Genomic DNA, 57,420 nt, shown 5'->3' on the forward strand with positions numbered 1-57,420 from the left:
GGTTTCGCCAGGAACTGCTGAAGCAGAATTCGGGCTACACAGGCTTGGTTTATCGTGAAATCGTTGAAAAGCTTGAAGATGGCGAAATTGGTTTGCCGGAAGGTGATCAGTTTGTTTTTGTGGGTTTCAATGCCTTAAATCGTTGCGAAAATAATTTGTTTAAACGGTTCCAGTCAGCCGGAAAAGCGCTTTTCTTTTGGGATTATGAGGAGCAGCTGCTGAATGACTCTTCGCAGGAAGCCGGGCTTTTTATTCGTCGAAACAGATTGGAATTTCCGGCTCCTGAAGGTTTTGAGTTGGATGCAGGAGCACAAAAAAATACCAAAATTAGTTTGGTGTCGGTACCTGGGCAAGTGGCGCAGGCGCAAGTTATTCATTATCGAAACTTGTTTCAGGAGGATATTAAGGCCAATCGTTTTGATGATACGGCTCTGGTATTATCTGATGAAAGTATGCTGGTGCCGGTGATTTCCGCAGCCGGAGCCCGTTTCAAGCAGATTAATATAACCATGGGGTATGCGCTGCAGAGTACGCCTGTTTACAGCTTGATCACCTTGCTGATTGACTTGCAGAAAAACAGTCGCAGAATGGATGGCGAGTCAGCTTTTTATCATCGTCCGGTTTTGGCTTTGCTGAAACACCAGCTGGTTGCTAGTGATGAGACTAAGGGATTAGTCGCTGAGATTCTGAGTAAAAACAAAATTTACATCCGAAAACAGGAGCTGGAGCGCAATGCTTTGCTGAGTCTGCTTTTTTTCTCTCCATCCAATTGGAAGGATTGTGCCCACTACTTTATGGATATTCTTCGCATGTTGGGCTTGCGTTTCTCGAGTGGGGAAGAGAGCCCCATAAAACTGGAAGGAGAGTACCTTTATCAGGCTTATCTCTCGATTCAGCGATTGGTCGATACGCTTGCAGAGCTGGGAGATGCCAAAGTATCGGTTTCCTTGTTCTTTCGCTTGCTTGTTCAATACCTTCAGCGGGTTTCCATTCCTTTTGAAGGGGAGCCATTGACCGGATTACAGGTAATGGGTTTTTTGGAAACGCGCTTGCTCGACTTCAAAAAGGTCGTGTTATTTTCTGTAAACGAAGGCAAAATGCCCAAGTCAACGCCTGTCCATTCATTTATTCCTTATCACCTGAGAAAGGCTTTTGGCTTGCCTGCTTACGAAGAGCACGATGCCATGTATGCTTATTATTTTTACCGTCTGTTGCATCGGGCCGAAGAAGTGGTGTTGGTGTACAACTCCGCCACTGACGGGTTGAATTCAGGAGAGATGAGCCGCTATTTGTTTCAGCTTAAGTATGATTCGGAAGAGAAGCCCAAAGAATATTATTTCGATTTCAATTTTAAGTCATCGGGCAATGCTCCGATTGCAATTCCGGCTACGGCGGCGCATCAGGAAAAGTTACTTCAGAATTATACGGAACGCAAGCTAAGTCCCAGCGCACTAAATACCTATCTCGACTGTAAGTTAAAGTTTTACTTTAAGCATATCGCCTTCATTAAAGAAACCGATGATGTTCTGGAGGATGTGGACCCTCGTTTATTCGGAAACTTGTTTCACTATGCCATGGAGTTGCTCTACCTGGATTTTGTGGGGAAAGAAGTTCAAAAAGATCATTTGAAAGCTTTGCTGGTAAATAAGTCAAAAATTGAACAGGTGATCCGGGCGGCTTTTGCCAAGGAATATTATAAGGATAAGAATTTGAATGACGTTCGGATAGCGGGAAAAAATATTCTTGTGAAAGATCATCTGGAAACTTATTTGCGCCAGTTGCTGATGAATGACCTGGCCTTTGCTCCGTTTCGGGTAGTGGCGTTGGAAGGGCAATACGAGGCTCTGTTTGATGTTGATCTGGGAGATCGGAAACAGCAGATTTTGATGGGAGGAACAATTGACCGGATTGACGAAACCGCCAACGGAACCCGGATTATCGATTACAAGACGGGGCGTAGCCTGAAACTGAGCTTCAAAGAGATCGATCAGTTTTATGAACGGGATAAACACGGAAGGCCCAAAGAAATTTTTCAGACCCTTATTTATTCTGAAATATTTCAACGATCAACCGGCCAAACAAACTTGCTTCCGACTATTTATAAAATCGATGATTTTTTTGGCGATGAGTTTCATCCGGAGGTATTGCGCGGAAATGAATTGCTCCATTACCAGCAAGTAGCCCAAGCTTTTCAGGCGAGCCTGGATGAATTCTTAGCCGAAATCTTTAGCAAAGACAATGTGTACACACAAACAGAAGACGATCGAAAGTGCCGTATGTGTCCGTATAATGTTATTTGCCGACGGGGTTAGTTTCCTTTAAGCAAGTCAGGGCGAAGCTTTTTGGTGCGTTCGTAGGCTTGCTTCTCTTTCCACTCGTTAATTTTGCGATCATTGCCACTGGTCAGCACTTCAGGTACTTTCCAGCCTTTGTAGTCGGCAGGCCGGGTGTAAACGGGCGGGCTCAGCAAATTGTCCTGAAAAGAATCGGTAAGAGCTGATGTTTCGTCCGAAATTACGCCAGGAATCAGCCTTACAATACTGTCGGCCATAACAGCTGCAGCCAATTCTCCTCCGGTAAGTACGTAATCTCCAATGGAAAGCTCACGAGTGATTAAATGCTCCCGGACACGCTGATCCACGCCTTTGTAGTGACCACAAAGAATCATCAGGTTGCCTTTTAACGAAAGTTGATTGGCTATTCCTTGTGAAAATTGCTCTCCATCCGGGCTGGTGTAAATAATTTCATCGTACTCGCGCTGCGATTTCAAATGCTCAATAGCCGCTTCAATGGGCTGGATGGTCATAACCATGCCCGCGCCGCCGCTAAACGCATAGTCATCGGTGCGCTTATGTTTGTCGGTCGAAAAATCACGAATATTATGCACATGGATTTCAACTAATCCTTTGTCCTGGCCGCGTTTGATGATTGAATGGCTAAAGGGACTTTCCAGTAATTCGGGTACAACGGTTAAAATGTCAATGCGCATAGTTCTAAATTTTGCTGCAAAAGTAGCAACATTTTGCAATTCGGAGCGCTCAAAAATCAAAACAACGTATTTAGAATAATATATAACATGACAAAATGGCTTGATGTTTTTGCTATATTCGGAAATAATGACGCAATCTTGAGTCCTGATTTGAACGATTTGTCTGAAAGTTACTGTTGGAACAGAACTTGAAATTAGGCAGTCAAAACGAATAAATTTTAGAAAAAAAATATAAAAATTAGAAACAAACAATTAGTTAGGAGGAAACAAATTATGAAACTAGTAAATGTGAATCGCCCGGTTTATGGTATCAATCCAGTTGACGCTTTATTAAACGACTTTTTTAATACCAATGGCGCCTCTGATCGTCTTGAAAAGAAAGAGTTGACTTACTCTCCGTCAACCAATGTGCTTGAAAGTGATTCTAAAATTGTTTTGGAATTGTTGGTTCCGGGATATTCAAAGAACGAAATCAAAATAGCCATAGAGAATAACGTACTGCTTGTAAAAAGCAATTTAGAAGAGGCTAAAGCAAAAGAACCAACCGACGAGAAAGATGCAATAAGCTATTCACGGGTTGAATTTCGAAAAAGAGAATTCGAAAAGAAATTCAAACTTTCAGATAAATTGAATCAGGATAAAATTCACGCCGAAGTAGCCAACGGTATTCTTACTATTAGCCTGGAAAAGAAACAAGAAGCCATTCCTGTGAAACGCGAAATTGAAATCGCATAAGCTCGAAAATTGAGCTGGAAACAATAAATGCTGCTTATTTAAGCGGCATTTGTTGTTTCTGAGTGGATGTTTTTCTTACTTTATTGCTGATTTCTTTGAGTATTCGTACATTATATTATATTTTCGTATACAGAAGAGGAGCCTAATTCTCTGATAATTACTTAGTAATTTAAATTTATATTACATGACACCTGAAGACCTAAAAAACTCGAACGAAGAGTTAAAAGCAACACCTGAGGAAAATGGTGCTGCTGATGCACCTGAATTGATCCCTGAGAATACCTTGAAATCCAAAGAGGTTGAGAACTCTGAAGTGAAAGAAGAAAATGAAACTTCCGCTAAGGAAGAAACGGTACCAACGGAAAAGGAGCCGGATTCTGAAGTGGAACAGCCCATATCTGGGGAAGAAGCTCAGGAGGAGGTGAAGGCCGAGCTGAAAAACGAACCAGTTGTTGAAAATCAGGATGAAAAAGAAAAAGATGAAGAAAACATCGAGTCTTCAGGTGAAGCATCCGCCAAAGTAGAGACTGAGAAGTCAGTTGACGCTGGAAGTGTTGAAGAAAAGCCGGTTCGGGAAATGATCGATTACACTGCTTTAGGTGAAGTGGAGTTGATTAATGCCTTGCGTGACTTGCTGGAAAATCATGCCAATGAAGATATCAAGGCAGATATCGATAGCATCAAAATCAATTTCTATAAAAAGCATCGGGCAATTGCTGATGCTGAAAAAAAGGTCTTTTTGGAAGAAGGAGGCAATGAAGAAGATTTTGAAGCCTCCAATACGCCCTATGAAGAAGATTTGCGCAACTTATTAAAAGATTTCCGTCAGCTACGAAATAAACAACACCGCCAGCTGGAAGATGAAAAAGAAGAGAACCTCCAGCGGAAATATGAGATTATTGATGAAATAAAAAATCTGGTCAATCGGAAAGAATCAATCAATAAGACTTTTCAGGAATTCAGGGACTTGCAGCAGGAGTGGCGTGAAATAGGTCTGGTTCCGCAATCGAAGTTGAAAGATTTATGGGAAACCTACCATCACCATGTTGAAAACTTCTACGACTATATTAAAATCAATCGCGAACTGCGTGATTTGGATCTAAAGAAAAACCTGGAAGCTAAAATTATTCTTTGTGAAAAAGCTGAGGAGCTTTTGGTGGAGCCATCCATCATTAAAGCCTTCAATATTTTGCAAAAATACCACGAGCAATGGCGTGAAATTGGTCCTGTTCCGCGCGATAAAAAGGAGGAACTGTGGGAGCGCTTTAAAGCAGCCACTGCGCAAATAAATAAAAAGCATCAAGGGTATTTTGAAGGACGCAAGCAAGAGCAGAAGAAAAACCTGGAGGCCAAAACGGTTCTTTGTGAAAAGGCCGAAGAAATTGCGAATCATCAAATCCAAAACCACCGGGAATGGGACAAAAAGTCGCGCGAGCTGATTGAGCTTCAGAAAGTGTGGCGAACGATTGGTTTTGCCCCTAAGAAGGATAACAATCGGATTTATGAACGATTCCGCAGTGCCTGTGATCAATTCTTTGACGCAAAACGAGAATTTTACGCTCAGAATAAAGAATTGCAGATGAATAACCTGCAAATGAAAACAGACTTGTGTGTTCAGGCCGAAGCCTTGAAAGACAGTACGGACTGGCGTAAAACAACCGATGAGTTTATTCGGATTCAGAAAAAATGGAAAGAAATCGGGCCGGTTCCACGTAAGCATTCGGATGTCATTTGGAAACGATTCCGGGCAGCCTGCGATTTTTTCTTCGATAATAAATCCAATCATTTTCATCATGTGGATGAGGAGCAGGTGGATAATCTGCAATTGAAAAAGGATTTGATTGAGGAAGTAAAGAACTACAAATTAACCAAGGTCGAAGCCATTGATTTGGCCAATATTAAAGAATTTCAACGTCGTTGGACGGACATCGGGCATGTGCCATTTAAAGAAAAGGATGTGGTTCAGAATGAGTTCAGAGATGCCATCAATAAGCACTTTGATAGCCTGAAAATTGATGATCAGCAGCGTGATTTGTTGAAGTTTAAAACTAAAATGTCCAATATTTCAGGTACTACCCGAGGCAATAATAAAATGCGCTATGAGCGCGATAAATATGTCAATAAACTGAAGCAACTGGAGAACGACCTGACTCTATTAAACAACAATATTGGATTTTTTGCCAATACGAAGAATGCAGAATCATTGATTGATGATGTCAATCGAAAGATCCAGGACACTGAAGAAAAAATTGAATTCCTAAAAGAGAAGATTAATATAATCGACTCGATGGATGATGAAGATTAACTTCAAAAATACCAAGCCCGCTAAATTTAGCGGGTTTTTTAATGGTTAATTTTTGAATTATAATGGATCGAATTTAAAGCTCAATAATTTTTATTGATTAACTTTGTGGGTTTTTAGGAACTAATAAAAATATACGATTTTGTCAGCAACGAAGTACATCTTTGTCACAGGAGGTGTGACCTCCTCATTAGGAAAAGGAATTTTAGCCAGCTCATTGGCTAAGTTATTGCAAGCCAGAGGATATTCTGTCACCATACAAAAGTTGGATCCCTATATTAATGTTGATCCGGGAACACTAAATCCATACGAACATGGAGAATGCTTTGTAACGGACGATGGTGCCGAAACCGACTTGGATTTAGGTCATTATGAGCGTTTTTTAAATGTTCCCACTTCGCAGGCAAACAATGTGACTACCGGGCGGATTTACCAATCGGTGATCAACAAAGAGCGTCGCGGTGATTACTTGGGAAAAACAGTTCAAATTATACCGCACATTACAGATGAAATTAAGCGGAAAATCAAATTTTTGGGCAATAAGCGCAATTACGATATAGTTGTGACGGAGATTGGTGGAACCGTAGGTGATATCGAATCACTTCCCTATGTAGAAGCTGTTCGTCAGCTAAAATGGGAGTTGGGCTCCAATGCACTGGTTATTCACCTGACCTTAGTTCCTTTCCTGGCCGCTTCGGGCGAACTTAAAACCAAACCAACACAGCATTCTGTTAAGATGCTTCTTGAAAACGGGGTGCAGCCAGATGTACTGGTATTGCGCACCGAGCATGATTTGGGGATTAGTATTCGGAAAAAAGTAGCTCTTTTCTGTAATGTTGATATTGATGCTGTTGTCCAGTCCATCGATGTTTCAACAATTTACGAGGTTCCCAATAAGATGCAGGAAGAAAAGCTTGACTTAACGGTCTTGAAAAAGCTGAAATTGCCATCCAAAACTGAACCAGACCTGAAAGAGTGGAACGAGTTTTTGCGTAAGCATAAAAATCCGGAACAAGAAGTTGAGATTGGCCTGGTAGGAAAGTATGTTGAATTGCAGGATGCTTACAAGTCAATTGTTGAAGCACTTGTTCATGCTGGAGCAGCCAACCGTGCAAAAATTAAACTGCGCTGGATACACTCGGAAGAGTTAACTCCTGAGAATGTTGAAGAACAACTTCAGGGCTTGAAAGGTGTGATTATTGCTCCGGGATTTGGGCATCGTGGTATTGAAGGAAAAATAAAAGCAACCCAATACGTGCGTGAGAATAATATTCCATTCCTCGGAATTTGTTTAGGGATGCAAATTGCTGTTATCGAATATGCCCGAAATGTATTGGGAATGACTGGAGCAGATTCAACCGAAATGAATGATAAAACAACGGCTCCGGTGATTGACCTGATGGAAGACCAAAAAGGAATTACCGAAAAAGGCGGAACCATGCGACTTGGTGCTTATGACTGCCACATTGTAAATAAGAAGTCTAATTTTTATAAAGCTTACGGAAAAACCGACATCCGGGAACGCCATCGTCATCGGTATGAGTTTAACAACGACTTCCTGGAGGCATTCAAGCAGTCTGATATGAAGCCTGTGGGGATTAATCCGGATACGGACCTGGTTGAAGTGATGGAAATTCAGAACCACAAGTGGTTTGTTGGTGTTCAGTTTCACCCGGAATACAGCAGTACGGTTTTAAATCCACACCCGTTATTTGTTGCTTTCGTTAAGGCAACTATAAGCTAATAAAGAAAAAAACATTTATATGGATAAAAATACGATTATCGGGATCGTCCTGATCTTTACCATTCTGATTGGGTTTAGCTACTTAAACCAACCGTCAGAAGAAGAGATTGCAGCCGCAAAAAGAAGGCAGGACTCCATCGCACAGGTAGAAGCATCGCGGGCCAAGGAAGCTGAAGCTTTGGCTCAGATTAAAGAGGTGGAGCAGTCAGCAGCGCTTCAGGGGAACTTTGATGATGACTCTTCAACTGTTGCCAAAAGTATCAGAGATCAATACGGCGCTTTTGGTGAAGCTGCAGTGGGTGAGGAGCAATTCATTACCCTCGAAAATAACCTGATGAAAATTAAGGTTTCAACCAAAGGAGGAAAAATTTATTCGGTTGAGTTGAAAGATTACCAAACCTATGATTCATTGCCCTTGATCTTGTTTGAAGGGGATGATAACTTGTTTGGGTTCAATTTCTTTTCAGAGAATCGGAGCATTCGCACGGATGACCTGTATTTTGTTCCTTCTTCCGGACAAAGCCAGCTTGTAGTTAATGGCCCGGAAGTTGACAAAGGCAAAGAAGGCCGCGTAAAATTTAACGAAGAGCACCCAGGAGGGAGCAAAACATTGAGCATGCGGTTGAATGCCGGAAACGGTCGTTACTTGGAATACGAGTACACGCTGGCGCATAACTCTTTTATGGTTGGGTTTGATGTAACAAGTCAAGGGCTGAATCAGCTACTTTCGCAAAACACCAACTACCTTAATTTCAACTGGGCTTTTACAGCTCCACGCTTGGAGCGTAAATCACAGTACGGAGAAGACCGTTACACTACGATCAACTACAAGTTTTTTGAAGATGACGTGGAAAAATTAAGTACGGCCAAGACCAGTGAGGAAACTCTGACGACCAAAGTGAAATGGATTAGCATGAAGCAATTGTTCTTCAACTCAACAATTATTGCTGATGAAGCTTTCCCAACAGCCGATGTGCGCTATGAGTATTTGGAAGATGATCCGAAACACCTGGGGCGCTTCTTTACCGATATTGCTTTTCCTTTTGAAGGCCAAACAACGGAAAACTATGACATGCAGTTTTATTTCGGCCCCAACCATTACAATACATTAAAACAGTATGATTTGTCGTTGGAGCGCTTGATTGATTTGGGATATGCCATTGTTCGTCCGGTAAATAAATACCTGATTATCCCAACGTTCAACTTTCTGCGGAAATACATCGACAATTTTGGGATCATCATTCTCCTGCTCACGGTATTTATCAAACTGATTGTTTTCCCATTTACCTATAAATCATACATCTCACAAGCCAAAATGCGTGCGTTGAAGCCGGAGATTGATGAGTTGAATGAGAAGTTTGGCAAAGACAAGCCAATGGAAAAACAGCAGGCTACCATGGCCCTGTACAAGAAAGTAGGCGTAAATCCGATGGGAGGCTGTTTACCTATGTTGTTTCAGTTCCCGATTCTGATTGCGATGTTCTTTTTCTTCCCAACCTCTATCGAGCTGCGGCAGGAAAGCTTCTTGTGGGCAACCGACTTGTCATCGTATGATTCTATTTTGAATCTGCCATTTACGATCCCTTTCTATGGCGATCACGTGAGTTTGTTCTGTTTGTTAATGACAGTGACCACTGTTTTCTCAACAAAACTGAACTCACAGGCGGCAAGCAGCCAGCAAATGCCAGGTATGCAAACAATGATGTACATCATGCCTGTTATGTTCCTGTTTATTTTGAATAACTACTCCTCAGGTTTGAGTTACTATTATTTCCTGGCCAACCTGATTACCATCGGGCAAATGTATTTGTTCCGGAGTTTGATTGACGAGGATAAAATACGGGTACAGCTGTACGCCAACAAAAAGAAAGGGCCGGCTAAAAAGTCTAACTTCCAAAAAAGGTTAGAGCAAATGGCCAAAGAACGAGGGATGCAACTTCCTAAATAATTTTAAAAATGCTGTCAATTTTGGCAGCATTTTTTGTACATTATACTTTGTAATTCTAAAACTGACAACCATGTTTCAATATCAAGCAGAAATACAAAGGGTAGTGGATGGCGATACTTATGATGTAGACATCGACTTGGGGATGAGCGTGTGGGTGCGCAAGGAACGGATTCGACTTTATGGCGTGAATACCCCCGAGGTTTATGGTGTTCGTAAAGATTCGCCCGAGTATCAGTTGGGGAAAGCTTCTTCTGATTTTGTTAAATCTTTAATCCGAAAAGGAAGCTTGGCGATCGTTGAAACAATTAAAGACACCAAAGGAAAATATGGTCGCTATCTGGCTGTTTTGTACATCCGGGTTCCTGAGGAGGTGCTTACCAGTCATGAAAATATAAGGGCCATAGGCGACTTTTATTGTTTGAATGACTTGTTGCTGGCCAAAGGACTGGCAAGTTCTTATTTCCTCTAGAAAGCGGGTTATGCCGGCTGCTTAGGGGAATATGAAGCATCCGGAATCTGATCGTGATACAGTTTGATAAAAATAAAAGAGCCGGTAACGTTTAACGCTACCGGCTCTTTTTTCGTCCAGTTTGTTCTTTATCTTTTACCGGCCCAGTTGACGGCACCGGCATAGTGTGCTTGAATTTTTGGATCTTCAAATGCCTCATGCGTATGTCCGAATACTGAATAGAAAGACCGGATTCCTTCAAATTCCTGCCACCAAATTAATGGATGGTCGCCCATTTTCCACTTATCATTTTCCGATTTTTTAATGGATGATTCGTCCAGACGTGCCAGAACATTTACCTTGGCTCGTGGATTGGCTTTAAAGGTGTACCATTCATCAACCGTGGTGTACTTATTCATACCTTCAAAAGCTTTCATGGCGGGGTGGTTATGATCTTCAAAAATTACAGTTCCTTTTTGAGAGGGGGGGTGGTTCAGGAAATAGGCTCCATTCAGTTGGCCATACCATTCCCAGTCGTATTCGCAGTCGGCCGAAGCATGAACGCCAACAAAGCCTTTTCCTGTCTTCATAAAGTTTTCAAAGGCCATCTGCTGCTTATCAGTTAAAATGTCCAGGGTGGGGTTTAAAAATACCACTACATCAAAGTTAACCAGAAAGTCCATGGTGAATAGATTAGCATCTTCGGTTGCTGTTAGGTTCCAGCCTTCGGTTGTTGCCAAATCACTAAACATTTTTAACCCACTGGAGATGGAACGATGTTTCCAGCCTGATGTTTTGGAGAACACCAAGACATTCAAGGTCTTTTCAGGGAAAGCATCCGGACCTTGTGCTTGTGCAGAAAATAAAAAGCAAATGCAAATGCTAAGAAGTAGCAATTTCTTCATGATCGTGTTGTTTTAGGTTAAAGAATACAAGTATACAAAAAAAAGGCTGTTCTCTCCACGAGAACAGCCTTTTAAAACATATCGAAATATGTATTTCTTACATTAAGAAACTAAGCAGGATACCAGCACCGATGGCTGAACCAATCACTCCGGAAACGTTTGGAGCCATGGCATGCATTAGCAGGTGGTTGGTTGGGTCCTCTTTCAGTCCCATTGTTTGAACCACACGGGCACTGTCTGGAACGGCAGATACTCCGGCTGCTCCAATCATTGGGTTGATTCTATTCTCTTTTTTATAGAACAAGTTCATGATTTTAGCACTAATCACACCTCCGGCTGTAGCAATCACAAACGAGATGGCTCCAAGCATGAAGATTTTGATTGATGAAGGAGTCAGGAAGACATCAGCCTGAGTTGATGCTCCTACCGTAATTCCAAGCAGAATAGTAATGGTGTTGATCAGGGCAAAGTTCGCCGTATCGGCCAAACGCTTTGTTACAGTTGATTCTTTCAGCAGGTTACCGAAGAACAACATACCCAATAGCGGAAGGGCAGAAGGGGCAATGTAGGCCGTTAAGATCAAGCCAACAATCGGGAACAGAATTTTTTCCAGTTTCGAAACTGCTCTTGGAGGTTTCATCCGGATTAAGCGTTCTTTTTTCGACGTCAGCAATTTGATTACCGGTGGTTGAATTACTGGTACCAAGGCCATGTAGGAGTAGGCCGCAATCGCAATTGGTCCAATCAGGTTTTTCACCGTTTCGCCATTGGCCATTACGTTCAATCCGTTAGCCAACTTCGATGAAATAAAGATAGCCGTAGGGCCGTCAGCTCCACCAATAATACCGATGGCACCGGCTTCTGGTGGGGCAAATCCCATCCAAAGGGCTCCTAAAAAGGTAAGGAAGATACCGATTTGAGCGGCAGCACCCAATAGCATCAATTTAGGGTTTGAAATCAGTGATGAGAAATCCGTCATGGCACCAATACCCAAGAAAATTAATGGGGGATACCAACCTTGCACAACACCCTGGTAAAGAATGTTCATTACTGAACCAGGCTCATAAATACCCAGTTTCAGGTTGAAGTCAACAGCCTGGAACATTGGGATATTTCCAATCAGGATACCAAAACCAATAGGAACCAGCAACAGCGGCTCGAAGTCATACTTAATAGCCAGGTAGATGAAGATGAATCCGATCATCATCATCAGCAAGTGCTTCCAGGTAGCATTGGCAAAACCAGAAAACTCGTAAAAGTTAAACAAGCCCGACACCGCTCCTGAATAGTTTTTGTACTCATAGCCGTCTCCGGAGAGTTTGCCATCTTGCAAAACCAGTTGGCGGGTACCCAATTCCAAAACTTCATCCTCTGACACATAACCACCTGCTTGAGCATTAGGATCAGTGTTTTTGTAAAGGTGAGTTACTGTTTTGGGGTTGAACGTCATAACAATTTTGTCGTCCTTAACCGTCCATTTACCGGAATACCGCTGTTTCAGCGAGTCCATTGTAAAAGTGTAGTTTTCAGAAAAAGAAAGGGTTTTGTAGCGTTTTGCTGACTCAAAATCTTCCTTTTTGTCTACACTGGGATCGAATGTTGGCGACGCCACGTAACCGTCGCTTCGGTTAATCCATTTCCCATCCGTAATCGATTTTGCCAAGTCGCTGTTTTCAGCCGCCTCTGTAAAAGAGGGAAGCGTCAACAGCAAAGCAGCAATTATATAGAATAGTTTTTTCATTACCAGAATCTTTTTTAGCTAATTTCCAATAATACATCATCTTGCAGTACAGCATCGCCTTCTTTCACCTTGATGGTAGAAACCTGGCCATCTTTTTCTGCAAGGATCTGGTTTTCCATTTTCATGGCTTCCATGATCAACAGCGTGTCGCCTTCTTTCACCTGGTCGCCAACAGCCACATTCATCTTGAAGATTGTTCCTGGGAGTGGTGCTTTTACCTGCATGCCTCCGCTGGACTGTTTTTTCTTGATCATACCTTCGCCGGGTTGCTGAACGACAGGTTTACGAATCAGCTTAGGCGTTTTAGTTGCTTTAACTTCGCTCTTGATCTGAACTTCGTATTTGGTGCCGTTTACTTCGATGGTGGCTACGTTGTCTTCCAGGTCTTTAATATGGACATCATACTCATCGCCACTGATGGTGAATTTATATTTTTTCATGTTTTGTTTTGTTATGCAATGAAACGGTTATCGCGGCCAGTTATTGGTCACACTATAGATTTTTGAACTCCATGGCGAATAAGCTTTACGTACCTTTTTAATGGTTACAATATTGCTTTCTTCGTCGTGTTGATTTTTAAAATAAAGATGAATAGCCATACCAATTGCAGCGGTAACATTACCTTGAATATGACAATCAGTATCTTCTTCTTCGCAATGGGATTTGGCTTTCTTCGGTTCTTTCCGTTTGAAGTTCATGTTGATCAACTTCGGAAGTCGTAAGAATACAATAACCAATGTGGTTAGTGCAACAAATACGATCATAAAGCCGACCAAGGCAACAGTCCATCCGAAATCCATCTGAGAAGCCAAAAGGATTAATAAATTATTCATAACTACGGTGTGATTATAATGGAATGTTTGAATGTTTTTTAGGAGGATTTACCAGCTTTTTCGTTGCTAAGCTCTGTAATCCCCGAATAATCCGGATCCGTGTATTTCGCGGTTCAATCACATCATCAATGTATCCGTAAGAAGCTGCCTGGTATGGGTTGGCAAATTTCTCCTTGTATTCTTCTTCGTGCTTGGCGATGAATTCAGCGCGTTCGTTCGGATCTTCAATCTCGCGTAACTTACGTCCTTCCAATACTTCAACAGCACCAGCAGCACCCATTACAGCAATTTCGGCTGAAGGCCAGGCATAGTTCAGGTCTCCGCGCAATTGTTTACATGACATTACATCGTGTGCACCACCGTATGATTTACGCAGCGTGATGGTAATTTTTGGTACCGTTGCTTCTCCGTAAGCAAACATAAGCTTGGCTCCGTGAGTAATGATACCACCATATTCTTGTCCGCTACCAGGAAGGAATCCAGGAACGTCAACTAAGGTAATGATTGGGATGTTGAAGCAGTCAAGGAAACGTACAAAGCGAGCTGCTTTCCGTGAAGCTTCGATGTCCAATACTCCGGCCAGGTAGTTGGGCTGGTTGGCTACAATTCCTACCGGTTGTCCATCGAATTTCGCAAAACCTACGACAATGTTTTTAGCATAGTTCCGGTGTACTTCCAGGAACTCACCATAGTCAGCCAACGAGTGAATCACATCTTTTACATCGTATGGTTGGTTGGGGTTATCCGGAATGATTTCATTCAATGAGTCTTCCAGACGATCGATTGGATCATCACATTCGGTGATTGGTGCTTCTTCCAGATTGTTTTGAGGAAGGTAAGAAAGCAGTTTGCGAATCATCAGAACACCTTCTTCTTCGTTTTCTACCAAGAAGTGAGAAACTCCTGATTTAGAGGCATGAACTTTACCACCTCCTAAGTCTTCGGTTGTGATGTCTTCACCGGTAACTGTTTTAACAACTTTTGGTCCGGTTACAAACATGTACGAGTTTTCCTCTGTCATCATGATGAAGTCAGTCAGGGCAGGAGAGTAAACGGCTCCACCGGCACAAGGACCGAAGATGGCAGAAATTTGAGGAATAACTCCGGAAGCCAGGATGTTGCGCTCGAAAATTTCGGCGTATCCGGCCAAGCTGGTAACCCCTTCCTGAATACGGGCACCACCACTGTCGTTGATTCCAATAACAGGAGCTCCGACTTTCATGGCCATATCCATCACTTTGCAAATTTTCTGTGCAAAAGTTTCAGATAATGATCCGCCAAATACGGTAAAATCCTGAGAGAATACATAAACAACACGTCCGTCAATCGTTCCGTGTCCGGTAACTACACCGTCACCCATAAATTTGGTTTTTTCCAAGCCAAAGTTGGTACAACGGTGCGTGACAAACATGTCAAATTCTTCGAAGCTACCTTCGTCCAGTAGCATTTCAATACGTTCGCGAGCTGTGAATTTTCCTTTTGCGTGCTGGGATTCAATGCGTTTGATTCCACCTCCAAGCTTGGCTTCAGCCCGTAACTCGATTAGTTTGTTGATTTTATCTTGATTGCTCATTGTAATTGAATAAATGATAATTGGTTATTTTTCGCTGCAAAATTCAGTCAGTACACCCAAGGTTGATTTCGGATGCAAAAAGCCGATGTTTAATCCTTCAGCTCCTTTACGTGAGGTCTGATCAATCAAACGGACACCATTGGCTTCAGCTTCTTTCAATGATTCGTTAACATTGTCAACGGCAAAAGCCAGGTGGTGAATGCCTTGACCTTTTTTCTCAATGAATTTGCCAATTGGTCCTTCAGGATCAGTCGACTCCAACAATTCAATTTTTGTGTCGCCAACTTTAAAGAAGGCTGTTTTCACTTTTTGATCTGCTACTTCTTCAATGGCATAGCATTTTAAGCCCAAAACCTTTTCATAGTAAGGAATGGCTTCCTCTAAACTGTTAACTGCAATTCCGATGTGTTCGATATGTGATACGCTCATGCTGATTTAATTTATGATGATTAATAAAGTATTTCTGCTTGCCTGTTTCAGGAGTGTTGCTCTTTTGGCGGACCAGACACATTGCTGCGAAAAGTCGGGGAAGAGTTACTTGGAGCTCCTAAAACAAAACGATCTGATTTCATTTTTCTTTCTTTGAAATATATTCAAACAAAAGACTCAAAAATTCGAAGTTGATTTAAAAAAATAAACTCTCTCTTTATTAAAAACATTAAAATACCAAAACAGGCAGGTCGAGCCTGCCTGTTGTTATGCATTATGCATTTTGTGTTTTTTGTATAAAGTGGAAATGAGAACCGAAGCGTTCATAGGCTGCTTTTTCCAATTCTTCACGGTGTTGTGGGTGAGCAATTGAAATAAGCAAACGTGCACGCTCTTGCAAGGTCTTTCCGTATAAGTTAACGGCTCCCTGCTCGGTTACTACCCAGTGCATGTTAGCCCGGGTACTTACAACACCTGATCCTGGAATGAGGATTGGGCTGATTTTAGAGACCCCTTTGGCCGTTACCGATGGTAGAGCAATAATGGGCTTACCACCTTTTGAATGGCCAGCACCACGGATAAAGTCAATCTGCCCGCCAACACCTGAATAGTGTTTAATACCAATTGAGTCAGCACAAACTTGTCCAGTAAGGTCAATAGCCAATGCTGAGTTAATGGCTGTTACTTTATCATTTTGTCGGATGACGTGCACATTGTTGGTGTGGGCAACATCCATCATGGCTACCATGGGGTTATCGTCTACAAAGTCGTACAGGTTTTTGGTTCCCATCAAGAAAGAGGCTACCATTTTACCTTTATCAATCGCTTTGTGCTTTCCGGTAACCACTCCTTTTTCAACCAAAGGAAGAATACCATCAGCAAACATTTCGGTATGAACACCCAAGTCTTTGTGGTTGCCCAACTGAGCCAGTACTGCATTGGGGATTCCACCGATACCCATTTGCAGGCAGGCACCATCTTCAACCAACTCGGCTACATTTTTACCAATCTGAATATCCGTTTCAGTCAGTGGAGCCATGTCGTGAGCATAAAGCTCAATGTTATCTTCTACAAATAAATCGATCTCATTGATGTGGATCATGGCATCTCCCCAGGCTCTTGGCACATTCGGGTTAACGGCTGCAATAACAACATCAGCACACTCAATAGCCGCTTTAGTTGCGTCAACAGATGTTCCGAGTGAAACAAAACCATGCTTGTCGGGTGTTGACACCATAATCATGGCCACATTGACTTTCAGGTAACCTTCACGAATTAACTTTTGAGTCTCGCTCAGAAAAACCGGAATGTAATCGGCATAACCCGCTTGCGTTTGCTTACGCAGGTTGGCTCCAACAAAGAATTGCTCGGAAACGAAAATTCCTTCAAATTCGGGGTTGGCATACTCAAGTTCTCCTTCCACGTGAATGTGTTGGATTTTAACGTCGTAGAGCTCTCCGGCGCGTCCACGCTCGACCATTGGTTTGATAAGCGTATGTGGTGTAACAGCCACACTACTTAAGTGAACACGATCTCCGGATTTTATAACTTTTACTGCTTCTTCAGGAGTAATGTATTTGATTTGCTTCATAATTGTGAATTAGAATAGATTGCGCTATAATTTTCGCGACCAAATATAAAAATTAAAACAGCAATCGTATGGCTTCAAATCTTATTTAAAAGGGGTCTAATTAATACGGCCCTCATTGTGAAGTTAATGTTAAGCGAAAAAATATTAACCTGTATTTTTATCATGTTTCTGGGGAGGATGAACTTTTTTATTATGAACCATGATTCATAATGGAATTTTAAAAGGGGACTAGTTGAGTGAGGGTGCTCATAGTCAGCTTGTAGCTTCTTGAGGCTTGTTTCGTTGGGGAGTGTTTTTGCAGTGCTTTGTTTTTAGTCTTTTGGGATAGAACCTGAAAAGAAAACGCATTTTATGAATGCTAAAGGTTATTTGGATGTCCAATTCGGATTTGACATGAGATGCATCGGTAGCCAATGGTAAGCTTTACGAGGTATCTAATATATAGATAGGCAGGTGTTTTCAAAACTGGCTTTGATCTTTATATGTTGTCTGGCAAGCTTCAAGGCATTAAAATTCAGCTTGATCAACCTTTTTTATGATATATTTGTTGAAACTAACAACACTAAAATCAGGAAACTATGGATGCTTCCAGCTTCACTCGCCGAAAATTTGTTGCTGCTTTATCGATGGGAACAGCACATCTTTTATTCTCAAACCCTTTATTGGCTTCTGACAAAAACAGCTTTTCAACCGATCCGTTGCAGGCGATCAGGCTGGGGCAATCTGGCTTGGAGACGAGCTTAATTGGGATTGGGACTGGAGTACATGCCGGAGGGCGTACCGCTTTTTTGACCCGCCAGGACAAGAGCAAGAGCCTGGGGGTACTTCGGCATGCTTATGAGCGTGGAATTCGCTTCTTCGATTGTGCCGACAGCTACGGAACACATCCTTTAATGAAAGAAGCGCTGGAGGGAATGGCGCGTGAAAAAATTACACTTTGCTCAAAAATATGGGTTCGTCCAGGAGGTATTCCCGAACCTGAAAGGCCGGATGCGGATGTGGTGATTGACCGTTTCAGAAAAGAATTGAATACGGATTACCTTGACATGGTTCAGATTCATTGCATGGTGGATAGCGAGTGGACGGACACGCAAAAGCGACAGATGGATATTCTGCAAAAGCTAAAAGATAAGGGCATAGTTCGGGCTCATGGTGTTTCGGTGCATTCGTTGGATGCCATGAAAGCAGCTGCTGCGAGCGACTGGGTGGATATTGTCCATGTTCGAATTAATCCTTACGGTATTGCAATGGATAAGCCCGATCCGGCAGAAGTTGTTCAGGTTATTAATCAGCTTCATGAGAAAGGGAAAGGAGTTGTTGGGATGAAATTAGTTGGAAATGGAGAGTATCGGAACGACAGCGATAAAATCAATCACGCCCTGAAGTTTGTCCTTGGGTTGGGGTGTGTTGATATGATGATTGTTGGTTTTGAAACCACTGCCCAGATTGACAACTACCTTGACCGGACTAAAAATACTTTAACCGATTTGGCCCGAAGTTAACTGTCTTTTGAAATGGAGTTTCACTAGCGTTTAAGGGAGGGCTGTTCCTTTGGCTCCCCACCAGTAAAAGCGTTGCATTTTTAGCCGTCCTTTTTGAACGGCGGGGTCTTCGCGCTCCAGCTATGGTTGCTACATCAAAAATGAACAGTCCCCGATAATTTCCTCCATCCTGAAAAGGACCTGCCATAACAAGCTTTCCGGTTTTGGCCTACTTGTTTAAATGAGCCAGGTGCTGTTGTTGTATTTGATTGGCTTCCGTTGAATCCTGGCTACATTCGGGGCCAGCCAGAAGATACATAAACAAGTAACGTTTCATCACAAATGTGGTGTCTCCTTCAGTCATTTTGAATTCACGCTGAGCCAAAGCAGGTACTGTTAGTGCAAGAAATAAGGAGAGGTAAAGCAGTTTGAATTTTATGATGCCTTATTTTAGTTTGCTTTGAAAGGTCTTTCTGAATTTACTCAATTTAGGAGCAATAACAAACTGGCAATAGCCTTGGTTGGGGTGGTTTTGGTAATAGCTTTGATGGTCGATTTCGGCTTTGAAAAAATTCTGCCAGGGACTAATTTCTGTTACTATCGGCGCATTAAATATTTTTTCATCATTGAGCTGCTGTTTCATGGTTTCAGCAAGCTGCTTTTGTTTTTCATTGTGATAGAAAATGACTGAGCGGTATTGCGTACCGATATCAGCTCCTTGCTGGTTCAGGGTGGTGGGATCATGGCTTGCCCAGAATACTTCCAATAGTTCCGGAAAACTGATTGTGGCAGGATCAAACTCAATTTCAACAACCTCAGCATGCCCTGTGCGTCCGGTTGTTACTTCCCGGTAGGAGGGATTGATAATTTCGCCTCCGGAGTAGCCCGAGACAACCGATTCAACGCCTTTCAGCTCTTTAAAAACGGCTTCGGTACACCAAAAACACCCCGCTCCAAATGTTGCTACTTCCATTGCTTTTTTCTTTGATTGATTAACTGTTAATTTTCTGGTTGCCTCGTCGCCATTTTGGCAAAAGCAGGGCTGGGCTAATTGTCTAACTTGATTCCAAACCGCCGCAAAAGTTTCTTTTCAAATTTCCAGAAGAAATCAAACTGCCCAAACAAGGTGCCAAAAAAGATTAGCATGATCTGGTAAGCCGGAACAATGGTAAGAACATAAGTCACAGCAGTCAGCCAGAATGGCCATTCCGGCGAATAATCAACCAGGTGAAAGACCAACTTTCGTATGACAAGAGCACCACTTCCTGATATGGAAAAAACCAAGAAAATGAGGGCCAGCTGTATGTTTGACTCCACCTCCCATTTTTCTTTTAATCGTTTAAACATAGTTCATCTTTAGAGTTCACTTACTAAACAAGATTGGTGTCGATTGGTTGAAAAAAGCTTGTCTAAATAAGGCATTGCGCTCCCGCTGTGCTTCCCAGAAGATTCACGGTCAGGCCAATTGGTGCGATTGAAAAATGATGTAGCCGTAGACTCCAAAACGCAGAATTCGAAACAAGGCCAAGTTTAGGTATTTCTTCATGGGATATTCTGTAGTGCCAACCAACATGCTAATTAACGACCAGGGAAGGGGGGTAAGGGCTGCCGTGATAATCAGAAAGGAGCCATATTTACGAAACAAGGGCCAGTATTTACTAAAGAACTTGCGACCTAGAAAGCGAAACAAAACAACTTTACGCAGGTAGCGCCCAATTAAAAATGCTAAATAGCCTGCAGCGTAGGAAACTCCGGCGAAAAACAGGACGTTGGCGGCATAGTGCCACACATCGCCTTTAAAGTAAGCCCAAAGCATAAAAATTTCGGGCGGGAACAGGCCGAATAATATTTCAGAGCCTATATAGATGCTGTAGATAAGCATTGGGCGGCTGTAAAATCGTTCAAGCCAGATGTCGTGATTGTCTGCAATAATGTATTCCTTGGCAAGCAAATACAAGGCTGCCAAAATTGCCATCCAGAGTAAGCCCTTCAGAATATTGTTAAAAAGGAATTTTAACTTCACGCGTAAATTCATGCATTTTCGTTGTTTGAATCCCAATGCATCCTGACAGGCCTGGAATTTGGTTCTATGCACGGGGAAAAGGAATGTGTTTCATTCCTTTTCCCCGTGCATGTGTTAAATATTATCAATTTTTTCAGCCAGCTGATAGTCTTTGTCGGTTAATCCTCCCTTGCTGTGTGTGGTCAGGCTGATGCTTACTTTTTTGTAAGCATGAATCAAGATATCAGGATGATGATCCATGCTTTCGGCTAATTCGCCGACTTTATTGACAAACTGAAGCGCTTCGGTAAAATTCTTAAATGTGAACTCTTTCGTGATTTTCTCTGCTTCTTTATTCCAATTCATGATCGTCATTTTATTCTTGAAAACAAGCAGATTGTCACATAGTTCAAGCTTGATCAGGCTTTTAATTTTTTCAATAACCAAGCCATATTTTCACCCAATGTTTTCATGATTTGCATCCCCTCGGCATCCTCCAGAACCGCTCCTTCCGGGCCTCCAAATGCAAAGTTCCAATAGCTTGAGCCGGGGATGATCATTTGGCTGATTAAAAAGAAATTGTTGAGTGTTTCGAAAGCATGTAACTCGCCGCCTCGTCGAACGGCTAAAACTCCGGCGCCAACTTTGCGTTTGAGCAAGTGGCCGTTGCCTCGGGTTACATAGCCGGATACGTCAATTAAAGCCTTCATTTCGGTGCTGACATCAGCAAAATAGACCGGCGAGCCCAGAATGATGGCATCGGCTTCAAGCATTTTTTCAATGCATTCGTTTATAGCATCATTTTTAATGTGACATCGTCCGTCTTTTACCTGGCGGCATTTGCCACAGGCGGTGCACCCATGTACCTGTTTGCCTCCAAGTTGGTAAAGTTCGGTTTCAATTCCTTCAGCCTGAAGCGGCTCGAAAACTTTCTGTATTAAAAGTTGAGTATTTCCGCGTTTCCGCGGACTTCCGTTAATTGCAAGTACTTTCACAAGTATTTCTTTTTGTTGATGTTAATGACTAAAAACGTAGGTGATCAGGTTTGCTCCCATTTGCAAGGCCTTTTGGCGAACCTCCGGTGGGTCGTTGTGCACTGACGGGTCTTCCCAGCCATCGCTTAAGTCCGACTCGTAGGTGTAAAAGCAAACCAGGCGCCCCTCATGAAACAGGCCAAAACCCTGAGGGGGCCTATTGTCATGTTCATGAATTTTGGGTAGGCCATTTTTAAATTTGAATTTTTGATTGTAAATCGGATGATTGGCTGGGAGTTCGGTAAATTCCTGATCAGGAAAAACCTTTTTCATCTCCCGCCTGATATAAGGATCAAGTCCATAATTGTCATCAATGTACAGAAAGCCGCCGGCTTCCAGGTAGGCACGTAGGTTGCGGCTTTCTTCCTCCGAAAAAATCAGATTGCCATGCCCGGTAATGTGCACCAGCGGATAATTGAATAGTTCAATGCTTCCCGGCTCAACAGTAGCGGGCTCCGGATCAATGCTGGTCTGAAGCTCCTGATTGCAAAATCGTATCAAATTTGGCAAAGCCGTTGGATCAGCATACCAGTCTCCGCCCCCTTTGTATTTGAGTAGGCCCAGCTTCAGATTGGGATTTTGGCCAAATAGAAGAAGGGCAGGAAGCAAAAATAGTAATGTCAGACAGCTTGTTTTCATAGCCAGTTATTGAAAAAAACAAAGGTAATAAGAAAGTGGAATTTTTCGGAATTAGCTAAGCTGGATTGGCAGTTGGTTTTTGAAGGGCATTTAAGCATTATTATTTATTGATCTGCAATTGTTGTAAGTGGCTTTAAAATAGCTTGTTTTTGTAGCAGTTGAGCGATTGCGATTTGCTGTTGCTGAAATAGGGTGCTCTTTCTTAAAACTGATTTCGTTTCCAGCTGTTATCTTTGGGGTGTATAAACAAGCAAAGAAAGAATGAAAAAGAGTTTTACTACCCGATCACTTCATGTTCCGTTTCCGCGGAATGATGCGCATAGAGCGCTGGACATGCCCGTTTATGAAACTGTTGCTTATGAGTTTGATTCTTCGGAAAGCATGTCGGCCAATTTCAGAGGCGAGCTTCCGGCACATGTTTATTCACGAACAAGTAATCCAACAGTCGAATATTTCGAGCAGAAGATGAAGGCGCTGACCGGAGCGCATCAGGTGTTGGCTGTTGCATCGGGGATGGCTGCCATCAGCAACACAATTCTATCGGTTTGCAAAAGTGGCGACAACATTATTTCAGGCAATCATCTGTTTGCCCATTCTTTCTCTTTGCTTGATCAAAGTTTACGAAACTATGGCTTGGAAACACGGTTTGTCGATACCACCCAATCGCATTTGGTGGAGCGACTGATTGATGAAAATACCCGGGCAATTTACTTTGAAACAGTTACCAACCCGCAGTTGGAGTTGGCAGATATTTCAAAACTGTCGGCCGTTGCGCGCAAATATAATTTGCTGTTAATAGCAGATAGTACCATTACTCCTCCGGTCGTTTTTAATGGCCGCTCTCTAGGAGTCGATATCGAAGTGATGTCAACGACCAAGCATATTTCTGGTGGAGGTACGTCCTTTGGAGGGGTGATTCTGGATCATGGAAACTATGACTGGTCGCTTAACCCAAACCTGAAATCACTGACAGAAAAGTTTGGGAAAGATACTTTTATGGCACGTTTGCGGAAAAATTATTTCCGAAATACGGGGGGCGCAATGTCTGCACACACTGCTCACTATCAGATTCTGGGACTCGATATGCTGGAGCTTCGTTTCGAGCGTTCGTATAGCAGTTGTATGAAGTTGGGTGAATTTTTGACCCGGCATCCCAAGGTTTGTGGGCTTACTTATCCCGGGCTGAAAGGTTCCAAGGATTATGAGTTGGCCGCAACTCAGTTTCAGGGAAAGCCAGGAACGATCCTGACATTTGAGCTGGAGTCGGAAAAGGCTTGCTTTACCTTCATGAATCATCTGCAAATGATTCGCCGTGCAACCAACTTGAACGACAACAAATCGTTGATCATTCATCCTTGGTCAACCATTTTTGTGGAGTTTTCGGAGAAGGACCGAAAGGCCATGAAAATCAGCCCAACGGCCATGCGTTTGTCAGTGGGGATAGAGGCTGCGGAGGACTTGATGGAGGATATTGAGCAGGCCCTGAAAGCAATAGCATAAAGGCGTTTAAGCAGGCCGGTAGGGGATATTGAAGAAAAAGCAGGATCCTTTGTCTCTTTCAGATTCAAGGCGGATCGTTCCATCAAGCATCTCAACATAGGCTTTGGAGATCGAAAGTCCAAGGCCTGCACCTTCGTAGGCTTTGGAAACCGATATGTCAGCCTGAACGAAACGATTGAATATCGCAGCTTGTTTTTGGTCTGAAATACCAATGCCTGAGTCTTTGACGAAAAAATGAAGCTGATTACTTTCGAGTTTACAACCAAACTCAACCCAGCCGGCTTTGGTGTACTTCAGCGCATTGTTCAGCAGGTTGGATAAAATGGCAAAAAGCTTTTCCTGATCGGTATAAATCAAGGTATGTTTCTCCGGAAGAGGCTTCGTGCAACGAAGAAGAAGGTTCTTCCTTTTGGCCATGGGTGAAAAGAAGGTCAGCAGACGCTGGAACTCTTCATTGACATTGACTTTGGAACTAACGACTTTCATTTGGCCGGATTCAATCTTTGAAATATCGATGATTTGATTGATCAGGTTTAGCATGCGTTGGCCGCTTTCTTCAATGACTTTGATGTATCGCTGTTGCTCCCTTTCTTCTAAAAAAGGTTCTTTTAAAAGGCTGGCAAATCCAAGAATACCGTTCATTGGAGTTCTTATTTCATGACTGATATTGGCCAGGAAAGCGGACTTTAACCGATCGCTCTCTTCTGCGTGATTCTTGGCTTCAATGAGTTCTTGTTCAGCGCGCTTTCGTTCGTCAATATCTCTCATGGAGCCCTCTATTCCGATTAAGGTTCCATTGTCGTCAAATAGTTTGTGCGCATTTAGCGAAACGTACTTAATGGCGCCTTTTTTCGTTTTTAGCCGAACTTCGTAGTCCCAAGCTTCCAGATGTTGCTGAATTTCCTCGATCAGGAAGTCATATTCTTCTGGATGTTCAAAAAAATGAAAGGCATGATGACCGATCAACTCAGAAGGGGAGTAGCCAATCATGCGAGATATGGAAGGGCTTACTTCTAGAAAATGGTTATGTGTATCAATCTGGAAAAATACATCCTGAATATTTTCAAAGATCTTACGGTATTTCTCTTCGCTTTGCCTGAGATTTTCTTCGGCTTTTTGTTTTTGCTTTTTCAGTTCGGTTTCAGCCAGGGCTTGTTTGATGGCCGGACTTAGTCGTTGAAGATTCTGTTTCAGGAGGTAGTCATTGGCCCCAACTTTTAACATTTCAACAGCTATCTCTTCGCCCAGAGTGCCTGAAACAATGATAAACGGAGTTTCAGGATAGTGTTCGGCGCATAATTGCAAAGCGGCAATCCCATTGTATCCGGGTAAATGATAATCAGCCAGAATAATATCAAAACTGGCTTGTTGTAAAGCTTTTTCAAAATCAGCTTCGCTATCCACGCGGGTGTAGTCGATACGCCAGCCATCTCTTTTCAGAGCCATCAACACCAGTTCAGAGTCTTCGGGTGTGTCTTCCAGATGAAGTATTTTTATCGGATTAACTTTGACATTATTGGTACTTGCGGGAACCTGAGCAGTGTCATTCCCCGAAGAGTTAGTATTTTTACCTGTGTTTTTTTGATTGTAGTTTTCCTTCTCCATTACCTGTATTTTGCGCTTTATTCATAGCAATTACTGCTGTAATTCCAACACCTTCTATCTTAAGCCGATTTAATCTTTGTCCTATTGAAAGACTAGTCAGCAATATTTCCTTTCTTGTTCTTCTTGTTTAAGCACACGCACAAGTAGGATTAATCTTCGATGTAAATTCTTGAAAGGATGGTATAAAAAACTGTCAAGTGTGAAAATAATCCTTGTCAACCAAATATAATTAATCCGTATGTAATTTGCTATTAATCAGGCAGAAGTTTTTGCCTGAATGTCGTCAGCAGGAGAACAATTACAAAAAAGAAGTGGGTGTATTCTAAAAACGCTTATGAGAATAAAATTCGTAAAATTTAATTTATAGATAAATAACATGAAAGAACCCTGTTTATTCCGAAGGATTGTTGTGAAGGGTGTTTATAGGCTAAGATCCTTATTGACTGGTTGGTGCAAAAAAAAGCGGGTTACCATCGTCATGATAACCCGTTGTCCATAATTTAGTTTAGTTAGACCAGAAAATAATTATTGGTTTAAAAGAGAAAAGGTATCTATAATTATTTCATTTAAAAGCACTTGTTTTTAAATGCTCTGCTAATATAGCATATATTTCATTCCAATATTAAAAAAACCTTAAAATTTCTTAACAAATAGAAAACACAGCCGATTTCGGCTATTATAAATAATTGTTTTTCAGGGTGTAAAAAATGCCAATATGTTATAGAATATATTTGCATTTATAACCAGCATTTTCGGAAAATGAGCAAAAAAGGGCTGAACAGTTTACTTCTGCCAGTAGAGAAACACATTTAAAGATGCGCTACTCCTATATGGAAGGATTTTTTATCTTTGCAGCAAAATTTAGCAAGATGCATTTGTATAACCGATACAGTAAAAAGGAGTTGACCAGGCGCTTGAATGAAGAGACTTTCAAGCGAAGAACGATTTCATTTTACCGCTATGTAGCGATTGATGAGCCTCAGGAGTTCCGGAATGAGCTTTATTTTCAATGGGATAAGCTTGGATGTTTGGGGCGCATCTATGTGGCCCGGGAAGGAATTAATGCCCAGATGAGCGTGCCGGAGCAAGCCTTGCCTGCATTTCTGTCGCATTTGGAAGAAATGGAGCAGCTCAAGGCTATGCCGATCAAGTATGCCATTGAGGATGACGGTAAGTCATTTTATAAGCTGACCATTAAAGTGCGTCCGAAAATTGTGGCCGACGGCTTGGACGAACGTGCTTTTGATACCACCAATGTTGGAACCCATTTATCGGCGAAAGAATTTCATGATCTGGTTGATCAGCCGGACGTTTTGCTGGTGGATATGCGCAACCATTACGAGAGTGAGATTGGCCATTTCAGAGGAGCTATTTGCCCTGAGGCGGATACTTTTCGCGAAGAAATTGAAATGGTTGTCAATGATTTGAAGGAGCAAAAAGAGCGTAAGATCCTGTTGTATTGTACGGGAGGTATACGTTGTGAAAAAGCAAGTGCCTATTTGAGACACCATGGTTTCAGCGATGTTAACCAACTGCATGGAGGTATTATTGAGTATGCCCGGCAAATTAAACAGCTTGATCTTGAGTCAAAGTTCATAGGTAAAAACTTCGTTTTTGATCAGCGCTTGGGGGAAACGGTCAGTGGGGAAGTGATTGCCCACTGTCACCAGTGCGGACGTAAGTGCGATACGCATACCAACTGCGCCAATGACTTGTGTCACATCCTCTTTATTCAATGCGAGACCTGTGCTCTGCAATACGAAGGCTGTTGCACTAGTGAGTGTCAGTCGGTATTGCATGCCACGGAAGAAGAGCGCTTGTTGCACGTTCAAACTTTCAAACGTAAATTTGGCAACCGAAAAAGTTTTCGAAAAAGCATTGATAACCGGCTAAAAACAGAAAGCCAAAGCGCAACCGTTGAGCATGACTAATTTTTGGAAAGAGATAAAAGCTCCAATCATGGCCTTGGCGCCTATGGAAGATGTTACCGACACTTCATTTCGTGAGTTGGTAGCCCGCATTTCATATCCCGAATGTTTACATCTTTTGTTTACTGAGTTTACGGCAGTAGACGGAATGAATCATCCGAAGGGGAAGGAAAGGGTTTCAGAGCGCCTGATTGTGAGTAAAAGTGAACGGGAAGTCCTGAAGGAAAAAGGGATTAAACTGATTGCTCAGATTTGGGGGAACAAACCAGAAGTTTTCCATAAAATTACCAAGGAGATTTCGGAAGAGTATGATTTTGATGGGATAGACATTAATATGGGCTGTCCGGTTAAAAATGTGGTAAAACAAGGATCATGCAGTGCACTGATCGATCAGCCTGCTTTGGCGCAGGAAATTATTCTGGCTTCGAAAGAAGCAACCAAGCTACCTGTTTCAGTAAAAACAAGAACCGGAATCAGACAACACGAAACGGAGCGCTGGATTAATCAATTGCTGGAGACGAAACCGGCCGCCATCACGCTGCACGGGCGCATACAAAAGCAGCAGTCGGATGGTGAAGCCAATTGGGATGAAATAGCCAAAGCTGTGGATTTGCGCGATGCTTCAGGGCTTGAAATTCCTGTTTTGGGCAATGGCGATGTGCTTTCCTACGCCCAGGCCGTAGACTATACGCAACAGTATGGTGTTGATGGGGTCATGATTGGACGAGGGATTTTTCACAATCCCTGGTTTTTCAATTCAACTCCGCAAAATCCTACCCGGGAAGAAAAACTGGAACAACTTGTTTTTCACACCCGCTTGTTTGAGGCCAACTGGGGAGGTGTAAAGAATTTCAATATCCTTAAACGGTTTTACAAAATCTATGTCAATGGGTTTGAAGGTGCTGCCCATTTGCGCACCAGCCTAATGGGCGCTAATTCATTTGCCGATGTTTATCAGTTGATTAGCGCCCAGGTTCAATTCGCTGATTTCACTCAATCTTAATGCGAGCAACTTTGATGTTCAGTACAAATTGAAAGGTCTGCCGGAAAGTCTTTCGCTTTCCATTTGGCAATAACTTCTTCTATCGTTCCCTGGAAACCGGGGATTACCTCAATATGTTGAGACTTCAACTTATTAATGGCGCCTTGTCCAATTCCTCCTGCCAAAAGCAGTTGAACGCCCTCGCTGGCTAGCTCCTCGGCCAGGTTGCTTTTGCAGCCACAACTTTTATCGGTTGCTTTCGGACTCACCCGGATTATATCAAGCTGTTCGTTTAACTCAACAATGGTTAAATATTCGCAATGACCAAAGTGGTTATCAATGCTGTTCTCTTTTGAAGGGATTGCTATCTTTATCATCTTTTTTATGATTAATTTTTGTTTATTTTCGTTGCAAAATTCGATACAAATATAATGAACTTAAGTTCGAAATAAAGAGAAAAATGAACATGAGACGTTTTTTGAGGAAATGGCATCGGGATTTAGGGTATTTCATTACGGGAATCTTATTGATTTACGCCGTTTCAGGGATCGCGCTAAATCATCGGAAAGATTGGAATCCCGATTATTCTGTTGTTTCTGAATCCATTCAGCTAAAAAAAGGGGAGTGGAAAACATACAGTTCAGAAGAAATCGGGCAGCTTTTGCAGCAATTTGAGGCAGCCCCGGTTTACAAAAAGCACTTTAACAGCGACGAGGGTGTGGTGAAAGTATTTGTTGAGAACGGAATGGTTATTTTCGACCCGACAGGTGGGCAAGCCAAGTTGGAGCTGCTGCTGAAACGACCGGTCTTTTATCACATCAATAAATTGCACATGGCTGCTACCTTAAAAGCCTGGGTGTGGGTTTCCGATGTATTGGCTGCCATTCTGATTTTTGTCGCCTTGTCCGGCTTATTTATTCTAAAAGGCCGAAATGGCTTAACAGGCAGAGGTTTGTGGCTTACGCTGCTGGGGATTCTGCTTCCGCTGTTTTTTATTGTATTTTATATATCTTGATCATCAAAAGAAAAACCACTACGTATGAGAAGACTAAGCTTTATTCTGGCGATGCTGCTGATTGGCTCGGCATGCCAGCAAACCTCGAAAAAGTCGGAAGCGGCTTCCGAAGAATTAACTGTATTTACTGTTGATGAAATTCAGCAAAAAGGCGATGCATTTGTTGGAAAAGAAGTGCTGATAACCGGTATGGTATCGCATGTTTGCAAGCACGGTGGCGAGCGTTGTTTTCTGATGGGAAGTAGCGAAGATGCAACCATTCGTGTTGAAGCCGGCAATCAAATTGGTTCATTCAATCAGGAGCAAATGGGCAGCGACCTGAAAGTAAAGGGAATTTTGCAGGAAATCAGAATTGACGATGCCTATGTGGCTGAAATGGTTGCAGAGCTGGAAGAAGAAGGAGTTGCCAGCAACGAAGATCATGCCTTAGGCCATGACGGCGAAGGTAATCATGAAGTGGACGGAGGTAACCACAACCGGGATCAGCTGGAGCAAATTGCTGAAATGCGGGAAAAGATTGAGGCTACCGGCAAAGGCTATTACTCCATTTTCTATTTGGATGGGATTACAAGCGAAGAGCTGCAATAAATTATTCGAAGGCTGCATCATTTGCAGCCTTTTCTATTTCTTTTCAGCAACAAAGCTTAGCGAAACCGAATTAACACAATGGCGTGTGTTTTTCGGAGTAAACCCTTCGCCTTTAAAAACATGCCCCAAGTGTCCACCACATTGGGCGCAGGTTATTTCAGTTCGTCTGCCGTCTGCATCAAGTGTCTGGTGGACTGCTCCTTCAATTTCATCGTCAAAACTGGGCCAGCCACAGCCTGAGTCAAACTTGTCGGTCGATCGGTACAGTGGTGCATTACATTGCCTGCAGCAATAGGTTCCGGTCTCCTTATTTTTGTAATATTTCCCGGAAAAGGCCGGTTCAGTTCCTTTGTACCGGATTACATGCTCTTCAAATGGATTCAAGGGATTTAGTTTCATTGTTATTCTTTTTTAGGCCTTGGTGGCCATTTTTCTGCTTTATTTAAACGAGACAGCTGGATTTATGAATTTGTTTAGTCAGATATGTTAAAAGTAAGGTATCTTGCAGCCGCAAACAAAAACAACCCATTTAAAACGCCTCATGGATATACCAATTATTTTTCAGGATGACCATTTACTGGTGGTGAATAAACCTGTTGATTTACCTGTGCACAAAAATGATTTTATGCCGCACGATGCTCCATACCTGACCAAGTTGATTGGCGATGAAACCGGTCAGTGGATTTATAACGTGCATCGGCTGGATTCAAAAACTTCAGGCCTGATTATTTTGGCCAAATCCTCAGAGGTGGCGCATGATTTAACCCTTCAGTTTGAGCGCAAGGAAGTTGTAAAGGAGTACGCCACTATTGTGCTGGGAGAAGTAGCCGAGGAAGGTGTTTTTGATGAGAAAGTGGTGGTAAAGAAAAAAAGCAAATTCAAGAAAAGTGCGTTGACGCGTTTTCAGAGAATACGTACGGTTCAAACTGCCATTTCGTATAAGGAGCATACCAATGTGTGCTTGAGCTTGGTTCGCGTGCTGCCCGAAACCGGTCGCTGGCATCAAATCAGGCAGCATTTTGCTAAAAACCGGCACGACATTGTGGGTGATTCGCATCATGGCGACTTTACCCTGAACAAGTTGATAAAAGCCGAATGGGGGTTCAATCGCCTTATGCTGCATGCCTCCAAATTGGGCTTTACCCATCCGATTACCTGTGAAAAGCTTGAGTTTGAGGCAACACTCCCGGAGGAGTTTGAACAGTTACTTGAAGCTGTGGCAATCAAATAAATTCATAGCGGAGAACTGGCAAGGTGTGTTGTGCCCGCCTAAATGGGAAGTAAATACAAAAACGAAAAGAAATGACACACCGAGCCACCCAAAATAAACAAGTGAAAAACCAGGTGAAAAAACGGTACTTTGGGAAATAAGTAAAACAAGGCACCCACTGTGTAGCTCAGCCCACCAGCCAGCAAAAACCAAAGAGAAACTGGGGGTACGTTTTTGATCATAGGCACAATGGCGAACACGATTAACCAGCCCATCGCGACATAAAGCCAAGCTGACAGGTTGCGCCATTTGGATGAATAGAACCAGATTTTAAATACAATTCCTGCAACAGCCATTGACCAGATCAAGCCAAAAATGGTCCAGCCAATCCAGCCGCGAAGGGCAATCAGCGATATTGGCGTATAGGAGCCGGCAATCAAAATGTAAATGGCTGAATGGTCAAAACGGTTCAATTTTGCTTTTAGCCGCGGATTTTTAACGCCGTGAAAAAGGGTAGAGGCCAGGTAAAGCAAAACCATGCTGGCGCCGAACACGGCAAAACTTACAATGTGCCAGACGGTACCATAAAGTGCCCCAAAAACCGTTAAAAGGCATACTCCGGCAATAGCTAATGCGACACCAATTCCGTGTGAAACCGAATTGGCAATTTCCTCAGCCCGAATCAATTGTTTTCCTTTTCTTCTCACCATGCTTATTCGTTTGATTTCCACTTTTTAATTGGGGTATTTGGTCCTGTTTCTTACTGTTGACAAGACCTCAAAGGTATTAATTGTTCTTTTTGAATGGTAGCTGCAGGGCTTATTTGCCATCGCTTTTCATTAAGATCAGGCCTAAGTTCTTTGGACTTCAGTTTGTTGTGTCGTAACGCTTAAGTGTTTCTTATGTTTATTGGTTTACAGCTTTCTTGCAGTCTGAACTTCTGAAAAATGAAAGACAGGAAGTGTGGCGTCTTGCCGGTGATGGAGATTTGATTATTAGTGGTTTAATAAGGGCTGCATTTTTTGATTGCTTTCCAATGGATTTTTAAAAGAACATAAAAAGCAGATGATTCCACCTTTTTTTTCGAAAGGAGTTACAATCTGCTTTTCATGGGTAATTGGTTGGAAGCTGCTTGCTAAACGGCAGCAATAACGCGCTCCAGCCGACTGGTAATGTCCTCGGCAATTGTAGCCAGTTTCTGATTTTCCACCGCCATCATCGAGGCGATGGGGTTTACAGCAGCTACTTCAACCTTTTTATCCAAGGTTTCCTGAACAATTACATTGCAAGGAAGCATGGTGCCAATTTTATCTTCGGCTTGCAAGGCCTGGTAGGCCGCCGGAGGATTGCAGGCTCCAAGTATGCGGTATTTTCTAAAGTCGACATCCAGCTTCTCTTTCAATTTATCATGAATGTCGATTTGTGTTAACACACCAAAACCTTCTTTTTTCAGTTCATCCGTTACTTTTTCAACGGCCTGGTCAAAGGTGTAGTTCGTAATTTTTTCAATGTAGTACTTCATGTGCATTTTTGTTTTATGGTTTTTAATCTGTTTGGTTTTCCAGGACGAAATGGGCTGAGAAAGAATTCGTCATTTGTTCATTTCAGTCAATACTGTTAACGATTTTCACTTCTATTTGTTTAGGCTTCTTTACAAAGGCTTAACATAGCTGTAAACGAAGGGATTTGGGATCTCTGATCCGGGCTTAATTCTTGTTTGCCAGACTGAGGAGTAGCTTCAACCTGTAAGTTTTCAGCCCAGACTGAACTTATGTCCTTCCATGGATAAGGTATTGGTAATATTAAATCGGCGGCTTATAAGCAGTGCTGAAGAGTGCGATCAACCTAAGTAAGATTTAAATGCTACCTTTGCGCCCTTTATTTATCATCCCATCATTTCTAATTCAGTTTATTTTTAGGTGGGAACAAAAATTAGTGAATGACATTATTTGAAGAACTAGGAATTATTGAGCCTATCTTAAAGGCATTAAACGAAGAAAAATATACAGAACCAACACCCATACAAGGAAAAGCGATCCCAATTATTTTGCAACGCAAAGATGTACTGGGAAGTGCACAAACAGGAACCGGTAAAACAGCCGCTTTTTCAATTCCAATTTTACAACATCTTTTTCAAGAACAGCGCCAGCGAAACCATCAGCGTGCCATAAGGTCGCTGATTATCACTCCAACACGTGAGTTGGCCATACAGATTGGTGAGAGTTTATCGACCTATGGAAGATATACCGGCCTTAAGAATACGGTTATTTTTGGAGGCGTAAAGCAGGGGGCGCAAACCAATGCCTTGCGCAATGGGGTAGATATTTTAGTAGCAACTCCCGGGCGTTTGCTTGACTTGATGGACCAGGGATTTATCAAGCTGAACCACATTGAATATTTTGTACTGGACGAAGCCGACCGCATGTTGGATATGGGCTTTGTTCATGAAATACGGAAGATTATTGCCAAGCTTCCGACAAAGCGACAGTCGTTGTTTTTCTCGGCTACCATGCCTAAAAACATCATGGAGCTTTCGACCAAAATTCTGCATAACCCGGCCAAAGTAGAGGTTAGTCCGGTGTCGTCAACGGCGGAAACGATTAGTCAGTATTTGTATTACACCAACCGGGCAGATAAAAACAATTTGTTGGTACACATTCTGAAAAACCAGGACTTGGACCAGGTGTTGGTGTTTTCACGTACGAAACACGGAGCCGATAAAATTGTCCGTTATCTGAAAAAACATGGTGTCGAATCGGCTGCTATTCATGGCGATAAAGCCCAGAATCAGCGTCAAAAAGCTTTAGCTAAATTCAAAGATCGGGAAATTCGGGTGTTGGTAGCAACTGATATTGCTGCCCGTGGAATTGATATTGATAGGTTGAAGTATGTTATTAATTATGATATTCCTAATGTGGCAGAAACCTATGTTCACCGGATTGGACGATCGGGTAGGGCTGGTGACGAAGGGATTGCTATTTCGATGTGCGAACCAGAAGAAAACGAGTACATCAGGGATATTGAGCGCTTGATTAAACGTAAAATTGATCAGGTGAAGGATAATCCGTTTCCACAAACCGACAAGCCAATGACGGCCAATGAAAAGAAAGCCTTTGAAAAGGAAAAAAGGCAGCGTAGGCAAGAATTCTTTGCCAACAGAAACAAAGCACAAAATCGCTCATTCCGACGATAAACAAAGAAAGAAGCCTTGCAAGGGCTTCTTTCTTTGTTTAATGGGATTATTAAATAGAAGGATTGTCCAGTTTAAAGGAGCAATCCTTCCTTTATTTCAGATGGATTAAAGTTTCTTCCCGATGTAGAATACGTAGCCATAAAAGGCTTTGTACTTTTGGTATAGTTTTTCTTCATGGCGTTGGTTGGCAATAAACGCTTCTGCAGTTTGATTCCCGGCATGTTTTTTCAGAAAGGCTTCCTGTGCTGCAATTTGTGGCTTGTAAAAATGATCAAGCCAACACGTTTCAGGCAATATAAAACTAGCCACTGGAACATAGCCCGCATTTTGCATTTGAGCTACCTTATGGGGAATGGTGTCAATCTGAGGGTAGGCATCCTGCCAAAACTGGTCGATTTCGGCAGGGCGCTCGTCTGTAAACCACGACACTTCGGAGACAGCAATAAAACCGCCTGGTTTCAGAAATTTGCGCCACTCCTTTAGTCCTTGTTCAAAGCCAATATTGTAGATTGCTCCTTCAGACCAAATCAGGTCCAGTTCTTCTTTCTGAAAAGTGAGCTTGTCCATTGAGCTAACAAGTCCTTTTACTCGATGCTGTAGGTTCAGCCTGCTAGCATTTTGATAGAACAAGTCAATAAACAGTGGAAACAAATCAACGCCGGTAATTTGTCCGGGCGCGTGCTGCGCCAAAACCATGGTTTGTCCGCCAGTGCCGCAACCAATATCCGCAATACGCGATTCATCGGTTAGGTGATCGACAAAACTCAGGGCTTTTAGCGTCACTCCCGGGCTGCCAGGGCCTTGTCGGTCGATACTGGAAAAATACTCGCAGATTAGATTGAAGTCGAAATCGTGAATGGATGTATTATCGTTACTCATTGATGTTTGATTTTTAAAGGATTGAAACCATGCCCGATGAATTATCTGATTAGGGGGAAGGCCTCAAAATGTTATTAACAAAATAGACATGAAAATACCTCCGACAAATTTATGCCTGAGTTTAGTTTTGGGATAACCTGAGACACTATATCAAAGGTTATTTACCAGACCTGATCCATTTCAATTTTAAACATCAAACGTCTTTAGAATTGGTTAAAGGTAGAATTTTTTCCCGAAAACCTTGTTGGGTTAATATCAAGATCAGCTTAAATATAGGGAGTAATCATAAAATGAACCTTATCAGCTAGTCATTTCAGCAACAAAATACCAAGCCATCATACCAGATACGATGAGCTTGAGCAGGGTTCCTGCAAGGAAGCCAAGGAATGATCCCAAGCCGGAGCGAAAAGCCTCGTGCGACTGTTTCCCACTGCTCAATTCGCCCAGTACGGCTCCCAGAAACGGCCCGATAATAATGCCAAAGGGAGGGAAAAATACCATGCCGACAACTAAGCCAATGATACTTCCCCAAACACCGCGTTTGCTTCCGCCAAACTTTTTAGTTCCCCATATCGGAATAAAATAATCGAGCAGGTAAACCACGACAGTAATAACAGCCCAAAGAATTAAAAAACGGCTTGAAAAGTGGTATCGTCCGGTAATATGCAGCAGCAATAAACCAATATAACTGAGTGGAGGACCGGGCAATACGGGAACAACGGCTCCCAAAATACCACTAATCAGAAACAGGATGCCCAAGACAATTAAAACGTAATCCATTATGAAGAAAGCTGTTTGTTTGATTTATTTGAAAAGGTGGCCAGCAAGCCGATAAGAACCAGGCTGAACCCGGCGACCAGGTAGCTGATTGTTAATTGGTCTTCCTTTTCAAGCAAGAAGAAGGAAAACTGGGTCATTTCTTCCCAATATTCAATGGAAAGCAAAACCAGCAGATTATTGATGGAGTGCCCGATAATGCAGGCAAAGATATTTCGGGTAATGACCATAACCCAGCCCAGGAGCAGCCCAAGCAGGAAGGTGGCTGGAAATTGCCAGGGATTTAAATGAAACAAGGCGAAGAACAGGGCCGAAACAACAATCCCAACGATTTTAGGGTAGTTTCGCATAAAACCATGCATAATGACGCCACGAAAAATGAGTTCTTCAACAATGGGGGCAACAACAGCCACTTTAAGCAAGGCTCCCCAAAAACCGAAGTCATTTTCAAAAATCCGTGCGAAAAGCTCCCAAAACCAAGGCGGAGCCGGAAACACACGCTCGACTTCCCGGTTGATTTCTCCAAGAAACACATGAGCCGCTGCAAGAAATGTCAGGATTGGAATAAAGATAAGCAGGTTGAATCGTTTAGCCGGAAACAGCCTGCTGATTTTAGTTTGGGCTTTTCGGTAAGCAAAATACAGTATGAACAATATGGATCCGAGTGAAAGAACAATTTTTTTGATGGGGTGCGATAAATACTCGGTGCCATGATAATAGTCCCAAATGGCCAACGGAAAATCAACAACCGTTTGAATAAAGATGTAAAGGATAACCAAATGAGCGGCTCCTAAAATCGTTGGATAATGGCGTATTTGAGTTGAATTCATAGGTCAAATAAAACTTGCTCTAAAATAGCGGACTTTTCGATAAAAAGAAACAGGGCTGACGATTATTAGCAATCCCCGTCTGACTTCCTTCAACAGGATGTCGTCATAAATGTTTTTATAGTTAGGTAAAAGTATCTCTTCCATTTTGGTAATAAGGGCTTTCCTTAACTTCGGGAAAAGACTATCTTTGCTGGGCAATTGATTCTAGAAAAGTTGTCATTTAAGAGCCTGTTGACACAGAGGAAGAAAAACTTTTTGATTTTTAAACCATTAGTTGTTGAAAAAACCAAGAAAAAAAACCGAAACAATTTGATTTTTACAAGAAAAAACGCTTATTTTGCGAACTGTTTGAAAAATGTGTGATTCTGAATAAAAAATAAGACAATGTCAAAAGTTTGTCAAGTTACCGGAAAAAAAATGATGGTGGGAAACAATGTTTCACACTCAAAAAGAAGAACAAAACGTCGGTTTTTCCCGAATTTGTTCAAGAAGAAATTCTATCTTCCAGAGGAAGATCGTTGGATTTCGTTAACTGTTTCTGCAGCAGGTATCCGTACTATTAACAAAAAAGGATTAACTGCCGCATTAAAAGAAGCTAAAGAAAAAGGATTCGTAACGAATATTTAAAAGCGTAAACAATGGCTAAAAAAGGAAATAGAGTCCAGGTTATTTTGGAATGCACCGAGCACAAAGAAAGTGGTGTGCCCGGAACATCAAGGTACATTTCAACGAAAAACAGGAAAAATACGCCTGATCGTTTGGAGTTGAAAAAGTACAACCCAATTTTGAAAAAAGTAACTGTTCACCGCGAAATTAAATAAATTGAGATATGGCTAAGAAAGCAGTTGCATCATTGCAAAAAGGTGCCGGTAAAGGTTTTGCCAAAGTAATTAAAATGGTAAAATCAGAAAAAACCGGAGCATACACATTTCAGGAAGAAATCGTTCCTAATGAAATGGTTAAAGACTTCTTTAAAAAATAAAGATATTAGTTTGACTTAACGGAAAAGCTTCCATCATTTGATGGGAGCTTTTTTGTTTGTATACCTTTGGCTTGTTTTGTGATTAGGGCCTGTAAGTATTACTTGAGCGACTTTTCCGGAAGGAATTTCCAGTAGCGTTGGGGCATGTGTTGACGTTGCAGCTTAGGGTTCTTTCGTTCCTTGATGTTGATGCTGTCAAAATAGTTTTTCCAGAGTCTTTGATAATTGACTTCATTTTCCTGCAAGAGATTGGCATCTACTTTCCCATCCCATGCCGAAAAATTCTGTTCTGAAAGAACGATTTCCTGTGTTGTTTTCAAATCGTAATAGAAGCCATAATTTCGCTTGATGTCATAAATGATCCACTGCTGATCGGCAAAACGATTTTTAAAATGGTGAAGAACAAAAGGCAATACATCGAAAGCAGGCTCAACGGGGGCGAAGTAGATGCCATCTTTGGTTTCCTGAAATCTTACAAATTCAAGTAGCCGGGCTGTTTCCTGCAGTACCTGGCGTTCAATTTTTTTGAGTTGAAGTACATCGGCATCTCCGTAATCGGTTTCAATGCTAAAATTGTTGTCAAACAAACGACAAATGAAACGGTAAAGCATCATCTCAATGCCGGGTTGTTCTGATAGAAAAGTTCGGTAGGGCAAATCTTTATTGCGCCGATGGAGTTTTTTCTGCAGGCCTTTCCAAACCCTTTCTGCCTGTTTTTCATCGGTTGAAATGAATTGTTTTTCGGCAAACAGGATTTCTTGAAAAGCCGCTTCCCTGCAGATGTTTGCAGGGCTTAGGTCTTGCTGGTAACATTGAAAAATTACACTTAAGAAGCCTTCAAAACTTCCATCGTAAACCAAGTAAGTCATAGCATCAGTTTCTAAAATGAAGTTGTTTGGGAGTCTTGCTCATTCCCGTTTGAGGAGGAAATAGCATGAGCTGGGTGTCGCCAGCCTTTCTGCGTTTCATTAGGCTTTCAGCAATAATGTGGCTTTTTAGCTGCGCCGGATCCCAATCAGTCATTCGAGCAGGTAATTCGTTGCAGGTAATAAAGTACTGCGCACGCTTTAATACAACGCCTATTTTTTTGAGGTGGTAGCTCGTTAAGTGACGAAAGCGGCGGGCATCTACAATCATTCTGGCAGATTGCACACCTATGCCGGGGACCCGCAGGATCATGTGATAGTCGGCCTTATTGATATCAACCGGAAACAGGTGCAGGTTGCGGATGGCATAAGCCAGTTTGGGATCAACGTCCAAGTCGAGAAAGGGTTGTTCGGGACTCAATATCTCATCAGCAGAGAATTCATAAAAACGCATCAGCCAATCGCTTTGGTAAAGCCGGTTTTCCCGAACAAGTGGGGGAGTCTGAATGGCCGGCAACCGTTGGTCGTATTCATTGACGGGCAGGTAGCCCGAGTAGTACACGCGTTTCAGCTTTTGACGTTGATAAAGGTTGGAGGACAATTGCAGGATTTGCCGGTCGCTTTCGGGGCTGGCACCAACAATGAGCTGAGTGCTTTGGCCGGCTGGTGAAAATTTCGGTATATGCCTGAATTTTCGGCGTTCATCTTTGTATTGTTGAATTCCCTGATGAATCTGGTCCATTGGTTGCAAGACGCTTTGAAAATCTTTTTCCGGAGCCAGCTTCTTTAGTTGCTGTTCAGTTGGAATTTCAATGTTCACACTTAGCCGATCAGCATAGTGTCCGGCAGCCTGTATCAGCTCTTGACTGGCACCCGGAATGGCTTTCATATGAATGTATCCGTTGTAGCGCTCTTCCAAACGTAATTTTTTAGCTACCAGCATCAGGCGTTCCATCGTATAATCCGGATTCTTAATTACCCCGGAACTCAGAAAAAGCCCTTCAATGTAATTTCTTCGGTAAAAGCCGATGGTCAAATCAACAACTTCCTGCACGGTAAACGTGGCACGCGGACGATCGTTGGTGCGTCGGTTAATGCAATAGGCGCAATCGTAAATGCAATGATTCGTCATCAGAATCTTAAGCAAGCTAATGCACCGCCCATCGTCGGTAAAGCTGTGGCAAATGCCAGCCGCTACCGAATTTCCAACTCCTCCTGGCGTATTTCTTCTGCTGCTTCCACTCGAAGAGCAGGAAACATCATATTTAGCAGCATCTGCTAATATTTTTAGTTTTTCCTGAACTTTTTGAGTCATCTTGCCTTATCTTTACCCGTTAATTCAAGGATTCTGGCTCCTTATTGTTATAACAAAAATACTAATAATATTAGTACGTGCTAATATTTTTGGTAATTTTGTTAGGAAAGATATGATGGATTTTATAAAAAATTGAAGGTGTGAATTTCTTAGCTCAGAATATTAAATACTTACGCAGGAAAAAGAAGTGGACGCAACAGCAACTTGCGGACGAACTGGAGGTAAAACGTGCCTTAATCGGTTCTTATGAAGAGGGGAGAGCAACGCCCAAGATCCCGGTGCTCCAGCGTTTGGCGGCTTTGTCTGAATCAACCATTGATCGCCTGCTTGATACGCCCTTGGAGGCAGAGCGGGCCCTAAGCAAGGCCATGCCACGGATATTGCCCATTGTGGTGGATCAGGATAATGAAGAACTTATACCAATTGTTCCGGCTAAGGCGTCGGCTGGTTACCTGAGCGGTTTTGCCGATCCGGAATATGTGGGAGCATTGCCCCGTTTTTATATGCCTATTCCCGAATTGTCGCGAACTGCTACTTATCGGGTTTTTCAGGTTCGAGGGGATAGTATGTTACCCGTAACACCCGAATCTTATCTTTTTTGCGAGTATGTTTCGGATATCAATGACCTGCGCGAAGGGCAACCGTATGTTTTAATCACCAGGGAAGAGGGACTGGTTTACAAACGAGTATATTTCAAAACTGGAGATCAGCTGTTGCTGAAGTCGGATAATCCGGCCTATGAGCCTTATTCGCTTGATATGGAGCAGGTGCTGGAGCTCTGGAAAGCGAGAGGTGTTTTGAGCTTTGAGCTGCCGAAACCCGAAAATATTGAAGCCGCACACATTTCATCTGTCTTGAATGAGGTGAAAGAGGAAATTAAAAGACTTCGAAAGTCATAGTATAGCCTTCGTGTTAAGTCTTTCACATCCTCGCTGATTTAATTAAATTATATCATTCAAATTTCGTAAATTGCGCCACTCAAATTCAGAAAGCTATGGGTCTATTTGGATCATTTACAAAATCAAAAAAGGAAAGCCTTGATCAGGGGCTTTCAAAAACAAAAGAAAGCGTATTCAAAAAGCTGGGACGTGCCATCATTGGTAAGTCAAAGGTGGATGATGAAGTGCTTGATAATCTGGAAGAAGTGTTGATTTCTTCAGACGTTGGTGTGGACACGACACTGAAGATTATTGAACGCATTGAAGCCCGGGTTTCAAAAGATAAGTATTTTGGTGTTGATGAGCTCAATCAGTTACTGAAAGAAGAGATTGAAAAACTTCTTGACGAGAATAATACCAACGAAGAAGCCGATTTTGAACTTCCTGCAAGTAATGATCCTTATGTGATTATGGTAGTGGGAGTCAATGGTGTTGGAAAAACAACAACTATTGGCAAATTGGCCTATAATTTCAAAAAGGCCGGGAAAAAAGTGGTGCTTGGAGCAGCCGATACCTTTCGTGCGGCGGCTATCGATCAATTGCAGATTTGGGCTGAACGCGTGGATGTACCTTTGGTAAAGCAAAGCATGGGGTCTGATCCGGCATCGGTTGCTTATGATACGTTGGCATCGGCAAAGGCCAATGGGGCTGACGTGGTTATTATTGACACAGCAGGCCGCTTGCACAATAAGATAAACCTGATGAATGAGCTGACAAAAATTAAAAATGTGATGCGTAAAATCGTTCCTGATTCGCCACATGAAGTACTGCTTATTCTGGATGGCTCAACCGGCCAAAATGCCTTTGAGCAAGCCAAACAATTCACTAAAGCCACCGAGGTAAGCGCATTGGCTCTGACCAAGCTGGATGGAACAGCCAAAGGAGGCGTGGTGATTGGAATTTCTGACCAGTTTAAAATTCCGGTGAAGTACATCGGTATTGGGGAGAAAGTGGAAGATTTACAGCTTTTCCGAAGAAAAGCTTTTGTGGAGTCACTATTCTCTTAAAACACACTTCCCGAAGCAATGAAAGCTATCCCGAACTGGTTTCGGGAGCTGTTTTTCCGGACAGAGAGCTAGGTCATATCCATCTTCAAAGTAAAATAAAAACCACTTCAGACTTTGTTTGTTGTAGTGGTCGAAGATTCTAACTTATAACCCTAAACACCTACGGAACGAATGCTGCGCTTAAGCGCACTTCAACGAGAGACTCTTTTGAGCTTCCGAATAATTTGTGGCAACGAATTTAAAGTTGCCAGGCACAGAAGAGCATGCTTAAAACTCGTAGCGTATATTATAAGTTATTAATTAATTACAGACAATTTTTTATTCGATGAAAAGAGGAAAAGTTAACATATCAACCCTGGGATGTTCCAAAAACTTAGTAGATTCCGAAATGCTGCTCAACCAGTTGGATTTGAATGGTTTTAAGGTTGTTCACGACAGTGAAGATGATGATGTCAACATTGTCATTTTAAATACCTGTGGTTTTATTAAAGATGCCAAAGAGGAGTCGATCAATTCGATTTTGAACTATGCTGAAGCCCGAAAAAACGGGAAGCTGGATAAGTTGCTGGTAATGGGCTGTTTGTCGGCCCGCTATAAAAGCGATCTTGAAAATGAAATTCCTGAGGTGGACAAGTTCTATGGTAAGTTCGACTACAAAGAAATTATCAAGGATCTGAATGCCAACTTCTTTGAGCAAAAAATGTATCGTCGGGTAAAAACCACACCAAATCATTTTTCATACCTGAAAATCAGTGAAGGTTGTAACCGACATTGTTCGTTTTGTGCAATCCCTCAGTTTACCGGAATTCATAAATCACGCAGCATTGAAAGCCTGGTTGAAGAGGCTGAAAACCTGGTCAATGAAGGAACAAAGGAGCTGTTGGTTATTGCTCAGGATTTGTCGTACTACGGTATTGATATGTATGGCGAAAGTAAGCTGGCCGAGCTGATTGACCGCTTGGCAGATATCAAAGGCCTGGAGTGGATTCGGTTGCATTACGCATATCCTTCAAAATTTCCGATGGATTTGTTGAAAGTCATTCGGGAGCGCGACAATGTGGCCAAATACCTGGATTTGCCTTTGCAGCACATCAGCAACCACATGCTGGGGCGTATGCGCCGCAAAATCACCAAAGAAGAAACCATTGCACTTCTGCAGAAGATTCGTGAAGAGGTTCCGGGAATTGCCATACGTACAACCTTTTTAGTTGGTCATCCGGGTGAAACCGAGGCAGATTATGAGGAGCTGAAAGCTTTTGTTGCCGAGCAAAAGTTTGATCGGATGGGCGTTTTCTCCTATTCGGATGAAGATGATACCTACGCCTTTAAAATGTATGAGGATGATGTACCGGAAGAAACCAAGGAAGCGCGTGCTGCCGAATTGATGGAGATTCAACAGACGATTTCAGAGAAATTGAACACAGAAAAGGTTGGTAAAACCTTAAACGTATTGATTGATCGCGAAGAAGGCGACTACTTTATTGGAAGAACGGAATATGATTCACCTGAAGTAGATGGTGAAGTATTGATTGAAAAGGATGACCGTATTGAGATTGGTAATTTTTACCAGATTGCAATTTCCGATTCAACTGAATTTGACTTAATCGGCAGTCTTTCGTAAGGCTGAACCAAAATAGAGGCTAACAACAAAGCCGTATTTCAAGGATATTTTCTTTGAAATACGGCTTTGTTATTTTATTATTCTTCTGCAATGGGAAGGCTGGCGGCCTGCATTTTTAAAACTTCAGTGGCAAATTGAATGCAGGCTTGCTCTACTTCTGGCTGTGCTTTTGAGAATGCCTCACAGCCAATAACATGCGCCTGGGCATTAAAAGCCTGTTTGCGTTTCAAGGCAGATGGAGTTCCCAGTTGTTCGTACATTCTGAGCATGGCATCTACACGTACAATTTCATCCAGGTGTTCTTCGTCTTGGTAATAATACCCCAGAAAAACAGGTTGACTAATCCGCTGAAACAGTTTTTTATGCATGGTATTTTTTACCAATTGTTGCAAGTAAACCATTGCTTCCACCCGGTAGCTGCAGTTCCAGTGTTTACACTCTTCGTGGGCAGGATTATCGTTCACCACACGGTACTTGCCTCCGCTAGCCTTTCGCCCGATTTGAAGCCCCCAAGGACCTGCTAACAACCATGCCCCTGGGTTGTTAATTCGGATGTTGGGCGACAAAAGAATGAGGGCATCTACCATATCCGGAAATTCTGCAGCAAGTTTCAAGGATAAGGTACCTCCGGTAGAGGTGCTCATGATAATCACTTTCTTCCCGAGCAAATGAGCTATTTGAAGTGCTTCCTTGGCTGATTCGTACAAGCGGTCCGGAGTCATGTCCTGAAGCGGTTCAGGCCCATCCAAGCCATGGGAGGCAAGACGTGGCAGGTAAGCGTTGGCTTGAAAATGATGCGCAAAATTCAAATGCGTGGGCGTGCCTTCGTACCAGGAGGCTGAAAACCCATGCAAGTAGAGCAAGCAGTAGGGTGTTTTGGATTTCATGCTGTCGTTAGCCCAAACAATCCTTGCCTGGTTGTCCGGCTTTACCGGCTGCTTGGATTCCCGGTCCTGTATAAATGATTCAAGGTTGTTTATACTTACTTTTAAATCCTTTAATTCTGAAGAAAGTATCGGTTTCTCCGGACATGGACCGATTAAATAGAGTAAGACCAGAATGGCAAGGAAGGCTAACAGAATTCGAAAGAAGATTGTCATGAGATGTATTTTTAGGTTGCTGTTAAGATACTGAAAATTGGAATATCGATCTATTTGTTGCAAGTTTAAAGTTTGTAAATCATCAGTTCTGTTAAATGACAGGAAAAAGTAGCCAATATACAATGTTCTGAAAAAGTTTGTGCTATAATCAGGAAATGAGTGTCTTGCAGATTCTGCTTCTGAGACCTGTAAAATTGAATCATGAATGTGTATGCGATTTTGAACACCCGAAATTGCAATTAAGACACCTGCTTTCTGAGCTTCCTTGCTTTTCTTTGGAAGGCTTACTAAACTTTAAAATCAGATGGATTGTTAATCTACAATAACTATTTTTATAGAACCATAAAATCAACATATGGATAAATTCTCTGAAGTCGGCAATCAAGAAATTGCTGCTGTTGAAGAGCTTTACCAGGATTACCTGAATGATCCGGAAAGCGTTGAAGAAAGCTGGAGAAACTTTTTTAAAGGTTTCGAATTGGCTCGGGCAAATTATGCTACGGAAAAGATTGATTGGAATGAACCAATTAATAAAGAATTTGCAATTCTCAATCTCATTCATGGCTATCGGCAAAGAGGACATTTGTTCACGAAAACAAACCCGGTACGTTCGCGGAGAACCTATTCACCGACATTGGCCATTGAAAATTTTGGGCTGGAAGAAAGTGACCTGGATAAAGTTTTTGAGGCCGGAAAAAACATTGGTATTGGAGCGGCCAAGCTCAAAGATATCATTGCTCATCTTGAAGCTACCTATTGTAACTCCATAGGAGTTGAATATTTGTACGTGCGCGACCCGCAGGTATTGAGCTGGCTGCAGGAAAAGATGGAAAGTACAAAAAACTCACAGCCATTTACACCCGAAATGAAGAAGCATATTTTCTATCATTTAAAATTGGCAGTGGGCTTCGAAAGTTTTATTCATAAAAAATTTGTAGGCCAGAAACGCTTCTCGCTGGAAGGGGCCGAATCGCTGATACCGGCTTTAGATGCCGTTATTGAGCAAGGGGCAGAACTGGGCATTCGTGAATTTATCATTGGGATGGCTCATCGCGGACGGTTAAATATTCTGGCTAATATCATGAAAAAGCCGTATGAATATATCTTCAAAGAATTTTATGGCACCGAATACGAGGAAGACATTGCCTTGGGAGATGTGAAATACCACTTAGGTTATGAGAATGAAGTTATTTCGGACCAAGGGAAGAAGGTGAAACTGAGCCTAATGCCCAATCCATCGCACCTTGAAACGGTTGCTCCATTGGTAGAGGGAATGTCGCGTTCGCGCATCAATTCGCTTTATGATGGCGACTATGATAAAGTAGCTCCTATCATTATTCATGGTGATGCGGCTATTGCTGCGCAGGGAGTGGTGTATGAAGTGATTCAAATGTCGCAGCTTAAGGGATACAAGACAGGCGGAACCATTCACTTGGTGATTAACAACCAGGTGGGTTTTACCACCAATTACCTCGATGCACGTTCAAGTACCTATTGTACGGATGTGGCCAAAGTGACGCGTTCTCCCGTTTTTCATGTGAATGGCGATGACGTGGAGTCGCTGATTTACACGATTGAGCTAGCTATGGAATTCCGTCAAAAATTTAAAACGGATGTCTTTATCGATATTCTTTGTTACCGGAAATACGGACACAATGAGGGGGACGAACCCCGTTTTACCCAGCCTCAGTTATACAAAGCAATTTCGGAACATAAGAACCCACGAGATATTTATGCCGAAAAGCTAATTGCTCAGGGCATTATGACCGCTTCTGAAGTGAAAAATGACATCAAGGCTTTTGATGCATTGATGAATGCGAAATACAAAGATTCAGAAGAAATTGAAAAGCTTAAAATCAAACAGTTTTTGGTTGATGAGTACAAATCATACGAGAAACCTCAGAAAGTAGATTTTTTTGAAGTTGTGAAAACCGGCGTTCCAAAAGCCAAGCTGGTGGAGCTGGCCGAAAAAATCAACTCGGTGCCGGAAGGGATGAAGTTTTTCAATAAAATCAATCGGATACTGGCTGACCGCCGGCAAATGATTTTGGATGATCGCCTGGACTGGGGGATGGCCGAACTGCTGGCCTATGGAACCCTGGTTGACGAAGGACACCCGGTGCGTATCAGCGGGCAGGACTGCGAAAGAGGGACTTTTGCTCATCGTCATGCCGCTTTTGTTGTTGAAGACAAGGAAGATAAGTATTTTCCCCTAAAACATATCTCGCCAAAACAAGGGCCTTTTCACATCTATAATTCGCTGCTTTCAGAGTATGGAGTTATGGGGTTTGAATATGGTTACGCCATGGCTCAGCCTCAGGCATTAACGATCTGGGAAGCGCAGTTTGGTGATTTTAACAATGTTGCCCAGGTAATCATTGATCAATACATCACTTCAGCCAATGAAAAATGGGGGTTGATGAATAACCTGGTGCTTTTTCTACCGCATGGTTACGAGGGACAGGGGCCTGAACACTCCAGCGCGCGAATTGAACGTTTCCTTGCACAGGCAGCCAACAACAACATGCAGATTGTTGAGCCGACAACACCCGACAACTTTTTTCACATGCTGAGAAGGCATATGAACATGCCCACTCGTGTTCCCTTAATTGTTTTTACACCGAAGAGCTTGCTCAGACACCCAATGGTGACTTGTTCGCTGGAAGAACTGGCTCATGGGCATTTTCAAGAGTTAATTGATGATCAGTTAGCTGATCCGAAGAAGGTTAAACAGCTTGTTTTTACTTCCGGAAGACTGTATTATGATTTGGTCAAAAGGCGACGGGAGTCAAGTGCAGACACAACTGCGATTGTGCGGCTGGAGCAGGTTTATCCTATTCCAACGAATCAAATCCATGAGATTCTGAAAAAGTACAAGAAAGCAGAGCGTATTGTATGGGCACAGGACGAACCTGGCAATATGGGAGCATGGCCGTTTATTTCCCGCAACCTGAAAGATATTCCTTTTGAGGTGATTTCGCGTTCGGAAAGCGGTAGCCCGGCTGGTGGGCTCATGAAGCAGCACAACAATCGATTAAATAAGATCCTGGAACAAGTATTTAATGCTGAAGAATTAGCAAAAGCATAAGAAAAAAATCATGATCATTGAAATAAAAGTACCAACACCCGGAGAGTCAATAACAGAAGTCGAGCTTGGAAGATGGCTGGTAGAAGACGGTGCTGTTGTTGATAAAGATGACGAAATTGCCGAGATTGAATCGGATAAAGCAACCTTGACCTTGGTGGCCGATGAAGGCGGAAAAGTGAAATTTAACGCACAGGAAGGCGATACCATTGAAGTTGGCGCCATTGCCTGCACCATTGACACCTCATTTCAAGGGGAGGCATCGGAAGAAAAGCAGCCAGCGGAAAAAGCAACAAAATCAGCTACCGAAGAGCAGCAGGAAGAGGTTGAAGTCCCTGCGAAGACCCCGGATAAAAAGGGGTCTAAAGAGAAAGAGAAGCCCTCGCAGGCCGAAGAAACAACTGACCAGTCGCATGTGAAAATCACTTCTGTGGCCAAAAAAATGATGGAAGAAAATAACCTGTCGGTGGATGATATTTTGCAAGGCTTAAAACGAATTTCAAAAAAGGAGGTTGAAGCGGTTATTGACTTGCCTAAGGCGCAAACAGCAGTTACTCCTTCGCAGACGGCCTTCTCGCGTGAGGAAAAGCGGGAGCGTATGAGTTCGCTACGCCGTAAGTTGAGTCAGCGCCTGGTGGCTGTAAAGAATGAAACAGCCATGCTAACTACTTTCAACGAGATTGATATGAGCCGGGTGATGGAGCTGCGCAAAAATCATCAGGCGCGTTTTATCGAAAAGCACGACTTCAAGCTTGGCTTTATGGGATTCTTTACAAAAGCGGCAGCTGTGGCCATGAACTTTCATCCGGCAATCAACTCCATGCTGGATGGAGAGGAGATTATTCAGCCTGAGTTTGTGGACGTGGGCATTGCTGTGCAAACCCCCAAGGGATTGATGGTTCCTATTATTCGAAATACTGAAAGTAAGTCGGTTCCTCAGATTGAGAAAGACCTGAAAGATTTGGCAGAAAAGGCTCGGAATAAGAAAATTTCGGTGGAAGAGTTAACCGGCGGTACCTTTACCATTACCAATGGAGGTACTTTTGGCTCTTTATTGTCCACGCCAATTATTAATCCTCCACAGTCAGCTATCCTAGGCATGCACAACATTGTTGACCGCCCGGTGGCCATCAATGGCAAGGTGGAAATTCGCCCGATGATGTATGTGGCCTTATCCTACGATCACCGGATAATTGATGGAAAAGACTCTGTTGGATTCCTGGTGAAAGTAAAAGAACTGATTGAAAATCCGGAGCGTTTATTGAATCAGGGGATCAACCCCGAAGAATTGTTGCTGGACTTATAAACGTCAGCTTAGATAAAAATTTGAAAGACTGTCTCTGTATCAGAGATGGTCTTTTGCATGAATAAAGAATTATAGACGATAATGTTAGGTCTGATAATTGGAGATATGGCCGGAGTAGAGGCCCAAATTAGCCGTGATGAGGTCAATGACAAGCGAATGCTCTTACATGCTCACTCCTGGTCTTTTTCGGCAGTACTGGCAATGGCTTGTGCTAATTGGCTTGTTTTTTCAGGAGAAAAAGGAATTATTTGCTCAGAGCGACTGGCCCTCATGGCCAAAGAAAGGGTTACTGCCCATCATGGAGTAAAATATTCTAAAGCACTTAAGGAAACTTTCTTTGCCGAAAGAAAGACGCTGACACCTTCAGCAAAAAACCTTCCGGAAGTTTGCATTGGGCTAACACCCATTGGGGCTTTCTTGACAAGCTCAGAAGAAATAAAAGAATTGACACACAGTGCTTCTCAAGCGTTTTCTGTCCATGTAGAAACAGCGAAATTTTCAAGGGCAAGTTCACTCTTGGTCTCTTTGCTTATGCACTGCGAAAGGAAGGAAATGGCTTTGAGTCGTTTTTTTGAAGCATTTGAGGTCAATATTAATCAAAAGCCATTTGACAGATTAAAGAGGGAAGCAGGGAATCCAGAGGCCCCTGAAGACATTTTTTTGCGGGCACTGGCTGCCTTTACCGAAACGTATAGTTTTGAAGATGCGATAAGAAGAGGGGTTCAGCTAAATGTTGGAAATAGCAATGTTTCAGCCCTTACAGGAGCTTTTGCTGAGGCTTTTTATAAGAATATTTCGTATGATTCAATAACGAAAGCCCTAATGAAATTGCCTGTAAATGAGCAGAGAACCATCAAGCAGTACTATGCTGTAATCGCGAATCGGTCTCAAGTCCTCTCAGCTCGAATTCATAACATCTTTGACGAGCTATAGTTTGATGCCTTGTTAGTATAGAAAGGCTTTGAGTTAAAAGGGCGGATTGTCTTTCTGGAATACATTATTGTGCCTCCGGATTTGATGCAATTTCAGTTTTTGAGCGGATAGCGTTTAGGTATCCTTGTAAGTTCCATTCCTTTTTTCAGCTTTATTTCCTTACTTTCGGCTTACTAATACAAAAGATTTAAAATGAAAATAGTTGTTTTAGATGGGTTTACCTTAAATCCTGGCGATTTGAGTTGGGATGATTTAAAAGCCATTGGACAGTGCGACATATATGACAACACCCCGAACGAATTACGCATTGAGCGGATTGGAAATGCTGAAATTGTTTTCACCAATAAAGTGGTACTTGATGCAGCGCTTTTCAGTGCCTGTCCTTCGATAAAGTATGTGGGTGTTTTAGCTACGGGCTATAATGTGGTTGATTTAGATGCCGCCAGTAAAGCGGGGATTGTGGTGACTAACATACCGGCTTATAGCACGGAATCTGTGGCGCAAATGGTGTTTGCTCACCTGTTTCATATTGCCAACCAGGTACACCTGCATGCGCAGGCAGTAAGCCAGGGAGATTGGGTGAATTCTAAGAATTTTTCTTTTTGTGTTTCTCCACAGGTTGAGTTGAGCGGAAAAACACTTGGCATAGTCGGGTTTGGTCAAATAGGCCGAAAAGTGGCCGCTATTGGAGCTGCCTTAGGAATGACCATCTTATTTCAGAACAGGTCGGTAAAAACCGATATCCCCGAAGAATTTACCCAATGCCAGCTGGACGAACTGTTGACCCAATCAGATGTTGTAAGCCTCAATTGTCCGTTAACGGCAACTAACGCAGGGTTCATCAATAAAAGCAAGCTGGACTTAATGAAACCTGGCTCAATCTTAATCAATACCGGGCGCGGTCCATTAATTAACGAGCAGGATTTGGCAGATGCACTGAATAGTGGGCATCTGGCTGCAGCTGGGCTGGATGTATTATCAACCGAACCACCTGAAGCTGACAACCCACTGTTAACGGCCAAAAACTGTTACATTACTCCCCATATTGCCTGGGCTACAAAGGAAGCACGCCAGCGCTTAATGAGCATTGCGGTAGGTAACCTAAAAGCTTTCCTGAATAGAAAAAAGCTTAATGTAATTAACTAGCAGAAATGGTCGAAAAATGGAACTTGGAGTATCTATTCGTATAAGTCTTCGCTTGAATTAAAGTCATTAAAATCTATCTCATCATCAAATTCATCATAAATAGACAGGCGGCGTTTTGAACCTCGATCTTTTTTGGTACCCTTTGGTGATTTGCTCCCAGAATCAACATCTTCAAAGTCAAAGTGCTTTTGCATTTTTTTGGAGCTTTTCTTTGATTTCATTTTTGTTTTAATAATCTTTAAATTAATAACTTACATCTAAACAATACCCGGAGGTATTGTATTTGTAAACTAGAAAATTTTTTTTCTAATTTCCAAATCAGATTAGATGTTTTTTTAGTTAGTCGTTACGAGATAACGTTCTGATTGGTTATCAGGTACTGCTTTTTTTCGACCAGTAAATCCTTCAAAAGTTACTCCCAACAAGTTTCACCTTTCGCTTGTTACCTATTTTGTAACCTATAAAATGATAAATAATGAGTTTTACACTTGAAATAGGCGCCCAGGCTAAAGATTTTCGACTTCCTGCTACGGATGGCAAAGCGTACTCGTTGAACGATTTTGAGTCGGCCCGGTTTTTGGTCATATTTTTTACCTGTAACCATTGTCCCTATGTTGTGGGTAGCGATGAAATTACCCGCAGTACAGCTGAAAAATACAAAGCCGAAGGGGTTCAGTTTGTGGCTATTAATTCGAACAGCGGAAATACTTACCGGGAAGATGATTTTGACCACATGGTGGAGCGTATGCAGAATCATCGTTTTCCTTGGGTGTATTTACGTGATGAGAGTCAGGAGATTGCCCGAAAATATGGTGCTCTGAGAACGCCTCACTTTTATGTCTTTGATCAAAGCCGGCACTTGGTTTATACGGGCAGGGGCGTGGACTCTCCCCGGGATGCTTCACGCATTACCGAAAGCGACTTGGACCGAACGCTTCATGAGCTTGTTTCCGGAAAGAAAGTTTCTGTACCTGTTACCAATCCAATTGGTTGCAATGTGAAGTGGGAAGGCAAAGACAGACACTGGATGCCACCCGAAGCCTGCGACTTGGTCTTTTAAGCCAGAACTGATCGGTAATTTCGATGGGAAATACTGCCACAGATTGCTTATGATATTGTATTTTTGGGTTTATATTCAAAGTAGCCAAAACAATTTATGTTATCAACTAGCGTTAGAGTTTAAACCAAACATTTATTATATCATGAAAAAACTTGCAATCATTTTATTATTGACTTCTTTTTTACTTCCGGCAACAGCGCAACTACCTTTGGAGTTGGGATTAAAAGGGGGATTCACCAGCTCGAAATTGACAACTGATCTTAGTCAATACAACGAAGAAAGTATCAGTAAATTCCATGCGGGAGCTTTTGCTCGCGTAAATATTGGTCGTATTTATGTTCAGCCTGAAGCATATTTTAACTCCAAGGGTGGCGACTTGAAAGAAGATGGTGTCGTTAATTCATTCGACTTGAAAACCGTTGATGTTCCGGTACTGCTCGGACTTAATCTGATAAAAAAAGGGCCAGTGGCTTTACGAGCCAATGCCGGACCGGTCTTTTCATTTGTGACCAAGAAGGAGCTGAATAGTGTCGATTTTGATAAAGATCAATTGGAGGACAATTTCCTGGCTTGGCAATATGGACTTGGAATCGATTTTATGATGTTTACGCTAGATGCCCGGATGGAAAATGGTTCAGGAGATTTGTATTCAGGGCCAAACTTGGAAAGCAAGAGCAAAAGTTTTATTATTAGCCTTGGCTTTAAAATTTTATAGTCTGGCTTGTTGAATTACAGAATAATTCGATTGATTTGTGATTAAGCTAATTTTAGAGTTGTTAATAATCATAAAATACCAACTTAAAGGTTTTTGATTGAGTCAATTCTTTCTATTTTTGTTACAGCAAATTATCGAATGAAAACATTTATTCTTTCTATATTATTTTTGATTTCAGGATTTATTGTATCAGCCCAATCCGATTCGGTCCGGGTAAGTACAATAAATCCTGAATATGACTTTTTGTATAAAGAGTTATTCAACTTTTCACCCAACTCCACTTTTGGAAGCCTCGAACTGGAGAGCGCTGCCGGCTTACAATCTAATTTGAACTTCAAACCCAATCTTGTTTTCAATCTTGATCCTTTCTCAAGTATGAAAACACTAAGTCTCTCCAATGGAATGCCTTTTCTGCATCCCTTTGTTAATCAGCTCGAAATAACTAACCAGGAACAGTATCAGTTGAACGATAAACTAAGTTTAGGCGGGAGTAGCTTTGTTGGGAATTCTGTTTTTAATCCTCTTCCTGCGAATCCATCACTGAAAGACATAAGTATCTACGGAGCATCGATGTTTTTGGAATATAAAGTGTCCAAGAAATTCAAAATTGGTGGCGGTTTTAGCATTACCAATCAAAATCAGCCAGGCATCTGGTAATTTCATTCGGGTTTTCAACCCCGTTTCGTAGCGTTTAAACGCTGTCAACCTTTCGTTTTCCACCCTTATTTTCTTCCGTTTCTATCAATTCCAGCCATAGTCTCATTTCTTCGAGCATGAAGGGCAAAATTTTTTGTGTTCTTCAATTCGAATACCTCTCTTTTCGTGCTAACTGGATTTTTTGTGCAAAATTTTTCTGCTTTTTGGTTGACGATTTTGGCGCGTTTACCCCTCAAAAAAGGTTGTTTGTCGAAAGTGCCCCAAGTAGCGGACCAAAAGGTGTAATTTTCTAAAAAGTTGCTCGTCTATTAAGTAAACAATTAGAAAACAATGGGATTGTAGCAAATCTCAATTCAGAACAGAAACAATTTGAACACTTAAATCCAAAGTCATGAAAAACAGAATTATTACCGGAATTAGCCTTTTTGTATTTTGCCTGGTCGCACTTGCCTCTCAGGCAGCGGACACAAATCGTTCTTTCAACGATTACGACATTGTACCTGTAGCCAATGATGAATTGTCAGCCTCAGCTGATAAGGCCTGGGTACTATCCTACGATCATGATGAAACCCCAATCATCATTACACTGCATGAAAATAAACGCTCAAAAAATTATGTGGTACGTGGAGAGCATTTCGAAGTTTCTTATGTGTGTTGCAAGAAAGGATTTGGAGCAACACGGGTAAAAGCGCAGTACAGCGAAATTCCGGAGGAACTCGTAAGCAGCGTGCTTAATGAAAAAGAGTTGGATCGGCAACGAATTCTGACTCCTAATCAAGTGACCGATGATCAAGCTCTTGGCTTAATTGCTTCATATTTGCCAAGCTTGATTAATCCGAGCTATCAACATCTTCTGAACTAGTTTTTTAATAAAAACAGCATCAATTCGAAAGCTGCTTCCCCCCAGGAGCAGCTTTTTCTTTTAAATACAGCCGCAAACAAAGCCATCGGCCAGTCCTTCCGTTAAGGCTTGCACTGCTTCCTTTTCTTGCTCAGAGCCTTTGCATGAAGGACACACCGGAAGGTTTAATTCCTTGTTGATAGTTGATGTTTGTGGATCAACTGTTTGTTGACACACAAAGCAGCACGTTGCAAAATCGTTCATTTCTTTTCTTTCTTGTATTTTAGGCTGCAAAACTACTAAATTGCACGATTTATAAGGCGAAATCCTGTTGTATTGGCAGTTTATCGAACATGCTATGTTATTATGGCGTGTTTTCGTCAAAATAGGCGAGTGGCACGATTATTATTGAAAAAAAACAAGACACAAATATATAAACTAGTACAGATTGACTACTTTTGTGTCCGTTCACATTAAAATATAAGAAATTTTAGATAATGGCATTTGTAAATAAAATTTTAGGCAAATTTTTGGGCAACAAATCAGATCGCGATATTCGTGAGATCACCCCAATCGTTGAACAAATCAAAATTGAATACGAACGTATTTCAAAACTTTCCATAGATGAGTTAAGAGCTGAATCCAAACGATTAAAGCAGGTAATTCAGGATCGCATACAGGCTGATCTGGATGAAATTGCAACTTTGAAAGCTAAGGTTGAAGAAGTTGACATCCAGGAAAGTGAAAAAATATACCAACAAGTTGATAAAATAGAGGAACAAATTAATGAAAAGATTGAAGCTGTTCTGAATGAAATATTACCGGCTGCATTTGCTGTTGTGAAAGATACCGCACGCCGTTTTGCTGAAAATGAATCCTTGGTGGTGACAGCAACGGACTTTGACCGGGAGCTTGCAGCAGGAAGAGATAGCATTGAAATAGACGGTGAGCAAGCTGTTTGGTATAACAAATGGGCTGCCGGAGGATCTGAGGTAACCTGGGACATGATTCACTACGACGTGCAATTGATTGGTGGAGTTGTGCTTCACCAGGGAAAAATTGCAGAGATGGCGACTGGTGAAGGTAAAACGCTTGTGGCAACATTGCCTGTTTTCCTGAACGCGCTGGCTGGTCGTGGGGTACATGTTGTAACCGTGAACGATTACCTGTCAAAACGTGACTCCGAATGGATGGGGCCAATTTTTGAATTCCATGGTCTGAGCGTTGACTGCATCGATAAGCACCGGCCCAACTCGGATGCCCGTCGTAAAGCCTACAATTCGGATGTTACCTATGGAACCAACAATGAGTTTGGTTTTGATTACTTGCGTGACAACATGGCCATTAACCCACAAGACTTGGTGCAGCGCAAGCACCATTATGCCATTGTCGATGAGGTTGACTCGGTATTGATTGATGATGCCCGTACGCCGTTGATTATTTCTGGACCTGTACCTAAGGGAGATAATCAGAAATTTGACGAACTGAAACCCAAAGTGGAGAAGTTGGTTTCGGCACAAAAGAATTTTGTTTCGCAATGTTTAACGGATGCCAAACGCCTGCTAACCAAAGATAATCCAACCAAAGAAGAGCGGGAAGAAGGGGCATTGCAGTTGCTTCGAGCGCACAAAGGGCTTCCCAAAACCAAAGCCATTATTAAATTCCTGAGTGAAGAGGGAATTAAAGCAGCGATGCAAAAGACGGAAAATTACTATATGCAGGATAACAGCAAAAACATGCATATTGTAACGGATCCGCTTTACTTTATCATCGAAGAAAAACAAAACTCAGTTGAGCTTACCGATAAAGGAATTGACTTGATTTCGGCCGATGTGGATGATCCGGAATTCTTTGTACTGCCCGATATGGGCGGCATGATTGCTGAAATTGAGAATGACAGCCAGTTATCTCACGAAGAGCAATTGGAAAAGAAGGATGATTTATTGCAAAACTATGCCGTAAAATCAGAACGGGTACACACCATTAACCAGTTGTTGAAAGCTTACGCCATGTTTGAAAAAGACGTGGAATACGTGGTAATCGACAATAAAGTTAAAATTGTAGATGAGCAAACCGGCCGTATTATGGAAGGCCGTCGTTACTCGGATGGTTTGCATCAGGCGATTGAAGCGAAAGAACGTGTGAAGGTTGAAGCAGCCACCCAAACATTTGCAACAGTAACACTGCAGAATTATTTCAGGATGTACCATAAATTGAGTGGTATGACTGGTACTGCGGAGACCGAAGCTGGCGAATTATGGGACATCTACGAATTGGAGGTTGTGGTTATTCCTACCAACCGTCCGATTATTCGGGATGACCGGGAAGATTTGGTTTATAAGACAAAACGCGAAAAATACAATGCCGTTATTCTGGAAATCGTTGAACTGAATAAAGCCGGACGCCCTGTCTTGGTGGGGACGACTTCGGTTGAAATTTCAGAATTGCTGAGCCGGATGTTGAAAATACGAGGAATCAAGCATAATGTATTGAATGCGAAAATGCATGCTCGTGAAGCAGATATTGTTGCTGACGCCGGTGTTGCTGGAATGGTGACGATCGCTACAAACATGGCGGGTCGTGGTACCGATATTAAACTGACAAAAGAAGTTAAAGAGCGTGGTGGTTTGGCCATTATTGGTACCGAGCGTCATGATTCGCGTCGCGTTGACCGCCAGCTTCGTGGACGTTCCGGACGTCAGGGAGACCCAGGTAGTTCTCAGTTCTTTGTTTCGTTGGAAGACGATTTGATGCGTTTGTTCAACTCAGACCGGATTACCGGAATTATGGACCGTTTGGGCTTGGATGAAGGAGAAGTGATTCAGCACTCGATGATTACCAAATCAATTGAGCGTGCCCAACGAAAGGTTGAAGAAAACAACTTCGGTATTCGTAAGCGTTTGCTTGAATACGATGATGTAATGAACTCGCAACGTGAAGTCATCTA

The 57,420-nt window shown here is 42.3% G+C and carries 56 protein-coding genes (2 of these 56 running past the window's edge); 29 read left to right on the forward strand and 27 right to left on the reverse strand.

The features are described 5' to 3' along the window. Positions 1–2,312, forward strand: the 3' portion of a protein-coding gene (locus Q1A18_RS04265; RefSeq protein ID WP_299577684.1) for a PD-(D/E)XK nuclease family protein. Its footprint begins 526 nt before the window's first position; only the last 2,312 of its 2,838 coding nucleotides appear in the window; the start codon falls outside the window, past its left edge; it ends in the stop codon at positions 2,310–2,312. Here the strand turns inward: Q1A18_RS04265 and trmD are convergent. Continuing rightward, the gene (gene trmD / locus Q1A18_RS04270; protein ID WP_299577685.1) at positions 2,309–2,989 is read right to left on the reverse strand and encodes a tRNA (guanosine(37)-N1)-methyltransferase TrmD; all 681 of its coding nucleotides are present in this window, start codon (positions 2,987–2,989) and stop codon (positions 2,309–2,311) included. The two genes, Q1A18_RS04265 and trmD, sit on opposite strands and share 4 nt — an antisense overlap. A 273-nt stretch (positions 2,990–3,262) precedes the next feature. Between trmD and Q1A18_RS04275 the strand changes: the two genes are divergently transcribed. The 5 genes from Q1A18_RS04275 to Q1A18_RS04295 all read left to right on the forward strand — a co-directional run bounded on the left by Q1A18_RS04275 (position 3,263) and on the right by Q1A18_RS04295 (position 10,187). Continuing rightward, a complete protein-coding gene (locus Q1A18_RS04275; protein ID WP_299577686.1) occupies positions 3,263–3,724 on the forward strand; it encodes an Hsp20/alpha crystallin family protein in 462 nt (153 codons plus the stop codon). Positions 3,725–3,908: 184 nt separating this feature from the next. Continuing rightward, positions 3,909–6,029 carry a DUF349 domain-containing protein gene (locus Q1A18_RS04280; RefSeq protein WP_299577687.1) on the forward strand — a complete coding sequence of 707 codons (2,121 nt, stop codon included), beginning with the start codon at positions 3,909–3,911 and terminating at the stop codon, positions 6,027–6,029. A gap of 139 nt (positions 6,030–6,168) precedes the next feature. Further along, a complete protein-coding gene (locus Q1A18_RS04285; RefSeq protein ID WP_299577688.1) occupies positions 6,169–7,770 on the forward strand; it encodes a CTP synthase in 1,602 nt (533 codons plus the stop codon). A gap of 19 nt (positions 7,771–7,789) precedes the next feature. Then, a complete protein-coding gene (gene yidC / locus Q1A18_RS04290; RefSeq protein ID WP_299577689.1) occupies positions 7,790–9,718 on the forward strand; it encodes a membrane protein insertase YidC in 1,929 nt (642 codons plus the stop codon). A gap of 70 nt (positions 9,719–9,788) precedes the next feature. Further along, entirely contained in the window at positions 9,789–10,187 is a 399-nt protein-coding gene (locus Q1A18_RS04295) for a thermonuclease family protein (protein WP_299577690.1), read from the forward strand. A gap of 128 nt (positions 10,188–10,315) precedes the next feature. Here the strand turns inward: Q1A18_RS04295 and Q1A18_RS04300 are convergent, their stop codons facing one another. The 7 genes from Q1A18_RS04300 to Q1A18_RS04330 all read right to left on the reverse strand — a co-directional run bounded on the left by Q1A18_RS04300 (position 10,316) and on the right by Q1A18_RS04330 (position 17,238). Further along, a complete protein-coding gene (locus tag Q1A18_RS04300) occupies positions 10,316–11,071 on the reverse strand; it encodes a ThuA domain-containing protein (protein WP_299577691.1) in 756 nt (251 codons plus the stop codon). Between the two features lie 97 nt (positions 11,072–11,168). Then, on the reverse strand, positions 11,169–12,812 hold the full coding sequence (locus Q1A18_RS04305; protein ID WP_299577692.1) for a sodium ion-translocating decarboxylase subunit beta: 1,644 nt from the start codon (positions 12,810–12,812) through the stop codon (positions 11,169–11,171). A 14-nt stretch (positions 12,813–12,826) separates the two neighbouring features. Continuing rightward, the gene (locus tag Q1A18_RS04310; RefSeq protein ID WP_299577693.1) at positions 12,827–13,252 is read right to left on the reverse strand and encodes a biotin/lipoyl-containing protein; all 426 of its coding nucleotides are present in this window, start codon (positions 13,250–13,252) and stop codon (positions 12,827–12,829) included. A gap of 27 nt (positions 13,253–13,279) precedes the next feature. Beyond that, positions 13,280–13,645, reverse strand: a complete 366-nt coding sequence (locus tag Q1A18_RS04315; protein ID WP_299577694.1) for an OadG family protein — start codon at positions 13,643–13,645, stop codon at positions 13,280–13,282. A gap of 13 nt (positions 13,646–13,658) precedes the next feature. Then, positions 13,659–15,218 (reverse strand): acyl-CoA carboxylase subunit beta, encoded by a 1,560-nt coding sequence (locus Q1A18_RS04320; RefSeq protein WP_299577695.1) that lies wholly within the window; start codon positions 15,216–15,218, stop codon positions 13,659–13,661. A gap of 24 nt (positions 15,219–15,242) precedes the next feature. Beyond that, the gene (gene mce / locus Q1A18_RS04325) at positions 15,243–15,647 is read right to left on the reverse strand and encodes a methylmalonyl-CoA epimerase (protein ID WP_299577696.1); all 405 of its coding nucleotides are present in this window, start codon (positions 15,645–15,647) and stop codon (positions 15,243–15,245) included. Between the two features lie 274 nt (positions 15,648–15,921). Continuing rightward, positions 15,922–17,238, reverse strand: coding sequence for an acetyl-CoA hydrolase/transferase C-terminal domain-containing protein (locus Q1A18_RS04330; protein ID WP_299577697.1), 1,317 nt, complete (start codon positions 17,236–17,238; stop codon positions 15,922–15,924). Between the two features lie 578 nt (positions 17,239–17,816). Here Q1A18_RS04330 and Q1A18_RS04335 point away from each other — a divergent pair. Further along, positions 17,817–18,740: an aldo/keto reductase gene (locus tag Q1A18_RS04335; RefSeq protein WP_299577698.1), complete on the forward strand. Its 924-nt coding sequence runs from the start codon at positions 17,817–17,819 to the stop codon at positions 18,738–18,740. 424 nt (positions 18,741–19,164) lie between these two features. Here Q1A18_RS04335 and msrA read toward each other — a convergent pair whose 3' ends face one another. The 6 genes from msrA to Q1A18_RS04365 form a co-directional block, all read right to left on the reverse strand. Further along, positions 19,165–19,692 (reverse strand): peptide-methionine (S)-S-oxide reductase MsrA, encoded by a 528-nt coding sequence (gene msrA / locus Q1A18_RS04340; RefSeq protein ID WP_299577699.1) that lies wholly within the window; start codon positions 19,690–19,692, stop codon positions 19,165–19,167. Positions 19,693–19,766: 74 nt separating this feature from the next. Next, positions 19,767–20,066 carry a DUF6787 family protein gene (locus Q1A18_RS04345; protein ID WP_299577700.1) on the reverse strand — a complete coding sequence of 100 codons (300 nt, stop codon included), beginning with the start codon at positions 20,064–20,066 and terminating at the stop codon, positions 19,767–19,769. 109 nt (positions 20,067–20,175) lie between these two features. Next, positions 20,176–20,754 (reverse strand): hypothetical protein, encoded by a 579-nt coding sequence (locus Q1A18_RS04350; RefSeq protein WP_299577701.1) that lies wholly within the window; start codon positions 20,752–20,754, stop codon positions 20,176–20,178. A gap of 102 nt (positions 20,755–20,856) precedes the next feature. Next, entirely contained in the window at positions 20,857–21,087 is a 231-nt protein-coding gene (locus Q1A18_RS04355; RefSeq protein ID WP_299577702.1) for a 4a-hydroxytetrahydrobiopterin dehydratase, read from the reverse strand. Between the two features lie 53 nt (positions 21,088–21,140). Continuing rightward, positions 21,141–21,716, reverse strand: coding sequence for a flavodoxin family protein (locus Q1A18_RS04360; RefSeq protein ID WP_299577703.1), 576 nt, complete (start codon positions 21,714–21,716; stop codon positions 21,141–21,143). A 21-nt stretch (positions 21,717–21,737) separates the two neighbouring features. Then, positions 21,738–22,394: a DUF4159 domain-containing protein gene (locus Q1A18_RS04365; RefSeq protein WP_299577704.1), complete on the reverse strand. Its 657-nt coding sequence runs from the start codon at positions 22,392–22,394 to the stop codon at positions 21,738–21,740. Positions 22,395–22,655: 261 nt separating this feature from the next. On the opposite strand from Q1A18_RS04365, the gene Q1A18_RS04370 reads away from it, so the two are divergent. Then, positions 22,656–23,894 carry an aminotransferase class I/II-fold pyridoxal phosphate-dependent enzyme gene (locus Q1A18_RS04370; RefSeq protein WP_299577705.1) on the forward strand — a complete coding sequence of 413 codons (1,239 nt, stop codon included), beginning with the start codon at positions 22,656–22,658 and terminating at the stop codon, positions 23,892–23,894. Positions 23,895–23,900: 6 nt separating this feature from the next. On the opposite strand, the gene Q1A18_RS04375 is transcribed toward Q1A18_RS04370, so the two are convergent. Next, positions 23,901–25,499 carry a PAS domain S-box protein gene (locus Q1A18_RS04375; RefSeq protein ID WP_299577706.1) on the reverse strand — a complete coding sequence of 533 codons (1,599 nt, stop codon included), beginning with the start codon at positions 25,497–25,499 and terminating at the stop codon, positions 23,901–23,903. 869 nt (positions 25,500–26,368) lie between these two features. On the opposite strand from Q1A18_RS04375, the gene Q1A18_RS04380 reads away from it, so the two are divergent. Both Q1A18_RS04380 and Q1A18_RS04385 read left to right on the forward strand, forming a co-directional pair. After that, positions 26,369–27,430, forward strand: coding sequence for a rhodanese-related sulfurtransferase (locus tag Q1A18_RS04380; RefSeq protein WP_299577707.1), 1,062 nt, complete (start codon positions 26,369–26,371; stop codon positions 27,428–27,430). Beyond that, positions 27,423–28,430, forward strand: coding sequence for a tRNA-dihydrouridine synthase (locus Q1A18_RS04385; RefSeq protein ID WP_299577708.1), 1,008 nt, complete (start codon positions 27,423–27,425; stop codon positions 28,428–28,430). The genes Q1A18_RS04380 and Q1A18_RS04385 overlap by 8 nt, the downstream gene beginning before the upstream one ends. Here Q1A18_RS04385 and Q1A18_RS04390 read toward each other — a convergent pair. Then, entirely contained in the window at positions 28,427–28,786 is a 360-nt protein-coding gene (locus Q1A18_RS04390; protein WP_299577709.1) for a NifB/NifX family molybdenum-iron cluster-binding protein, read from the reverse strand. The genes Q1A18_RS04385 and Q1A18_RS04390 overlap by 4 nt on opposite strands. 89 nt (positions 28,787–28,875) lie before the next feature. Here Q1A18_RS04390 and Q1A18_RS04395 point away from each other — a divergent pair, with 89 nt between their 5' ends. Next, a complete protein-coding gene (locus Q1A18_RS04395) occupies positions 28,876–29,424 on the forward strand; it encodes a PepSY-associated TM helix domain-containing protein (RefSeq protein WP_299577710.1) in 549 nt (182 codons plus the stop codon). 24 nt (positions 29,425–29,448) lie between these two features. Continuing rightward, the gene (locus Q1A18_RS04400; protein ID WP_299577711.1) at positions 29,449–30,012 is read left to right on the forward strand and encodes a hypothetical protein; all 564 of its coding nucleotides are present in this window, start codon (positions 29,449–29,451) and stop codon (positions 30,010–30,012) included. A 33-nt stretch (positions 30,013–30,045) separates the two neighbouring features. Here Q1A18_RS04400 and Q1A18_RS04405 read toward each other — a convergent pair whose 3' ends face one another. Continuing rightward, on the reverse strand, positions 30,046–30,411 hold the full coding sequence (locus tag Q1A18_RS04405) for a methionine-R-sulfoxide reductase (protein WP_299577712.1): 366 nt from the start codon (positions 30,409–30,411) through the stop codon (positions 30,046–30,048). 142 nt (positions 30,412–30,553) lie between these two features. Here Q1A18_RS04405 and Q1A18_RS04410 point away from each other — a divergent pair, with 142 nt between their 5' ends. Continuing rightward, positions 30,554–31,243, forward strand: coding sequence for a pseudouridine synthase (locus Q1A18_RS04410; protein WP_299577713.1), 690 nt, complete (start codon positions 30,554–30,556; stop codon positions 31,241–31,243). 38 nt (positions 31,244–31,281) lie between these two features. On the opposite strand, the gene Q1A18_RS04415 is transcribed toward Q1A18_RS04410, so the two are convergent. Both Q1A18_RS04415 and Q1A18_RS04420 read right to left on the reverse strand, forming a co-directional pair. Beyond that, the gene (locus Q1A18_RS04415; protein ID WP_299577714.1) at positions 31,282–31,932 is read right to left on the reverse strand and encodes a hemolysin III family protein; all 651 of its coding nucleotides are present in this window, start codon (positions 31,930–31,932) and stop codon (positions 31,282–31,284) included. Positions 31,933–32,357: 425 nt separating this feature from the next. Further along, a complete protein-coding gene (locus Q1A18_RS04420; RefSeq protein WP_299577715.1) occupies positions 32,358–32,744 on the reverse strand; it encodes a DUF302 domain-containing protein in 387 nt (128 codons plus the stop codon). 417 nt (positions 32,745–33,161) lie between these two features. On the opposite strand from Q1A18_RS04420, the gene Q1A18_RS04425 reads away from it, so the two are divergent. Beyond that, a complete protein-coding gene (locus Q1A18_RS04425; protein WP_299577716.1) occupies positions 33,162–34,415 on the forward strand; it encodes a DEAD/DEAH box helicase in 1,254 nt (417 codons plus the stop codon). Between the two features lie 105 nt (positions 34,416–34,520). On the opposite strand, the gene Q1A18_RS04430 is transcribed toward Q1A18_RS04425, so the two are convergent. The 3 genes from Q1A18_RS04430 to Q1A18_RS04440 all read right to left on the reverse strand — a co-directional run bounded on the left by Q1A18_RS04430 (position 34,521) and on the right by Q1A18_RS04440 (position 36,901). Beyond that, complete coding sequence (locus Q1A18_RS04430) at positions 34,521–35,294, reverse strand: class I SAM-dependent methyltransferase (protein WP_299577717.1); 774 nt, start codon at positions 35,292–35,294, stop codon at positions 34,521–34,523. A 300-nt stretch (positions 35,295–35,594) separates the two neighbouring features. Then, complete coding sequence (locus tag Q1A18_RS04435) at positions 35,595–36,074, reverse strand: DUF456 domain-containing protein (protein ID WP_299577718.1); 480 nt, start codon at positions 36,072–36,074, stop codon at positions 35,595–35,597. Continuing rightward, the gene (locus Q1A18_RS04440; protein ID WP_299577719.1) at positions 36,074–36,901 is read right to left on the reverse strand and encodes a type II CAAX endopeptidase family protein; all 828 of its coding nucleotides are present in this window, start codon (positions 36,899–36,901) and stop codon (positions 36,074–36,076) included. Before Q1A18_RS04440 ends, Q1A18_RS04435 begins: the two co-directional genes overlap by 1 nt. Positions 36,902–37,285: 384 nt before the next feature. Between Q1A18_RS04440 and rpmB the strand changes: the two genes are divergently transcribed. Genes rpmB through Q1A18_RS04455 form a run of 3 tightly spaced genes read left to right on the forward strand, consistent with a single transcriptional unit; the run spans position 37,286 to position 37,883 of the window. After that, entirely contained in the window at positions 37,286–37,528 is a 243-nt protein-coding gene (gene rpmB, locus Q1A18_RS04445) for a 50S ribosomal protein L28 (protein ID WP_299577720.1), read from the forward strand. An 11-nt stretch (positions 37,529–37,539) separates the two neighbouring features. After that, a complete protein-coding gene (rpmG, locus tag Q1A18_RS04450; protein ID WP_299577721.1) occupies positions 37,540–37,722 on the forward strand; it encodes a 50S ribosomal protein L33 in 183 nt (60 codons plus the stop codon). A gap of 8 nt (positions 37,723–37,730) precedes the next feature. Beyond that, complete coding sequence (locus Q1A18_RS04455) at positions 37,731–37,883, forward strand: DUF4295 domain-containing protein (protein ID WP_299577722.1); 153 nt, start codon at positions 37,731–37,733, stop codon at positions 37,881–37,883. A gap of 98 nt (positions 37,884–37,981) precedes the next feature. Here Q1A18_RS04455 and Q1A18_RS04460 read toward each other — a convergent pair whose 3' ends face one another. Together Q1A18_RS04460 and Q1A18_RS04465 are read right to left on the reverse strand one after the other, a co-directional pair. Then, positions 37,982–38,752 (reverse strand): TIGR03915 family putative DNA repair protein, encoded by a 771-nt coding sequence (locus tag Q1A18_RS04460; RefSeq protein ID WP_299577723.1) that lies wholly within the window; start codon positions 38,750–38,752, stop codon positions 37,982–37,984. A gap of 4 nt (positions 38,753–38,756) precedes the next feature. Continuing rightward, positions 38,757–40,064: a putative DNA modification/repair radical SAM protein gene (locus Q1A18_RS04465; RefSeq protein WP_299577724.1), complete on the reverse strand. Its 1,308-nt coding sequence runs from the start codon at positions 40,062–40,064 to the stop codon at positions 38,757–38,759. A gap of 140 nt (positions 40,065–40,204) precedes the next feature. Here Q1A18_RS04465 and Q1A18_RS04470 point away from each other — a divergent pair, with 140 nt between their 5' ends. From Q1A18_RS04470 to rimO, 3 genes are all read left to right on the forward strand, one after another. Next, entirely contained in the window at positions 40,205–40,963 is a 759-nt protein-coding gene (locus tag Q1A18_RS04470; RefSeq protein ID WP_299577725.1) for a LexA family transcriptional regulator, read from the forward strand. Between the two features lie 95 nt (positions 40,964–41,058). After that, a complete protein-coding gene (gene ftsY / locus Q1A18_RS04475; protein ID WP_299577726.1) occupies positions 41,059–42,009 on the forward strand; it encodes a signal recognition particle-docking protein FtsY in 951 nt (316 codons plus the stop codon). Between the two features lie 325 nt (positions 42,010–42,334). Beyond that, the gene (gene rimO / locus Q1A18_RS04480) at positions 42,335–43,630 is read left to right on the forward strand and encodes a 30S ribosomal protein S12 methylthiotransferase RimO (protein ID WP_299577727.1); all 1,296 of its coding nucleotides are present in this window, start codon (positions 42,335–42,337) and stop codon (positions 43,628–43,630) included. Positions 43,631–43,707: 77 nt separating this feature from the next. On the opposite strand, the gene Q1A18_RS04485 is transcribed toward rimO, so the two are convergent. Continuing rightward, on the reverse strand, positions 43,708–44,730 hold the full coding sequence (locus Q1A18_RS04485; RefSeq protein ID WP_299577728.1) for an alpha/beta hydrolase: 1,023 nt from the start codon (positions 44,728–44,730) through the stop codon (positions 43,708–43,710). A 355-nt stretch (positions 44,731–45,085) separates the two neighbouring features. Between Q1A18_RS04485 and Q1A18_RS04490 the strand changes: the two genes are divergently transcribed. The 4 genes from Q1A18_RS04490 to Q1A18_RS04505 all read left to right on the forward strand — a co-directional run bounded on the left by Q1A18_RS04490 (position 45,086) and on the right by Q1A18_RS04505 (position 51,200). Continuing rightward, positions 45,086–47,818, forward strand: a complete 2,733-nt coding sequence (locus tag Q1A18_RS04490) for a 2-oxoglutarate dehydrogenase E1 component (RefSeq protein WP_299577729.1) — start codon at positions 45,086–45,088, stop codon at positions 47,816–47,818. Positions 47,819–47,828: 10 nt separating this feature from the next. Beyond that, positions 47,829–49,121, forward strand: a complete 1,293-nt coding sequence (gene odhB / locus Q1A18_RS04495) for a 2-oxoglutarate dehydrogenase complex dihydrolipoyllysine-residue succinyltransferase (RefSeq protein ID WP_299577730.1) — start codon at positions 47,829–47,831, stop codon at positions 49,119–49,121. 270 nt (positions 49,122–49,391) lie between these two features. After that, entirely contained in the window at positions 49,392–50,054 is a 663-nt protein-coding gene (locus Q1A18_RS04500; RefSeq protein WP_299577731.1) for a hypothetical protein, read from the forward strand. 192 nt (positions 50,055–50,246) lie between these two features. Next, complete coding sequence (locus Q1A18_RS04505; protein WP_299577732.1) at positions 50,247–51,200, forward strand: D-2-hydroxyacid dehydrogenase; 954 nt, start codon at positions 50,247–50,249, stop codon at positions 51,198–51,200. A 32-nt stretch (positions 51,201–51,232) separates the two neighbouring features. On the opposite strand, the gene Q1A18_RS04510 is transcribed toward Q1A18_RS04505, so the two are convergent. Then, on the reverse strand, positions 51,233–51,421 hold the full coding sequence (locus Q1A18_RS04510) for a hypothetical protein (protein ID WP_299577733.1): 189 nt from the start codon (positions 51,419–51,421) through the stop codon (positions 51,233–51,235). Between the two features lie 254 nt (positions 51,422–51,675). On the opposite strand from Q1A18_RS04510, the gene Q1A18_RS04515 reads away from it, so the two are divergent. From Q1A18_RS04515 to Q1A18_RS04530, 4 genes are all read left to right on the forward strand, one after another. Continuing rightward, positions 51,676–52,260: a thioredoxin family protein gene (locus tag Q1A18_RS04515; RefSeq protein ID WP_299577734.1), complete on the forward strand. Its 585-nt coding sequence runs from the start codon at positions 51,676–51,678 to the stop codon at positions 52,258–52,260. A gap of 142 nt (positions 52,261–52,402) precedes the next feature. Continuing rightward, complete coding sequence (locus Q1A18_RS04520) at positions 52,403–52,975, forward strand: porin family protein (protein ID WP_299577735.1); 573 nt, start codon at positions 52,403–52,405, stop codon at positions 52,973–52,975. A gap of 138 nt (positions 52,976–53,113) precedes the next feature. Further along, positions 53,114–53,632 (forward strand): hypothetical protein, encoded by a 519-nt coding sequence (locus Q1A18_RS04525; RefSeq protein ID WP_299577736.1) that lies wholly within the window; start codon positions 53,114–53,116, stop codon positions 53,630–53,632. Positions 53,633–54,023: 391 nt separating this feature from the next. Next, positions 54,024–54,494 carry a hypothetical protein gene (locus Q1A18_RS04530; protein ID WP_299577737.1) on the forward strand — a complete coding sequence of 157 codons (471 nt, stop codon included), beginning with the start codon at positions 54,024–54,026 and terminating at the stop codon, positions 54,492–54,494. A 60-nt stretch (positions 54,495–54,554) separates the two neighbouring features. On the opposite strand, the gene Q1A18_RS04535 is transcribed toward Q1A18_RS04530, so the two are convergent. Continuing rightward, on the reverse strand, positions 54,555–54,737 hold the full coding sequence (locus Q1A18_RS04535; RefSeq protein WP_299577738.1) for a hypothetical protein: 183 nt from the start codon (positions 54,735–54,737) through the stop codon (positions 54,555–54,557). Positions 54,738–54,970: 233 nt separating this feature from the next. Here Q1A18_RS04535 and secA point away from each other — a divergent pair, with 233 nt between their 5' ends. Then, positions 54,971–57,420, forward strand: partial view of a preprotein translocase subunit SecA gene (gene secA / locus Q1A18_RS04540; protein ID WP_299577739.1) — the 5' portion only. The gene runs 868 nt beyond the window's last position; 2,450 of the gene's 3,318 nt are visible here — the first part of the coding sequence; it begins with the start codon at positions 54,971–54,973; the stop codon falls past the right edge of the window.

Source organism: uncultured Sunxiuqinia sp. (genome assembly GCF_947495665.1).
Classification (GTDB): Bacteria; Bacteroidota; Bacteroidia; order Bacteroidales; family Prolixibacteraceae; genus Sunxiuqinia; species Sunxiuqinia rutila.

Coding starts and splice junctions, on each gene's coding strand:
- Q1A18_RS04530 (WP_299577737.1), top strand. CDS start 54,024: ATGAAAAACAGAATTATTACCGGAATTAGCCTTTTTGTATTTTGCCTG.
- odhB (WP_299577730.1), top strand. CDS start 47,829: ATGATCATTGAAATAAAAGTACCAACACCCGGAGAGTCAATAACAGAA.
- ftsY (WP_299577726.1), top strand. CDS start 41,059: ATGGGTCTATTTGGATCATTTACAAAATCAAAAAAGGAAAGCCTTGAT.
- rpmB (WP_299577720.1), top strand. CDS start 37,286: ATGTCAAAAGTTTGTCAAGTTACCGGAAAAAAAATGATGGTGGGAAAC.
- Q1A18_RS04415 (WP_299577714.1), bottom strand. CDS start 31,932: ATGGTGAGAAGAAAAGGAAAACAATTGATTCGGGCTGAGGAAATTGCC.
- mce (WP_299577696.1), bottom strand. CDS start 15,647: ATGAGCGTATCACATATCGAACACATCGGAATTGCAGTTAACAGTTTA.
- Q1A18_RS04355 (WP_299577702.1), bottom strand. CDS start 21,087: ATGAATTGGAATAAAGAAGCAGAGAAAATCACGAAAGAGTTCACATTT.
- Q1A18_RS04425 (WP_299577716.1), top strand. CDS start 33,162: ATGACATTATTTGAAGAACTAGGAATTATTGAGCCTATCTTAAAGGCA.
- Q1A18_RS04385 (WP_299577708.1), top strand. CDS start 27,423: ATGACTAATTTTTGGAAAGAGATAAAAGCTCCAATCATGGCCTTGGCG.
- Q1A18_RS04515 (WP_299577734.1), top strand. CDS start 51,676: ATGAGTTTTACACTTGAAATAGGCGCCCAGGCTAAAGATTTTCGACTT.
- Q1A18_RS04490 (WP_299577729.1), top strand. CDS start 45,086: ATGGATAAATTCTCTGAAGTCGGCAATCAAGAAATTGCTGCTGTTGAA.
- Q1A18_RS04350 (WP_299577701.1), bottom strand. CDS start 20,754: ATGAATTTACGCGTGAAGTTAAAATTCCTTTTTAACAATATTCTGAAG.
- Q1A18_RS04500 (WP_299577731.1), top strand. CDS start 49,392: ATGGCCAAAGAAAGGGTTACTGCCCATCATGGAGTAAAATATTCTAAA.
- Q1A18_RS04345 (WP_299577700.1), bottom strand. CDS start 20,066: ATGTTTAAACGATTAAAAGAAAAATGGGAGGTGGAGTCAAACATACAG.
- Q1A18_RS04310 (WP_299577693.1), bottom strand. CDS start 13,252: ATGAAAAAATATAAATTCACCATCAGTGGCGATGAGTATGATGTCCAT.
- Q1A18_RS04420 (WP_299577715.1), bottom strand. CDS start 32,744: ATGAAGTACTACATTGAAAAAATTACGAACTACACCTTTGACCAGGCC.
- Q1A18_RS04320 (WP_299577695.1), bottom strand. CDS start 15,218: ATGAGCAATCAAGATAAAATCAACAAACTAATCGAGTTACGGGCTGAA.
- Q1A18_RS04330 (WP_299577697.1), bottom strand. CDS start 17,238: ATGAAGCAAATCAAATACATTACTCCTGAAGAAGCAGTAAAAGTTATA.
- Q1A18_RS04335 (WP_299577698.1), top strand. CDS start 17,817: ATGGATGCTTCCAGCTTCACTCGCCGAAAATTTGTTGCTGCTTTATCG.
- Q1A18_RS04390 (WP_299577709.1), bottom strand. CDS start 28,786: ATGATAAAGATAGCAATCCCTTCAAAAGAGAACAGCATTGATAACCAC.
- Q1A18_RS04485 (WP_299577728.1), bottom strand. CDS start 44,730: ATGACAATCTTCTTTCGAATTCTGTTAGCCTTCCTTGCCATTCTGGTC.
- Q1A18_RS04460 (WP_299577723.1), bottom strand. CDS start 38,752: ATGACTTACTTGGTTTACGATGGAAGTTTTGAAGGCTTCTTAAGTGTA.
- Q1A18_RS04305 (WP_299577692.1), bottom strand. CDS start 12,812: ATGAAAAAACTATTCTATATAATTGCTGCTTTGCTGTTGACGCTTCCC.
- Q1A18_RS04400 (WP_299577711.1), top strand. CDS start 29,449: ATGAGAAGACTAAGCTTTATTCTGGCGATGCTGCTGATTGGCTCGGCA.
- Q1A18_RS04435 (WP_299577718.1), bottom strand. CDS start 36,074: ATGGATTACGTTTTAATTGTCTTGGGCATCCTGTTTCTGATTAGTGGT.
- Q1A18_RS04365 (WP_299577704.1), bottom strand. CDS start 22,394: ATGAAAACAAGCTGTCTGACATTACTATTTTTGCTTCCTGCCCTTCTT.
- Q1A18_RS04280 (WP_299577687.1), top strand. CDS start 3,909: ATGACACCTGAAGACCTAAAAAACTCGAACGAAGAGTTAAAAGCAACA.
- Q1A18_RS04465 (WP_299577724.1), bottom strand. CDS start 40,064: ATGACTCAAAAAGTTCAGGAAAAACTAAAAATATTAGCAGATGCTGCT.
- Q1A18_RS04315 (WP_299577694.1), bottom strand. CDS start 13,645: ATGAATAATTTATTAATCCTTTTGGCTTCTCAGATGGATTTCGGATGG.
- Q1A18_RS04410 (WP_299577713.1), top strand. CDS start 30,554: ATGGATATACCAATTATTTTTCAGGATGACCATTTACTGGTGGTGAAT.
- Q1A18_RS04510 (WP_299577733.1), bottom strand. CDS start 51,421: ATGAAATCAAAGAAAAGCTCCAAAAAAATGCAAAAGCACTTTGACTTT.
- Q1A18_RS04295 (WP_299577690.1), top strand. CDS start 9,789: ATGTTTCAATATCAAGCAGAAATACAAAGGGTAGTGGATGGCGATACT.
- Q1A18_RS04440 (WP_299577719.1), bottom strand. CDS start 36,901: ATGAATTCAACTCAAATACGCCATTATCCAACGATTTTAGGAGCCGCT.
- Q1A18_RS04370 (WP_299577705.1), top strand. CDS start 22,656: ATGAAAAAGAGTTTTACTACCCGATCACTTCATGTTCCGTTTCCGCGG.
- yidC (WP_299577689.1), top strand. CDS start 7,790: ATGGATAAAAATACGATTATCGGGATCGTCCTGATCTTTACCATTCTG.
- rpmG (WP_299577721.1), top strand. CDS start 37,540: ATGGCTAAAAAAGGAAATAGAGTCCAGGTTATTTTGGAATGCACCGAG.
- Q1A18_RS04275 (WP_299577686.1), top strand. CDS start 3,263: ATGAAACTAGTAAATGTGAATCGCCCGGTTTATGGTATCAATCCAGTT.
- Q1A18_RS04520 (WP_299577735.1), top strand. CDS start 52,403: ATGAAAAAACTTGCAATCATTTTATTATTGACTTCTTTTTTACTTCCG.
- trmD (WP_299577685.1), bottom strand. CDS start 2,989: ATGCGCATTGACATTTTAACCGTTGTACCCGAATTACTGGAAAGTCCC.
- Q1A18_RS04375 (WP_299577706.1), bottom strand. CDS start 25,499: ATGGAGAAGGAAAACTACAATCAAAAAAACACAGGTAAAAATACTAAC.
- Q1A18_RS04430 (WP_299577717.1), bottom strand. CDS start 35,294: ATGAGTAACGATAATACATCCATTCACGATTTCGACTTCAATCTAATC.
- Q1A18_RS04525 (WP_299577736.1), top strand. CDS start 53,114: ATGAAAACATTTATTCTTTCTATATTATTTTTGATTTCAGGATTTATT.
- Q1A18_RS04455 (WP_299577722.1), top strand. CDS start 37,731: ATGGCTAAGAAAGCAGTTGCATCATTGCAAAAAGGTGCCGGTAAAGGT.
- msrA (WP_299577699.1), bottom strand. CDS start 19,692: ATGGAAGTAGCAACATTTGGAGCGGGGTGTTTTTGGTGTACCGAAGCC.
- Q1A18_RS04300 (WP_299577691.1), bottom strand. CDS start 11,071: ATGAAGAAATTGCTACTTCTTAGCATTTGCATTTGCTTTTTATTTTCT.
- Q1A18_RS04505 (WP_299577732.1), top strand. CDS start 50,247: ATGAAAATAGTTGTTTTAGATGGGTTTACCTTAAATCCTGGCGATTTG.
- Q1A18_RS04380 (WP_299577707.1), top strand. CDS start 26,369: ATGCATTTGTATAACCGATACAGTAAAAAGGAGTTGACCAGGCGCTTG.
- Q1A18_RS04405 (WP_299577712.1), bottom strand. CDS start 30,411: ATGAAACTAAATCCCTTGAATCCATTTGAAGAGCATGTAATCCGGTAC.
- Q1A18_RS04395 (WP_299577710.1), top strand. CDS start 28,876: ATGAGACGTTTTTTGAGGAAATGGCATCGGGATTTAGGGTATTTCATT.
- Q1A18_RS04535 (WP_299577738.1), bottom strand. CDS start 54,737: ATGAACGATTTTGCAACGTGCTGCTTTGTGTGTCAACAAACAGTTGAT.
- rimO (WP_299577727.1), top strand. CDS start 42,335: ATGAAAAGAGGAAAAGTTAACATATCAACCCTGGGATGTTCCAAAAAC.